Source organism: Pseudomonas sp. So3.2b, from assembly GCF_019464415.1.
Lineage (GTDB): Bacteria > Pseudomonadota > Gammaproteobacteria > Pseudomonadales > Pseudomonadaceae > Aquipseudomonas > Aquipseudomonas shahriarae.
In genome coordinates this window covers 3,053,932-3,111,602 of sequence record NZ_CP080494.1, presented here as the reverse complement: position 1 = coordinate 3,111,602, position 57,671 = coordinate 3,053,932, and the positions used below count along the sequence as shown (strand labels likewise).

Below are 57,671 nucleotides of genomic sequence, written 5' to 3'. Positions count from 1 at the left end.
TGTCAGCCTGGTGGGCCAGGTCTATCCACTGTTCGGTTACCTGGGCTTTTTGCTGATTGGTGCAGTGGTCGTGGGTTGGCTACGCGTAGGGGGATTGTGGCTGGCCAGCAACGGTAGATGATTCGGTACACCTGCGCCGCACACAAAAGCTAACCGAGCAAGGCCTGGAGCCCTGCTCGGTCAGGGTCTAAAGCAGCGTCCAGGTGTAACTGAGGATCAACCGGTTCTCATTGATATCGCTGCGGTAGTTTGAGCGCGCCATCACATTGCGTACCCGAATCCCCAGGCCACTGAGTACGCCGCTTTGCACCGCATACCCGATATCCAGGTCACGCTCGCGGTCCCGGCCCTCGTAGCCGCCGCCGGTGCTGACGTTGTCGCCGGTGATATAGCGCACCGTGGTAGTCAGCCCCGGCACCCCGAATGCCGCGAAGTTGTAGTCATAGCGCACCTGCCAGGAGCGCTCGTCGGTATACGCAAACTCGTAGGTGGGGACTTCGTTGCCCAATGGCGTGACATTGGCAAATACCCGGGGGAAGGCGCTGTCGCCGTACATCGCCTGGTACCCCACGTAAAAGGTATGGCCACCGCGCCTGGCCGACAGCAGCGAGAAAAACGCCTGGTTGTCGATCTTGCCGAGTAACTGCTCGCCCTCCTCGCGCGCTGTGTAGTAACCCAGGTTGGCGCCCAGCACCCACGTCCCGAACGGCTGGCTATGCTTGAGGCCGATAAAGTCCTGGGCGTAGATGTCCTGCAACTGGCCATGCCAGAGGCTGACACTGGTGCGTTCGCGATTAAAGGCGTAGTCGCCGCCGACATAATTGAAGGCATTGCTCTGAGCCCCGCGCTGCGGCACATGGCCGAGCATCGCGATCATCTTGCCGTCACCGGCCTCGTTGCGCAGGCTGGTGGTGCTCAGGTGCCCCGCCTGCAGGGTCAGCCCCGTGATTTCATTGGAGCTGAGACTGAGCCCCTGATAACTCGGCGGCAGCAAGCGTATGTCGCTGAACGCCAGCACCGGCAGGTTCGGCTGCAACTCCCCAACCTTCAGTTCGCTACTGGACAACCGCGCCTTGAAGGTCAAGCCCAGGCGGCTGTAGTCGTCGGCAGCGCGGCCGTCGCCCTTGACCGGCAACAAGCCGCTATTGACCCGGTCCGGACTGCTGTCGAGCTTGAGGCCCAGGGTGCCCAGCGCATCCAGGCCAAAGCCAATGGGGCCGGGGGTATACCCGGATTTGTAAGTCAGGATAAACCCCTGACCCCACTCCTGGGCCTGGGACTGTTGGTTGGCGCCGACAATATCGGAGAAGTCGCGGCTGAAGTAATAGTTGCGGCCCTGCAAGGTAGCCGTGGAACCCGCGAAAAAACCACCCTCGCCCGCCGTTGCCGCAAGGGGCAGCCCTAGCAGGGAAAGCCAGATACGTTGTGTGTGCATGTCGTTGCTCTTTGTTTTTATTATCGACAGGTCGGACAGTTACAGCGCCTGGGCGGCGGGCAACCGGATAGCGGTGCGCCGCTCATTCAAGGCGAACACCGTCATGGCCAGGGCCGCAATGGCACCGGGCACGGCAAAGGCCATGAAGTTCAGTTGCAGCGGCAGCTCGATCGCCATCAGCGCGCCGCCTAACAGTGGGCCGACGATGGCGCCATTGCGCCCGATGCCGGAGGCCCAGCCCAGGCCGGTGGCGCGAATCGACAAGCCATAGAGTTGCGCCGCCCCCGCATACAGGAGGATTTGCGTGCCGATGGTGGTGGCACCCGCAATAAAGATCAGCAGGTACAAGACCGGCATCGGGCTGTTGATGCCCAGCAGGCTGATGGAAACCACGGCGGCAACAAAGAAGCAGATCACCACTTTCACCAGGTTCAGCCGATCCCCCAACCGCCCGCCAATCAACGCCCCGGCCATACCGCCCAGGTTCAGGGCAATCAGGAACGACAAGCTCGACCCGAGGCTGTAGCCAGCCCCGGCCATCAGCTTGGGCAGCCACGAACTCAAGGCATAGACCATCAACAGGCAGCAGAAAAACGCGGTCCAGATCATCGCCGTGCGCATGGCCAGGCCATGGCGGAACAACTCCACCACCGACGCGCCCTTGCTCTTGACGTCCGCGATGAGCAGTTCATCCCCGGCGTTGATCGGGGTGTCTGGCGACAGGCGATTAAGCAGCACTCGGGCCTGCTCTACACGGCCCTGGCGGATCAGAAAGCCAATGGATTCGGGCAACCACAGCACAATCACCGGCAACAGCAGCAGCGGGATGACGGCGACAAAAAACATCGACGACCAGCCATAGGCCGGCAACATGAAAATCCCCACACTGGCGGCGAGCATGCCACCCAGGGAATAGCCGCTGAACATGAAGGCCATCAAGGTGCTGCGCACTTTTTTCGGCGCATATTCGTTGATCAGCGCCGCCGCGTTGGGCATCAGCCCACCACAGCCAAGCCCGGCGATAAACCGGCAGATGCCGAACTCCGTGGGGCTGCTGGCAAAGCCGTTGATCACCGTGGCAATGCTGAACAACGCAAAGCAAAAGACGATGCCTTTCTTGCGCCCGAAGCGGTCCGCCAGGGTGCCGAAGATCAGCGCGCCGAACATCATGCCGAACAGCGCATAACTGCCCAGGGCGCCGGCCTGCAGGGGCGTCAGCCCCCACTCGCGCATGATCGATGGCAAGACCACGCCATAGATAAACAAGTCATAGCCATCAAAGATCAACAGCAAGGCACACAGGCTGACAACCAGCCAATGGAAGCGATTGAAAGGGGCATTGTCGATAATCGAATGAACGTCATGGGTACGCATGGCAGTGCTCTCTTTATTGTTGTTGTGAGTCAATGTCTGCAGGTAACGGTGAATCAGCCGAGGTCGCCACCTCCTACCGGCAAGGTCACGCCGGTGATATAGGAGGCCTCGTCAGAGGCCAGGAATAGAATCGCGCCCGCTTGCTCGTCGATGCTGCCGTAGCGTTTCATCGGGCTGCTGTCGAGGGTCTGGTCGACGATCTGCTGGTACCACACGCGCTCCTGCTCGCTTTGCGGCTGGCTGTTGCGCGGGATGCGCCGCGGTGGGGCCTCGGTGCCGCCCGGTGCGGTGGCATTGACACGGATGCCGCTGCCGGCGGTCTCCAGGGCCAGGCACGCGGTCAGGGCATTGACCCCGCCCTTGGCCGCGCCATAGGGCACCCGATTGACCCCGCGTGTGGCGACCGAAGACACATTGACGATGGCCCCACTGCCCTGCTCGAGCATGTAGGGCAGCACGCAATGGCAACACCACAACGTGGGGAACAGCGAGCGGCGCACTTCGGCTTCGATTTGCGCTACCGCGTAGAACTCAAAGGGCTTGGCCCAGATAGTCCCGCCGACGTTGTTGATCAGAATGTCGATGCGCCCAAACCGCACCTTGGCGGCGGCCATGACCTCGGCACACGCGGCATGTTGCTCAAGGTCGGCGATCAGGGTCAGCAGCCGTGCATGCTGCAACTCATGCACCAGCTCCGAGCGATCGACCGCGACCACCCAGGCGCCCTCCGCCAGCAACCGCTCGGCCACGCGCCGGCCGATGCCCTGGGCGGCGCCGGTAACCAGCGCTACCTTGGTGTCAAAACGTGGACTCATGCTGATCTCCTCACGCGGCGTCAGAACTTGCGACGGCATTGGCGGTGAATTTCTCGTAATGGAAGCTGGCCGGGCTCACGCCTTGGTGCTTGAAGTGCTGGCGCACCGCATCGACCATCGGCGGCGGCCCGCACAGGTAGACATCGACATCGCCGTCGTGGAGCGCCTCGCGGGCCATATGCTGGGTGACATACCCCTGGCGCGGGTGCGCGGTCTGCGGGTCGGCCACGCAAGTGACAACCGTGAGCTGGGGCAAGCGCGCGGCGAAGGCCTCCAGAGCCTCAACCAGCACCAGGTCCTGATCCCGCGTTACCCCGTAGATCAGTGTGATCGGCCGGGTTTCCCCGCGCTGTGCCAACACCTCAAGCATCGACAGAAACGGCGCCAGACCGGTGCCGCCGGCCAGTAACAACAGGGGCCGCACCACCTCGCGCAGGTAAAAACTGCCCAGTGGTCCAGTCATCGGCACGCGATCGCCCGGCCGGGCGCGCTCCAGCCAGCAGCTCATCAAGCCGCCCGGCACATGTTTGATCAGGAAACTCGCGTGCGTATCGCCAGGGCGGCTGCTGAATGAATAGGAGCGCGTCTGCCCACTGTCGGGCACACCGATATTCACGTACTGGCCGGGTAAAAACACCGGCGCCTGGTCCAATGCAAAGCTCACCTCCAGCGCGGCATCGGCGTGGCGGGTAATGCTCGCCAGCGTCGCGGCAAACTGCGTGGTGCCGGTCTTGCACGCACTGGACGGCAGCGGCACGGCAATCACGCAATCGGATTGCGGCACCATCTGGCAGGTCAGCACCTGGCGTTCCCGGGCTTCGTCGGCGCTCAGGGCGTCGTCGATATAGTCGTCACCCAAGTCGTAGGCGCCGGTTTCACAATGGCATTTGCAGGTACCGCACACCCCGTCGGAGCAGTCCATGGGCAGGTTGATGCGTTGGCGAAAGGCGGCATCGAGGACCTTCTCTCCCACCTTGCAGTCGATGAAGCGGGTCACCCCATCTTCGAAGTTCAGGGCAATGGCATAGCTCATGGCGGTGTCCTCAGATGTGGTAGATGTCGATGACCTGGTGGATGTAATCGTTTTTCAGCACCACTTTCTTGCGCGTGATCAGCGGCTGCTCGCCACTGATATCCAGGCCATAGAAGGACGTCCCGAAATAGCTGTCCGTGGTCTTGTAGCGGTGGCTGAGGGTGTGCCAGTTGAAACGCAGTTCTACCTGCGCGCCATCGTCGGCCAGCACTTCGAGGTTGCCGAGCAGGTGCACCGTGCGCGGCTCGGGCGTGCTTGCGCTGGATCGCTCGGTCTTGATCCGGAAGATCCGGTCTTCCAGGCCGTCGCGGCTGGGGTAGTAGATCAGTGAGATTTCGCTGTGCGGGTCTTCGGTGAGGGTGTCGTAGTCGTCCCAGGCGGGCATCCAGAACTCCACTTTGGGCGAGTAACACGCCAGCCATTCATCCCACTGTCGGTCATCCAGCAGGCGCGCTTCGCGGTAGAGAAAATCCAGCAGGCGGTCACGGGACAGGCTCATGGCTGCACCTCCCGGTCGCTGGCGATCAGGCCCTGCCGTTCGCGCTCGATTGCGCGCTGCAGGCTGGCGGCCCAATGCGCATGCTGGCGCACGAACAAGCCTTCGTCTTCGGTCTTCACCCCGCTCAGTTGCGGGTGCATGCCCATGGCCCTGGCGTTGTCGTCGGCCCCCTCCACCCACTGTTTGGCGCCACGGCTCAGGTCATTCCACAGGGTGGTCGCCCCCTGGTAGCCGGTCTGGCAGGCGCGGAACTCCTCCAGGTCATCCGGGGTACCCATGCCGCTGACGTTAAAGAAGTCTTCGTACTGGCGAATCCGCGTCGCCCGCTCCTGGGCACTTTCGCCGATCGGCGCCATGCAATAGATGGTCACTTCGGTCTTGTCCACCGCGAGGGGCCGCACCACACGGATCTGCGTGGAGAACTGGTCCATCAGGTACACATTGGGGTAGAGGCACAGGTTACGGGTCTGGTCGACGATAAAGTCCGCACGCGCCTGGCCCAGGCGCTCGGCCAATGCTTCGCGATGGGCATGCACCGGACGCACCTCAGGGTTGAGCAGGCGCGTCCACAGCAGGATATGCCCGTGATCGAAGGCGTAGACCCCGCCCAGGCTTTTCGACCAGCCATTGGCATCGACCGTGCGCGTGCCTTCGGCCTCGTAATTGCGCCGGCCCATGGTCGCCGAGTAGTTCCAGTGCACGGAACTGACGTGGTAACCGTCGGCACCGTTCTCGATCTGCAGCTTCCAGTTGCCGTCGTAGACATAGGATGAACTGCCGCGCAGCACCTCCAGGCCCTGGGGAGCCTGGTCGACCATCTGGTCGATGATAACGCGGGTCTCGCCCAGGTAATCACTCAGTTCCGGCACCGCGTCGCTGAGGCTGCCGAACAGAAAACCGCGGTAGTTTTCAAAGCGCGCCAGGCGCTTGAGGTCGTGGGAACCGTCACAGTCGAAGCTGTCCGGGTAGGCCCCGGTCTTGCCATCCTTGACCTTGAGCAGCTTGCCGGCGTTGCTGAAGGTCCAGCCGTGGAATGGGCAGGTGAATGAGCCCTTGTTGCCCTGCTTGCGCCGGCACAACATGGCGCCGCGATGGGCGCAGGCATTGACCAGGCCATGCAGGGTGCCCTGTTTGTCGCGGGTGATCACCACCGGCTGGCGGCCAATCCAGGTGGTGTAGTAGTCGTTGATTTCCGGCACCTGGCTTTCATGGGCCAGGTACAGCCACCCGCCTTCGAAGATGTGCTTGATCTCCAGGGCAAACAGCTCGGGGTCGGTAAAGATGTCGCGGCGGCAGCGGAACACCCCGGTAGCGGGATCTTCCTGAACGGACTCGCGCAGTTGTGCAGCGAGGCGCTCGAGTGTACTGGTCATGGGGCAGGCCCTCCGTTGTTCTTGTATCAGGCGCCCTCACCGTACGTGTTCGTCCTGTTCCTCAATATCCGCTTCCTGCAAATCAGTATCCGGCTGGCGCAAGCCGCTTAGCGATGGCGCTTCCAGGTCTGTGAAGGCAGCTCACCAAAGCGTTTGCGATAGGCCTCGGAGAAGCGCCCCAGGTGCATAAAGCCATGGTCCAGTGCCACCTCCGTCACACTGCGCGCGGTAGTCAGTTGCAAACGCGCATGCACCCGCTCCAGCTTGCGCTGGCGCACATAATCACGGGGCGACAGGCCCACCTGGCGTTCGAACAGGCTATACAGCGAACGCTCACTGACCTTGGCCACCGCCATCAACTGCTCAATGCTGATGTCCTCGCCCAAGTGTCCCTCGATAAACTCGCGCACGGCCTCAAAACCGCCGCCTTGCGCCGCCTGGGGAACCACCCGCAGCACATTGCTGGCCAGCAGCGCCAGCAGCTTATTGGCCACAATCCGCTCATACAGGCCCTGTACCTCAGGTTCGGCGGCGTTTTCCGCCTCATGGCAGATCAGCACCAGTAACTGCAGAAAACCGTCCATCTCACTCAGCGCCCGGCGTGCATCCGCAAAGCGAATACCCGGTTGCGGCAGCGTCCAGTGCTGCGCCAGGCAAGCGTTTTCCAACAGACGCACCGGCAACTTGATGATGAATTTCTCGCAGTCGGCGGAATAGGTCAGGTCCACCGGGTCATCCGGGTTGATCAGCAAGATCTCTCCTGGCCCGAAGACCTGCTCCCCGCCCCGGGAGTTGGAGCGGCAGTGGCCTGTCAGCAGGATCTGCAAGTGATAAATGGTTTCCAGCGCCACCGACGTGACCCTGACCGGCGCGCCATAGCTGATACGGCACAAGTCCAGGCTGGAAAAGGTCCGGTGACTGATACTCGCCATGGGCCGGCCCTTGGGCGGCAGGCGGATACAGTGGCTGCCCACATGCTGGTTGACATAGTCCGACACGGCATAGGCATCGGCGCCCTGGAAAATCTGGCTGCGCTCACTCAATAGCACGGTCATGGTGCGCCTCTTTATCGTTATTGGCCTCAGGCTGAGGCGTGATGCCGCGACCGTCCAATATGGATAAGGTCTGACGGGATACCTTGGAGGTATGGTCGGCTTTGCGTGGGGCGATAATCCGCACTAGGCCGGGCATCATGCGGCGCACGACCGCTTGGGGGGCGACATGTCTTGATACGTGTTCCGTAGCGCCTTAGATCAGAAGTGCGCTCATGGGATGTGCTGCCACTTTTTATAAGCGGGCGCGGGTTGCGGGCTTCGAGGCGGGCTAGTCTCGGCCCTCGACAATCGGGGTCAATATCTCCAGAAAACCGGAGTTACGAGTACTAACACCGTCAGGATTTCCAACCTTCCCAGAAGCATGCCAACGGTCAGTAGCCATTTTGCGGCATCCGGTAATGATGAGAAGTTACCGGCCGGGCCAATGATTGTGCCAAGCCCCGGCCCGACGTTACACACCGCAGTAGCGGCACCGCTCAACGCGGTTGTCCAATCAAGTCCGATGAGCGCCAGGCCCAAGGCGATGACGGCAATGGTGATGGTGAAGAAAAACGAGAAGGTCAATAGCGAGCGCACGATCTCTTCGTCGATGGGATGGCCGTTGTATTTTTTCTGAATCACGGCTCGGGGGTGAATCAACTGCTTCAAGCTACTGACCAGTAGAGCGGCAGCCACCTGAAAACGGAAGATTTTAAGCCCGCCGGCAGTGGAGCCGGAACAACCACCCACGAACGTCAAATAGAAAAACAGCAAGACCGCGAAGCTGCCCCACAAGGTGTAGTCGCCAACAGCAACACCCGTGGTCGTGACGATTGAGGTCACGTTGACTGCCACGATACGAAACGCATCCCACCACTCGTAATCGCTGTGAAAATGCAGCCAGGTGCCCACAGCCAGCGATGTGACAAGCAAGAATCCAATAAATCCGCGTACCTGGTGATCCTTGATCAGCGCACGCCGATTACCCCGCAATGTGGCGACGTACAAGGTGAACGGCATACTGCCCAGAATCATGATGGCCACTGCCACCCAGTGAATCGTTGGTTGTGTCCAGTGCCCAAGTGAGGCATCGGAAGTTGAGAACCCCCCGGTAGAGATCAACGACATTGCGTGGTTGATCGCGTCAAATGGCGTCATTCCAGCGAACCAGAGCGCCAGGGCTCCGATGCCAGTAAGCCCGCAATAGAGCAGCAGGATGTACTTGGCGCCCACATGGGAACGCGGCGTTATTTTCTCTGACCAGTCTGAGGACTCTGTCTGGAACAGCCGCATGCCACCCACTCGTAACAGTGGAAGGATCGCCACGGCCATGCCAATAAATCCTATGCCTCCCAACCAATGCAGCATGGAGCGCCAGATCAACAAGCCGGGAGATGAGGTGTCCAGGCCGCTGAGTACCGTCGAGCCGGTGGTTGTAATGCCAGACATCGTTTCAAAAAACGCGTCGGTGTAACTGATGTGAGTGATGAACAGCATTGGCAACGCTGCGAAGGTGCACACCACCACCCAACTGCCCGTCGTCAGCAGGTACATATCTCTCGGGCGAAGCTGACCAGCATCCGGACGCCCCCCCCGGACAACCAACAGGAGGCCACAGATGAGGGTAATCAGACTTGACCAGAGAAATGCCGCCAGATCGTCGTTACGCTCGTAGACCACCAGCGTGATCATGGGGATAACCATGCTTATGGCCAGCGTGATCAGAAAAATGCCTAAGATAAATCCAATAAGCCGAATTGCTGCGAGGGACATACAGTAGCGTTCCAAATTATCACCCCGCAGTATCGGATGCCCAACCTGAAAGCTCCGTAAATTTTGCGTAAAACTTTCACGAGCAAGCCGTCAGACTGCGTGCGTCAAAGGGCAGCTTTTGGCCCAGAGCAATTCAACCAGCAGCATGCTGCCAAACGGGTATGACCTCATCACGTTGCCGGGTACTCGATTCGCTTAAAGCGTCTGCGTTGCAGTTGCCATTATTATTTTTCCCATTCAACAACGAGGAAGCCCGTTGTAAAGATAAGAAATTATCTGTATTGCTAAAATCCAAAGCTGGAATCAACTATCCAATTCTCTAGAGGCGAATAGATCGAGAAAAGACATTTCTTAATATTACAGAGCGAAGCACGAATAATTTAGTTAGGCTGGTCCTGTTTTGAACGTATACAACAGGATGTGCCGTGTGAAGCCCCTAGCGACAAACCCAAGATTCGCCATTGTCTTAGCTGTTTTTTATACACTATCAATGGTTCTTGCGGCCAAAGTAACTTACCTGATGATTTTTTCCCATGAATTCCTGGCCAGCGAAGGCCGCAAACGAACAACGCGAATGATTGAAACGATCCCCGTTCGCGGGACTATATTCGACAGATTCAGTCAGCCGCTGGCAGTTTCCACACCGGTGAGCACCTTGTGGGTAAACCCTAAACAGTTTGACCCAACAAATCAGCAAGCAGCCTTACTCAAAGAACATCTTGACATCAATGAATCACTAACAAAAAACCTAACACTAAACACTCAAAACAAATCCTTTGCCTATTTGGCCAGAAGGATTGATCCCCAGCTGGCGAACACGATAATGGAACTATCTATTCCTGGCGTTTATGAACGCCAGGAATACAAGAGATACTACCCTCAATCCTCGATGCTTGCTCAGTCAATAGGCTTCACCAATATTGACCAGAAAGGTATCGAAGGTATCGAATTAATGTATAACCATAAACTTTCTGGCCTGCCTGGCATAGAAGAGCACACGTTAAACCTACACAAGCGAGCCACTCGTGAAATCGTTGTGCACAAACCCTTTACTCCGGGAGACAATCTGCATTTGACGATTGACTCCACACTTCAACATTACGTTGAAAAAGCACTACTGAAAGCCCTCATGAAAAATGCAGCCAAGTCTGCAAGTGCGATCCTTATACACGCTAAAACAGGTGAGATATTAGCACTCTCTACAATGCCCTCCTTTAATCCCAATGCACGCAAAAGCTTCAACGCGGAGCTTATTCGAAATCGCGTTTTCACTGATGTGTATGAGCCCGGCTCAGTGATAAAACCATTCAGTATGGCAGCCGTTCTGACGGCTAAAATAATTGACAAAGACGCCATTATTCAAATAGCACCAGGATTCGTAAAGATAAATGGATATACCATCAGGGATGTAGGCAGAGACAGCCAATTGGATTTGGCGGGAATTATCCGCCGCTCTTCAAATGTTGGCATGAGCAAGGTTGCGATTCCGACAGGTGGCGCAGTCATCTCGCAATTGCTTACTGAGTTGGGATTCGGAATCAACACAGCTATCTACTTCCCCGGAGAAAGCGTCGGGACGGTTCCAGTCAACCGGGTGTGGTCCGACATTGCTACAGCGAGCCTCTCATACGGATACAGCTTGTCTGTCAACTTGGCACAACTGGCTCAAGCCTATACCGTCTTTGCGAATGACGGGAATCTAGTTCCACTATCAATAATCAAAGGCGAGGCAAAGCCGGCACGCAACGTCATAAGTCCGGAGGTCGCCAACAGTGTTCTAAGCATGATGGTGCAGGCCGTGGATGGCCCTGGAGCAGGTGGAAAGCGCGCAGCCATCGACGGTTACACAATTGCAGGCAAAAGCGGCACGTCACGCAAGGCATCCAGCGGCGGATATCAAAACAATAAATATAGAGCCATGTTCGTAGGTATCGCTCCGGCCAACGCGCCGGAATTCATAATGGCCATAATCGTAGATGAACCCACTGCCGGAGGCTATTTCGGGGGAGCTATTGCGGCACCGATTTTTAAGGAGGTCCTTGAAGACGCTCTTCGGATCAGAAATATTCCGAGTGATGAGCGTCGTTCCACTCGCGCCACGCCTGGGCGTGCTGGGGCCCCATCGCCCGCGATGTTTACGACGCCTATACACTCGCAGCCACCATTGCGAGCCCATATACCCGCAACGGGTTGAACGCTCAGTCTGAACTGGGCAGTAAGCTGGGTTCCCAATGATGAGTTGGATGTGGGCCAGCTTTCCGAGTGCAACTCAATGATCATTGCTAGGGAGCCATTTCTCGCAGCAACGCGGCTAGCGATGAAACGGCAACAGCCCCTAGAGCTGAAAGCGCGAGATGTTCTCTCGCAATGTCACGCTGGTGCGTGCCAATCCTTCGCTTTCCTGCTGAGCGCTGCGGAAGGCTGCAGCGGATTGCTCGGCGCTTTCGCTGACGGTCACGATGCCCCGGCTGATCTGCTCGGCAACGGTACTCTGCTGCTCGGCGGCAGCGGCGATTTGATGGTTCATGCCGTTGATCCGCTCGATCATGGTGACGATCGTGCTTACCGCGTCACCGGCCTCGGAAACACCGGACACCGACTGCGCACTGGAGTGCTTGCAGCGTTGCATATGCTGCGAGGTCTCATCGGCAATTTTCTGCAGACTGGCGATCAGCCCCTCAATCTCTGAGGTGGCCTTCTGGGTACGCTGTGCCAGGCTGCGCACCTCGTCGGCTACCACCGCGAAGCCGCGTCCGGCCTCACCAGCACGGGCAGCCTCGATGGCAGCGTTGAGCGCCAGCAGGTTGGTCTGGTCGGCCACCGACTTGATCACTTCAAGCACGCCGCCGATATTGCCGGTTTCATTCTTCAGCCGACCCATGGCCATATTGGACTGTTCGATTGTCTCGGCCAGTTCGCCGATCATGTTCACGGCATCTTTGGCCTTCTGCTGGCTGTACAGAGCCGCGCTATCGGCCTCGCTGGCGGCACTGGCGGCGGATTCGGCATTGCGCGCGACATCCTGCACGGTGGCGGCCATTTGGTGAACGGCGGTGACGATCTGCTCGACCTCGCACTGTGCCACGGCCACGCTTTCGGCGTTTCTCAGGCTCGACTGGCTAAGCTCCTGGCTGGATTCGGCCACGGTCTGTGAGGACAGGTTTATGCCCTTGGTCATGTCCCGCAGGTTCTCCTGCATGCTCAGCAAGGCGGCCATGATGCTGGCTTGTGGTGGCTCAATCGTGCGCTCGCTAGCGCGCAAATCGCCCTGGGCAACCCGCTGGGCGAGCTGGTTGAGTTCACTCGGTTCGGCACCCAGTGCGCGCAGCAGGTTGCGGCTGATGACGTAGCCCAGTACCGCTGCTAGCAAGACGGCCAGCGCCGTAATGGCGAGCAGCAGGTTGCGTTGTGACAGATAATTTGCGTCATTTTCGCTGACCTGCAGGTCTGCCTTCTGGTTGGTGTAGCGCAGGTATTCACCAATTGCCCGGGTCAGCTCGGCCAGCAATGGTGTGCACTGCTCGCTGACCATGCGCATGGCCTCATCGTTTTCACCCTTGAACAGGTGTTCGGCAATGGTGTGCGCTACCGGTTTGTAGCGGCTCTCGACCTGCTCGATGGTTGAGAACAGCTCACGTGATCTGGGCGACACATCATCATGGCTATCAATTGCCTGGCGTAGCGCGGCGAGGCTGCTGGCCACCGTTTGTTCGTTAAGGGCAATCGCGCCCCGCTGCTGTCCTCTCGCAGTGACATTGCTGTTCAAGGCGATGTTACGCAGGGCAATCGCGCGCTGGGCGGCGGCGTCGTTCAGTGTGTTGGCCAGGCGGGTACGTGCATCAACCCCATTAACGTAGAGAAAAAAATCCTTATTGCTGTTAGCCAGGGCGTACAGCGAGATCGCGGCGATCAGCAACATAAACGCGACCAGGCTGGCATAGCCGGCATAGAGACTGGTGCGTGTAGAGAACCGGAGAGTGTGCGATGGCATGATGTACCTGCGTAATGAGAGGAGCAATTAAGGGACACCTGCAAGGGTATGTATTCGCCCCTGGTCCGCATCCTGCGCAGGTATTCTTTTGTTCATCGGCAACGAGTAGCGGCGTTGTTTCCTGGCCAGCGATACTTGTACAAGAATTTATTCCTGTACAACTCTTGTACAGATATATTTGGATGATGTCGTCATGACATCACTCAATCCCGATGAACGGTTAGTCACCTCCGGTTTCTGACAGGCGCGAGAAATAGAGGCCGGGCTGACTGTCGCCAACGTCAGCGATAGCTCGAAAGCGCTCCTTTCTCTGACAACATCGCCCTAGCCCGCGCTCAACCCCCACAACACATCCAGCACATGCTGCGTCGGCCGCTCGACGTCCCCACCACGGTGGGCAATACCGAGTTGACGCCACAATAAAGGCTGTAATGGCCGCATGACGATCCGGGTATCGGGCAATGGTGTGGAGGCTTCATGGGGCAACAACGTCGCGCCGTAACCGGCCGCCACCAGGCTTTTGATCGCATCGTTGTAGTTCAGTTGAATACGCGGCGTGGGCTGGCGTCCATCACTGGCGAACCACTCCGAGGTCAAGCGCGAAAGCCGAGTAGTGTTGTCATTCAGAATCAATGGCTGAGCGGCCAGCCAACCAGGGCTCACAACCTCCGGGCATTCCCAGCGTGCCGGCAAGAAAGCCATGACCGGGTCCCGCCGCCATGGTTCGATCCGCAATGCCTTCACCGGGGTCTGTGGCAGCGCGACCAGACCGATCTCCAAAGAGCCCTCGGCGAGCTTCTTCAAGGTTTCCTGCGACGTGAGGACCGCGACCTGCACATCGATAGCGGGATGGCGTTGGCTCAAGGTCTCCAACGCTTGCGGCAACAATTGCGCGATAGCCCCTGTGGAGGCACCCAGCCGCACACGCCCGGCCAGGCCCTGCACCTGACGCTCCACATCCTCAAGCGCCTGCTCGGCATCCGCCAACAGGCGCCGCGCGCGGTCCACCAGGGTTCCTCCTATCGCCGTAGGCTGCACGCGCCCACGCGTGCGCGACAACAGCTTGCCGCCAACCCGCGACTCCAGGTCGGCGATATGCAAACTCACCGTGGGGGGCGCCAGGTGTAACGCACGGGCCGCCTCGGCAAACGAACCCAGGTCGGCAATGGCCACCAACGTGCGCAGACGGTCCAGGCTGATTTCGCGCATGATCACTCATCCTTCAGAAAAACTGAATTTCATAGTTTGGAAATTCAACTTTTCCTATCTTAACCCCGCGCTGAAGATTGGAACTCCTGATTTCCTATGTCCGAGAGCATTCCATGGCAAGCCCCCTTGTATTCATCGACGGCGACCAAGGCACCACCGGGTTGCAAATCCATCAACGTCTACGCGACCGGACCGATCTGCGGCTCATCACGCTCAGCCCCGAACACCGCAAGGACCCGCAACGTCGCGCCGAAATCATCAACGCCTGCGACATCGCGATTCTCTGCTTGCCCGACCAAGCCGCACGCGACGCCGTAGCGAGCATCGAAAACCCCGCCGTTCGGGTGATCGATGCGAGTTCGGCGCACCGCACTCATCCAGACTGGACCTATGGTTTTGCGGAGATGAACTCACAGCAGGCCCAACACATCGCCCTGGCGCGGCGGGTCAGCAACCCCGGTTGCTATCCCACGGGAGCGATAGGGTTGCTGCGCCCATTGCTGGAGGCCGGGTTGCTGCCCAGGGACTTCCCGACGAACATTCATGCGGTGTCGGGCTATTCCGGAAAAGGCCGCGTCGGCGTGCAAGAGCATGAGGGAGAAGGCGCATCACAGGCGCCGTCGTTTCAGGTTTATGGCCTGGGGCTGGCACACAAACATATTCCAGAAATTCAGCAGCAAAGCGGTCTGACGGAACGGCCGATGTTTGTGCCGGCCTATGGGGCTTTTCGTCAGGGGATCGTGCTGACCATACCGTTGCAACTTCGGTTGTTAGCGCCGGGCGTGGATGCGCTGCAGTTGCATGCGTGCCTTATGCAGCACTACATCGGTGCGGAGCATGTACAGGTGATGTCGATGCAAGAGTCTAAAGAGTTGACGCACCTTGATCCTCAAGCGCTTAACGGGACGGACAGATTGCGCTTGGTGGTGTGTGAAAATGATGAGACGGGGCAGGTTTTGTTGGCTGCGGTGTTTGACAATCTTGGGAAGGGAGCCGCTGGAGCGGCGGTGCAGAATCTGGACTTGATGGTTGCAGGAAGCCGTTTGCAATCCAGTCGGGCTTGGGGTTAAACGGTCGTCCACGGCAGGCAGCAATCGGCCAAACTCAGCCGTTTACTGCCTATTGCGGCCATTGCTCAAGCAATATCGAGACGAATTTTTCCGCCGCTGGCGAAAGTGATGATCCGCGGCGGTAGACCAAGCCCAAAGAGCGGTTCACAACCGGTTCGATCAACGGGACGCTGACCAAGGTGGGATGATCTTCCGCCGGCATGGACAGGCTCGGCATCGCCGAAACCCCCAGGCCGGCCTCCACCAGGCCCAGAGAAGTGGAGAGATGCTGCACTTCGTAGAACCATTGCGGCCGCCAACTCAACCCAGAAAGGGCATGATCGAGCAGCATGCGGTTCCCGCTCAGGCGCCCTACCCCAATAAGACGGTAATCGCTTAGTTCAGACCAAGTGACCGCACTGCGCCCAGCCAACTCATGATCGCGCCGGCACGCCAGTACAAAAGGTTCGCTGACCAATGGCACGAACTCAATGTCCGGATGCTGCCCACTCATCATGTTGATACCGAAGTCGGCTTCCCCCCGCAGTACCGCTTCAAGCCCCTCATTGGCACTCAAATCCAGCAGACGGATGCGGATTTTTGGGTAGCGCTCGTTGTACAGCCGAATGACTGAAGGCAAGAAATAGAATGCGGCAGTTGGGATACACGCCAGGGTTACCCGGCCAATCTGGCGCTCGGCCAGTTCACGGATATTGAGAATCGACTCATCGAAGTCATCCAGCAACCGACGCGCCTTAGGAAGAAAGTCGCGGCCGACGCTCGTGAGGCTGACCTTGCGTGTGGTGCGATCCAGTAAAGAGGTGCCCAACCCCTCCTCCAGCTTTTTTATCCGCCGACTGAGTGCAGGTTGAGACAGATGCAAGGCATCAGCTGCTTCGTGAAAACTGCCAAGTTCGGCAATTTTCACGAAAGATCGAATGTCGTTCAGCTCATAGTCCATGTCTTATCTCATCAGCAGCAGGCACCAGAAGAAAACCCAGCGTAAATTTATCATTCGCAAAACGCAATAATCTCTTCAATATTTGCATTTGATAGATTTTTTAAAGCTTGAGACTCTTGTCCCAAGAACATCAATTGCGTCGATTGATTAACAAGAGTCAGCATCATGCAAAGAATTCCCTGTGTGCTTATGCGCGGTGGCACCTCTAAAGGCCCGGTTTTTCTCGACTGGGACTTACCGGCAGCCATTGAGGCCCGTGACGAACTGCTGCTCAACCTGATGGGCTCCGGCCACGAGCTGGAGATCGACGGAATCGGCGGTGGCAGCCCCCAAACCAGCAAGGTGGCGATTGTCAGCCCTTCGCTGCACCCGGACGCAGACGTTGACTACCTGTTCGTTCAAGTGATGGTTTCGCAACGCCGGGTCGACAGCGCGCCCAACTGCGGCAACATGCTGTGCGCCGTCGGCCCGTTCGCCATCGAACAGGGCCTGGTCAAAGGCACACCGGGCCGCACCCGTGTGCGCATTCGCAACGTAAACACAGGGACCTTTATCAACGCCGACGTATACACACCGGATGCCAAGGTCAGTTACGAGGGCGACACCGCCATCGATGGTGTGCCGGGTACGGCAGCGCCGGTGCAACTGACGTTCCTCGATGCGGCTGGCAGCAAGACCGGCAAGCTTTTCCCTACCGGCAATAGGCAAGACGTGATCGACGGCATTGCAGTGACCTGCATTGATATGGCCATGCCCATGGTGCTGATCGAGGCCAGTCAACTGGGCAAGCGTGGCGATGAAAGCCCGGCAGAACTGGACGCCGATAAAGACTTCCTGCGGCGCCTTGAGTCATTGCGGCTTAAGGCAGGCCTCGCCATGGGCCTGGGTGATGTCAGCGACAAAGTGATTCCAAAGCCGGTGCTGGTCTCGCCCGCCAAAGCCGGCGGTACGATCCAGGTTCGCTATTTCATGCCACATAACTGCCACCGCGCCCTGGCCATTACCGGCTCGATTGGGTTGGCCACCGCGTGCGTGATAGAGGGCAGCATCGTCGCGCAGATGCTCGGCGGGATCAGTACGCCGCGCCTTGAAGCGGTACGTATCGAACATCCGAGCGGCGGGATTGATGTCGTATTGTCCTACACCGGCGTCAACGATGAGACAATTCAAGCGTCCGTAGTACGCACTGCGCGCAGGCTTTTCTCTGGTTATGTCTACGCCACAAACGCTCAACGCCTGGCCGGGTAATTCCGGTGGTCGTTGGCGCTTTTGCATCCGCACAATTCTAAAAATGGGTGATGCCATGAAAGTTGTTAAATCGCTCTACTTCCAGGTTCTCTGCGCCGTGGTGCTGGGCATCATGGTTGGGCATTTCTGGGCTCAGCAGGCCATCGCGCTCAAACCACTGGGTGATGCGTTCATCAAGCTCATCAAAATGATGATTGCTCCCGTGGTGTTCTGCACCATCGTCACCGGCATCGCCGGGATGAGCGACAAACGCTCGCTCGGCCGCCTGCTCAGCAAAACCATGCTGCTGTTTTTCGGCCTCACGGTGATCAGCCTGGTGATCGGCCTGGTGGCGGTGTACGTGTTCCAGCCGGGTGCCGGCATGAACATCGATCCCAGCCAACTGAGCACCAAGGGCTTGGCCCAGTACACGGAGTCGGCTGCGAAGCTTGGGGTTGTGGAGTTTTTCATGCACATCATCCCGGACACTTTTATCGGTGCCTTCAGTAAAGGGGAAGTACTGCCGGTGCTGTTTATCGCGGTGTTGTCCGGCTTCGCCCTGTCATCCCTGGGCGAGCGCGGCAAGCCAGTACTCGACGTGCTCGAATCGGCTTCGCAGATGGTGTTCAAGATCTTCGCTTACCTGATGCGTTTTGCTCCGATCGGCGCCTTTGGCGCCTTGGCGTTCACCGTCGGCCAGTACGGCATCACTTCGCTGGGTTCGCTGGCGAAACTGATCATGACCTTGTACATCGCCTGCGGCTTCTTCGTGTTCGTCGTATTGGGCAGTATTTGCCGGGCCAACGGTTTCAGCCTGTGGAAACTGCTGCGCTACTTGCGCGAAGAGTTCCTGGTGGTACTCGGCACCTCTTCCACGGAACCCGTCATGCCGCGCATGTTGGAGAAACTCGAAGCACTGGGTTGCAAAAAAGGCGTCGTGGGCCTGGTACTGCCCACAGGCTACTCGTTCAACTTGGACGGCACGGCCATCTACCTGTCATTGGCGGCGATTTTCATTGCCCAGGCCTGCAACATTGACCTGAGCTTTACGCAAATCATCACCATGCTGGCGATCATGCTGCTGTCCTCCAAAGGCGCGGCCGGCGTGACCGGCAGCGGGTTCGTGGCACTGGCCTCGACCCTGACGGTCATTCACGACATCCCGCTGGCCGGCCTGGCGTTGCTGATCGGCGTTGACCGCTTCATGTCTGAAGCGCGGGCCCTGACCAGCCTGGCCAGTAACGCGGTCGCGACCGTGGTGATTTCGATGTCTGAAAATGCCTGCCACCGCGAAACGCTGACGCGGATGCTCGACGCAAAACCCGATGAGGCAACAGCCTGGGAAGACCTGAAGGTCGCCAAACGCGTCTAGCGCAAACCGCAAACACCTGACTTGACTGCCCCCCTCCCCGCCAGGCGCCATTGTGCCGCCCGGCGGGTCAGGGCTCGTGCGCCTCGGCGTCAGCCATTCTTACGATAACAACAAGAGAATCGTCCTATGCTCGCTTTCCTTGGCTTGGCCATGGTGGTCGTATTCACCTTCCTCATCATGACCAAGCGCTTGTCGCCAATCGTCGCGCTCACCGTGGTGCCTATCGTCTTCGCCGTGATTGGCGGTTTCGGCGGCACCACCGGCAAAATGATGCTCGACGGCCTGAAAATGGTTGCACCGTCTGCCGCGTTGCTGCTGTTTGCCATCCTGTTCTTTGGCCTGATGATCGATGCAGGGTTGTTCGACCCGCTGATCCGCAAGATCCTCAAGCGTGTCAATGGCGACCCGATGAAAATCGCGGTGGGCACGGCCCTGCTGTCCTTGCTGGTCGCGCTCGACGGCGACGGCACCACCACCTACATGATTACCTGCGCGGCGATGTTGCCGCTGTATAAACGCATCGGCATGAACCCGATGATCCTGGCGACCATCGCCATGCTGTCGTTGAGCATCATGAGCGGCATGACCCCTTGGGGCGGCCCCGCGACACGGGCCATCGCCGCGCTGGGTCTGGATGCCGGGGAATACTTCGTGCCGTTGCTGCCGACCATGATCGGCGGCGCCATGTGGGTGGTCTTCACCGCCTTCCTGCTGGGGCGAGCCGAGCGCAAGCGTATCGGCAACGTGCAACTGCAAAGCGGTGGCGGCGATTGCTACATCAACGCGATTCTTGAGGACACCCCTCACAAGCGTCCGAAGCTGGCCTACGTCAACCTGGTGCTGGTGATTGCAGTGATGATCGCCCTGGTCCTGGGCCTGATGCATTCGGCGATCCTGTTCCTGATCGGCTTTGTGCTCGCGCTGATGATCAACTATCCGCAATTGGACATTCAGAAAGAACGCATCCTGGCGCACTCGGGCAATGCCATGACGGTGGTGCTGCTGGTATTTGCCGCAGGGATCTTTGCCGGGATTTTTTCCGGCACCAAGATGGTCGACGCCCTGGCGCAGACCCTGGTCGACTGGATCCCACCCTCCTGGGGCCACCTGTTCCCGCTGGTGGTTGCGATCACCAGCATGCCGCTGACCTTCGTGCTGTCCAACGACGCCTACTACTTTGGCGTGGTACCGATCCTGGCCAATGCCGCCGCGGCATACGGCATCGACCCGGTGGAAATCGCGCGGGCCTCGATCCTCGGGCAACCGGTGCACCTGATGAGCCCACTGGTCGCCTCGACCCTGTTGCTGGTGGGCATGGTCGACCGTGACATCGGCGACTTCCAGAAAGCCACCGTCAAATGGGCGGTGCTGACCTCCCTGGTCGTTACCGCCCTGGCCTTGCTGACCGGGGCCATCAGCCTGTTTACCTGATTCATCTTCCTGCTGCCGTTCAACGCGCCTCGCTCACGGGGCGCGTGTTGCCCTGCACCCCGAATAACAACAATGAGACGTTTGCCATGAACCCTATGTATTCCCGTCGGGCCCTTTTTTGCGCGTTCGGCCTGGTCCCCCTCGCCGGTGCCAATGCCGGAGGCTTTATTGACGACAGCAAACTCAAGCTGCAACTGCGCAATGTGTATTTCAACGAGAACTTTCGCGATGAGCACGGCATGAGCGCACGCGCCGCGAGAACGGCCAAAAGCGAGCGCACCGAGTGGGCCCAGGGATTCCTGCTGGACTATCAGTCCGGGTTCACCGCCGGCACCTTCGGCCTGGGCATGGATGCCCTGGGGCTCTATGGCGTGAAACTCGACTCAGGCCGCGGGCGCAGCGGCACGGGGCTTCTGCCGGTTCACGATGACGGCCGCGCAGCCGGTGAATTTGCCAGTGCCGGTGCCACCGCAAAAGCCAGGTTCGCCAAAACCATCGTCAAGTACGGCACCTTGCTGCCCAAGACGCCGGTGCTGATTTACAACGACGCACGCTTGCTGCCCCAGACCTACCAGGGCACCCAGGTCAGCAGCAACGACATCGAGAACCTGACCGTCACCGGTGGGCACCTGGACCGTTTCAAATTACGCGACTCCAGCGACAGCGTACCGATCGTGCCGGATGGCTACAGCGGCGAAAAATCAGGGGATTTCAACTACGCCGGTGCTGAATACAAATGGGGCAAGAACACCCGGCTGAGCTATTTCTACGGTGAACTGGAAAACTTTTACCGACAGAATTTCGCCGGCATCCAGCACGACCTGCCGTTGGCCGGAGGCGTGCTGACCGGCGACCTGCGTTACTTCAACAGCGTTGATGGCGGCTCGGCCTACGCCGGCAAAATCGACAATGACATGCTCAGCGGCCAATTGTCCTACGCGATCGCAGGCCATACGTTCGGCGGCGGCTACCAGACCCTGCGCGGCGATGCCGGTTTGCCCTACATCAGCGGCGCCACCGTGTACTCGTTCAGCAACGCCGGTATCGGCAAGTTCATCGAGGAAGATGAGAACACCTGGATGCTCAACTACGGCTACAACTTCGCCGCCGCTGGCGTGCCGGGCCTGACCTTCTCCACGCGCTACCTGAGTGGCAATGACGGCAAGTCCACGAGCACGGTCAAGGAATGGGAGCGTGACGCCGAGCTGGCCTATGTTGTGCAAACCGGCACGTTCAAGGGCCTGGGCATGCGCATGCGCAACTACGTCTACCGCTCCGAGTTCTCCCGGGGCCGTGACAGCAACCGCCTCTACCTCACCTACGACATCGCACTCTGGTAGGTCGTTGGGCATTCGTCTTTGCCAAAAACGGAGCTTCCCGACCGGCCACAAGCATTTTGTCGCCTGTGGCTGCGGAAACCGTCGTAGTTACGGTGCTACGTCAGCGCCGGACAGCTGGGTGATCAGTGCCACCGTAAGGTAAAGCCTCGGAGCAATGCTCGACAGCTCGATGTATTCGTCATCGGCGTGCAATCCGGCACCGACGACACCCATCGTCTCCAGCACAGCCGGTTTCGCGCTCCCTGGCATATATGCGTAGCCCGCATCGGTGCCAAAGCGCATGGCGATAGGCTCAATGTTGCGGCCTATTTTTTTGTAAAGCGCTTGTGCGGCTTTCGCCAGTTGTTCGGAGCCCGGATTCTTGGCCAGCGGTGGGCGACCCTTTTCCAGGCGCAATGTCACTTCAGTGCCCTCGATGAGTTTATTCGCAGCGATGCGTTGGGCGTCGGCGAGTACGCGGTCAGTTTCACTCAGATCGGCGTAACGCATATCAGCCTCGGCCGAGGCGCTGGAAGGAATGATGTTGCGTTTCTCGCCGCCTTTTATCAACGTCCAGTTGACCGTGGTGCCTTTGGCCGGATCGCCAAGGTCCTTGAGTTGCAACATCTGGTGCGCGAGCTCCATGGCCGCATTGTGCCCGGCTTCAGGGGCAGAACCAGCATGCGAAGACTTGCCCTTCACGTCGAGAAACACGCCGTTTATGCCGTTGGTAGCGACGGTTACCGCGTCCCTGTCCGGTGGCTCGTACGAGAACACATAGTCCTGCTTGCGAGCGAGCTCGGCGATGATTTTTTTCGAACCCGCAGAGCCGGTTTCTTCATCGGGATTGAACAGCACTGTTAGGGTACCGAAATCCTTGAACTTCTGATCCTGCAGTATCTGCAATGAATGCAGAATCATCGCGACGCCACCTTTGGCGTCAGCAACACCGGGACCATAGGCGCGCTCGCCGTCGAGCTTGAATGGGCGTTTCGCCGCTGTACCTGGCCCGAACACCGTGTCGTAGTGGACCATCAGCAGAAAGTTCTTGCTGCCAGTGCCTTTGAGCGTGCCCACGATGTTGTCGCCCGCGGAGGGGGTCGCAGGTGTCGTGGTGACTTCAGCACCCAACCCCTTGAGCCGCTCAACTAACATCGCGCTGACAGTTTTCAGGCCGAGCCCATGGCCGGTTCCGGTATCAATGTCCACCAGCTCTTTGACGGTGGCAAGATAGGCTTTTTGTTCGGCCTCGGCTTTTTTCAGCAACTGGGGGGCCAAATCCGTAGCGAGCGCGGTACAGGATAAGAATGAACACGCGAGCGCGGCGGCGATGGATGAACGTCGGATAAGCATGCTGTCTCCTTCAGATCATTGCTAATTGAAGCCCCATCTTTACCCCATTTCGTCAACGCCACCTATCGCTGCGGGCGTTCACGCAGGCAATGCTGGTTACCAGCAATATAGTTTGTCTATGAATGCCAACACAGAATTGACCCACCTCCCTATCGGTACTATTAACCCGGCAATCAAATACACCAAATCATGCTGCGTAGGCGATACGTGGATGCCGGAAATAAGAACGGATTCTTTGAGGGCGTAATTGCAATCGTCTCATGACCGAGCGAACACGCCTTTCCAGTTCGTCCTGATTACGCGCCGGCAAGCCCGTGCGGACCTGATGTTTCAAATCACAATTCAAATACTCGTCAGGGTTCAACTCCGGGGCGTAGGCCGGCAAGAAGAACAGTTCGATTTGCTCTTTGCGGTCGCCAACCCAGGCGCTCACCTTTTTGCTGTGGTGTACGCGCAGGTTGTCGAGAATCAGGAACACCTTGCGGCCCTGAGCATCGCGAATCAGGCGGCTCAGGAAGCGAATCAGCACTGGGGCTGTCAGCGTTTCCCGATACAGCATGAAGCGCAGTTTGCCCCGATTGGTCACGGTGGAAATCATGTTGGTGGAAAAACGACTGCCGCTGACCAGGCGCACCGGCGTTTCGCCAATAGGGGCGTAGCTGCGGCCAGCATGGCTGTCACTGCGCATACCGGTTTCGTCGCCCCACTGAATCTCACCATTCTCAGCCTTGGCCCGCTGTGCGATGCGTGGATATTCATTATCCAGCCAGTGCTGAACCACTTCAGGTTTCTGCTGATAAGCCCGATGCAGTGGGCGCTGCGGGGTGTAGCCCCAACGCTTGAGATATTCACCAACCGTTCGAACCGGCATGAGAAAACCACAGCGCTGGCGGATCAGTTCTCGCACCGCATCACGCGTCCAGAGCGCAAAGCCGAGCTTGAGTTGGTCGGGCATCTTATCGGTCATCAAGGTGCGAATCAGCACTTCCTGGCTGGAGCTCAAACTGCGGCGATCACCCTGGCGCACACCACGCTGGCCGCCGGCAATGGCAGCCTTTTCGCCTTTATGTTCTGCGACCTGCGCCCAGTGAGCAATAGTGCGGGGGTGAACACCAACCGCTTCGCCAATAGCCTTGTAGGTGTAACCCTGCTCACGCATGCGTAGGGCCGTGGAGCGCTTTTCACGTTGTTCTTGGGGGCTGAGTTTGCGGGCATCTATTTTCATGGAGACAGATTATCTAATATGCCCTATTTATTTGCCAGGTTAATAATCCATTAAGGGCAATGGTTTTCGAGGCGGCAGACCGGGTCAGCAATATTTCGGCAACTGGGTCAATTCGACTTCGGTGCCAACACGAAGTCGACTTTTTCAACAGAATCGGCCAAGAGCCGACAATGCTCCAGCCGGTCTCACCCCTTGCTCAGATCAACCAACGGCGTCTGCCGCACCTCAGTCTCCCGCCCATCCTGAATCGCCCTCACCTGCTTCAAGGCCTTATCCACCGCCGCCTTATCCGCCAACAAGCTGTAGCTGATGCGGAACTGCTTGTGTTCCTTGGGCCCAATTGTCGGTACCAGGTTCAGTGGCCGCTGATAACGGCGGTTGTAGGAAAAACTTGTCCCCGGCTCCAGCCCCGTGACATAGCCCTGGCCTTGGGTATCGGTGTTTTTCCACAGGGAAAACACGGGCAGTGTCTGGGTGTTGAAGCCGACCGAAACGCCCAGGCTGCCGGCCTTGTTGTGCAACACGGTCAACGTGTCACCCTTGGCATCGGCATACGGCACCACGTTGTAAACCGTTTCGTCGTAGTCCCTGGTCGGTGCGCGGTAGGTTTGCCAGTCGGGCAGATCGCCCTTGGCCTTGTCGTTGAACGGCGACACCTGTTTCACCGGCGCGGCAAAACGAGCGCCCTGCTCCAGGAACGGGGTGCTGAAGTTGCTGTGATACAGCGCCTGGTATTCCTTCGGATAGTCGCCGTTGTTAGTCAGGGTGTCGTTGAGGGTGAACACGACGCTGCCGGGTTCGGTGACCAGTTCGGTCGCGACCGAGAAATCGACCTTCTTGAACGCCTGCTCTTTCAGTTCGCCACGTAGGGTGATGGCGTACGGTGGTTTTTCATCGATATGCAGGGTGACTTTGTTCGCAGGAATGTTGGCGGCCCGACCGTGCAGGGTCAGCAGTTCGCCGTTGTCGATGCCTGGGTGGCCGACCCATTCGTATCCGCAGCGGGTGACCAGCTCATTGAAACCTTCCAACCAGCCCAGACCACCGCGGCCATTGAGCTCGATGAAGGACGGATTGACCACTTCCTTGACCGGCGAATCCCAGCCCATGCGCACATTGCCGACCGAGGCCTGCAAGACGTTCATTCCGCGAGTCGGCACTACCGAGAGTTTCAGCGTGCCGTTATCGATTTCGACGATGCTGACGCCCTCCTGCCGACCGCCGTGCAGGGTGCGCAGGGTAACGCTGAAGGGTTTGTCGGTTTTTAGTCCGAGTTGCTGACTGGTGATCTGCCAGTTCTGGGCAGCTTTGTCGGTGTCGAGCAGAACGTAATCCCAAGCCATGGCGTGGGAGGCAGCGGACAGTGCGCTGAGGGCAACAAAGAGTTTGAGCGGGGTCATGGCGGCAGCCTTTCTTGGAGTTGTGCCATTTTTATAAACTTGATGAAACGTTTCAGCAAGCTAAAAAATCGAACCAACTCCGACGAGGCTGGCAACGCAGCGGCCAGTGCAGTTTGAGATCACTGAGCAAACACGGTTAGCTCTCGTGGCCTGCATACCGCAGCCCCTCTATCCACTCTTCAATACACTCGTATCGGCAAAGGCTGGGTGAAGGCCATAGGCCTTGATATAGATCCGTCCCCTTTTTCTTTTGTGCGGCGTTGTGAAAACGTCTGCTCAGGCCTGGCTGATATCCAGCAATCGAGGCATGGCAATCGCCAGATAATCCTGCGTATCGAGCACCATCGATGCATCCAGCCGCCCCGCGTTGAAGGCTATTTCAGCGTAGCTTGTGGTCAAGGCCGGATCGACGATCAATTGAATCCGCTCATCGAAGACAAAAGGAGGGATGGCGCCGATCCGGCACCCGGTCAGTTCCATGGCGGTTTCGGCCTTCACCAGTTCGGCTTTTTTGCCGCCCAGGGCCGCTCCGACTTTCTTCATGTCCAGCTTCTGGTCGCCCGGCAGTATCACCAGTGCATAGGGTCCGGCCTGCCCCTTGAGGGAGCAAAGCATGGCCTTCGCGCCCTGGCCGGGCTCGGTGCCACGGATTTCGGCGACGCGCGCCGACTGGCCCTCGGCATCGTGCATCAACACCCGGTAGGAGGCTGAGCGGGCATCGAGTAGTGCCACGAGGCGATCGAACATGGGATGCATGTAGTTTTCCTCTGGTTTACAGGAGCAGGTCGTAGGACAGTTTGCTGATCAGAATCACCAGCAACACCAGGAATAGAGCCCGGACAAAGGGCACGCCTTTATGAACCGCCAGCCAGGTGCCAGTGAGCGCGCCCAGAATGTTGAATGCCGCCATGGGGATTGCGATCAGGTAGAGCACGTTACCCGTCGGAATGAAGAACATCAGTGCCGCTACGTTGGTCGCGATGTTCACTAGCTTGGCCGATGCTGAGGCATGAAGAAAGTCGAAGGCGAAGCAGCGGATAAACAGGAAGATCAGGAAGCTGCCAGTGCCGGGACCGAACAGACCATCGTAGAAACCGATGGCACCGCCGATGACGATCGCCAGCAGTTTTTCCTTGGTACCGATACGCATGGGTTTGTGCAGGGCGCCGAAATCTTTTTTCCAGAAGGTGTAGATCGCCATCAGTACAATCAACACCAGCACCGCCGGCCGGATCATCGACTGGGGCACGAACGACACCGTGGCGGCTCCGAAGAAGGCCATGACAAAAGCCGCGCAGGCCGCGGGGATCACAAGACCCCAGTCAATCACCACCTTACGCACGAAGGACCGAGCCGCGAATGCCGTGCCGCAGGCGGCCGCAACCTTGTTGGTACCCAGCAGCGCCGCCGGTTGAGCGCTGGGTAGCACGTTGAACAGCGCGGGAATCTGGATCAGTCCGCCGCCGCCCACCGCCGCATCGATCAGGCCGGCGGCGAAGGCGAACACGCAAAGGATGACAATATCGACCATGAAATCAGGCTCTGACTATGTAGGGTTGATGAGGGTCCAGCGGCACCACGCGTGCCGGATCATTGACCCCGAAGACACGTAACATCCAGCGATCACGGCCGTCGTAACGGGGTGTAAAACCATCCCGGGCATGCAGGGTTTGCTGGTTTTTGAAGATCAGCATGTCCCCTGGTTGCAGCAGTATGTGGTGCACGACATCGGGATGATTGGCAGCGGCGGCGAACAGCTGGAGGGCAAACTGCGCATTGGCGCAGGTCGTTTCGACACTCGCTTTGTTGTAGCGGCAATACAGGCCATCGTTTGCGCTTCTGTACAGCAAGGGGACGTTTTCCAGCACATTCCCCTGTTTGCCGAAGGAGGCCGGTCGGCGAACGGTGAAGTTCGGTCGTGACAATTCTTCTTCGACGCAGGCCGGGAGAATGGCCAGCACCTCGTCAATTGCGACGATGCGCGTCGGCACGTCGAGCTCGCAGCGCAGGCCGGTCAGGGACAGGTACTCCGGACAGGCCGACAACTGCGAGACGGGTTCGCAGGTCAAAGGCAAGTGAGGGTTGTCGACATGCATGTCCAGATCCGCGCGCGAGCCATAGGAACTCTTTTCGGTCTCTCGCTTATGCTTGGGCGATACGTGACGGAACACTGTGTCGTTGCTCTCACCGTCGTACGCCAGCGGATGGGTTTGCAGAGTTTGCAGCACGGACAAAATAGCCCCGGCCAGCGTCGGCACGTTCTCGATACCCGGCTCCAGGTCATAGGGCGTGGCGGGCAGTTGCGGGTCCAGCGGCAGCCCCCTGATGATCATCGCCACCTCAGGGGCCTGTGGAAAATTGCGCAGCTGCTGGATTTTCTCGGTGCACAGGACACTTTCCAGCAACAACCCCAGGACCGGCATGTGGCGGATACCCGAGGCGCTATCGGTCACGTCCAGCGATGCCAGACCGGCCTGAAGTGTGCGTTGTTCTTCGAGCGACAGATGAATTTGCGGTATCTCCCGTCGGGTCGACGTCACTGAATTTTGTTCCTGCCATTCATGAATTACTTCATCAACACCCGCTGCGGCTTTCCCGATTACTTCTTCCAGCTTCGACACGTCCTTGCGCTCCTGTTTGCCCCATCCTTGTGGGTTGAACGGGAAGGTTAACGGAAGGACCTTTTTTGTGTTGCAATGCCGCGTTGTGAAAAATGCAATGAGGTGGAGAGTGGCGTTGAATATGTTGGGGGAACTTGAAGCCTTCGCGACCGTGGCTCGCAAGCGCAGCTTCGTCGCCGCGGCACGGACTCTGGGGCGCTCCCCCAGCGCACTGACCCGTGCCGTTCAAGCCCTGGAGGAAAGTGTGGGGCTCAAGTTGTTCCATCGCTCGTCCAATGCCGTGACCTTGACCGAAGCGGGTGAATGCTTATTGCCCCACGCGCACAAAATGCTCGATCTGCAACGTGAGGTGGATGAAGACCTGGCCGGTCTCAGCGGCCTGGCCTCTGGCTGGATCCGTTTTTCCGCCCCCGAGGTTCTCGGACACGGGGTATTGCCCCGGTTGATCGCACAGTACTGCGAGCGTTATCCGGACGTTAACATCGATGTGATTTTCACCGATGAGATCATCGACCCGGCCAAGAGCAAGCTGGACTTCTCGATTCGCGGTGCCTTCCCACAATCCAGCGACTTGATCGGCTTTGCGCTCTGGAGTTACTCACGTTATCTGTATGCCAGCCCCGACTACCTGGAGCGCAACGGCATGCCCGACTCCATCGAGGCACTGGAGTCGCATTCGCTGATCCTGCATACGGCGCCACGGATTCTCAAGGAGTGGAATTTTCGCAGTGAAGAGCAGGCCATCAGCTTTCGGGTGCATCCAAAATTTCGTTTCAGCTCCGGCCTGGCGGTATTCCAGGCAGCCCTGGCGGGCGTCGGGATCGCCCGCTTGGCAGATTGGATGGCGGAGCCCGAAGTGGATGCGGGACGCCTGTTTCGGGTTTGTCCTGAGTACAAGCTCACCTCCAGCAACGGTGAGAGCCCACAGATGCACGCGGTGTACCCGGCCGGAAATTTGCCAATGCGGGTGAAGGCCTTGATGGAAATGATCCGCGGCTTAGGTGAAAGCCTCGAATGTAAACGCGGCTCAGCACTAATATGAGGTTACGGGGCGTTCAGCCGTGTCCGCTCACTCTGCAGTTGATCAGACCTGACACGCTGAACCCCACCCTAGGCTACCGCAGACGAGCATCGACAAGATGCTACGCCGGGGATTTTGTATTAGATCTTTATTGGCGCGATGGCGACTATCGACGCCAGCGATGGGTGAAACGCAGGAAAATGCCTGCTCCCATGTCGGCGCAGTCCCTGACGGAGCGCAATCCCCCAAACAGCAATGCCCCCTGTGGGAGCGAGCCCGCTCGCGATGGCGTGGTGTCAGCCGATATCAATGGAAGCGCTGGCCTCATAGCGAGCACACTGGATTTTTGATGTTTAACGGAAGACATCATGAGCGCTTGGCCGATTGTTGCCTGTCACGAACGGCTGCAATCGGCCCAGAGTGTGTAAAAACGCTTCGCCAAAATTGAAGTGCGCGCGCCTACGTTAAATCTGAAATTTATTGGCACGTCTGCAGATGTGGATTTCGCGTAGAAACGCGATTTCCAGTCCGGTTTTGAGCACCTGGCGCGCTCAAAAACGTTTTTACACAGCCTCGGTCGCAAGCCGCCCCCCACAAATAGCCTTCAACCAATCAAGCCCATTCACAACCTGCAGGCCAGACACCCATCCCATTGCTCCCATCAGGCAGACCACACTACCGCGTTTTTCACTACTTGCCCCCTCCGCGCCCCCTCCCCCGGAAAGCTGATCTGCCACCACCGCCTAGATCCGATGATGTTCCAGCAAAAAGTCCACAAACAACCGCACCCGCGCAGGCATTGCCGAGCCGCCTACGAACACCGCATGAATCGGTTCCCGGTCGCCGGGGTTCCAGGCTTGCAGCAGTGGTATCAGGTCGCCGCGCTGCAGATCCTCGTTTACGGTGAACTCGCCGATACGCGCAATGCCGGCACCGACTCGCGCAAGTTGTGCCAGCGCTTCACCGCTGCTGCATTCGATGTTGCCGCTGACCTTCAGGGAAAATTCTTTCCCGTCGCGGATGAACGGCCAGTTGGGCTCGGCACGCCGGAAGTTGAAACCCAGGCAGTTGTGGCGGAGCAGGTCTTCCGGTTCCTGGGGGGTGCCGTGGCGCTCTAGATACTCGGGCGATGCCACCACGACCTCACCGGTGTCGCCGAGCCTGCGTGCGGTCAGCGGGCTGTCGGGCAGATGGCCAAAGCGTATTGCTACGTCGGCTTGGCCGCCAAGAATGTCGACCACTTCGTCGCCAAGGTTGAGGTCGACGACGATGTTCGGGTACTGCGCGCTGAATGCCGCCACCAAGGGAACGATGGTCTGCCGCCCATGGCCAAGGGCAGCGCTGACCCGTAATCGGCCCCTCGGCACGCCCTGGTCGGCGATGGCCTCTTCCATCTCGTTCATGTCCGCCAGGATACGTCGGGCACCGCGCAGGAACGCCTCGCCCTCGGCGGTGAAGATGATCGCGCGAGTGGTGCGCAACAGCAGCCGGGTGCCAAGGCGTAGTTCGGTACGCGCGATGATCCGGCTGACCGCCGAGGGTGTCAGCCCCAATGCACGGGCGGCCGCCGAGAGGCTGCCCTCCTGCGCCACGCTGGCGAACACAAGCATTTCACCGGATCTGCCGTTGAAGTCCATTTGTGCCTCTTAAGCAAAGGTGATTGCCAAAAATGCTATCTACCGCCTCAGAAGGCTGGATCGTAGCATTGGCGGCATAGATAAGGAGCCTTTCATGCGTATCAATCCACCCCTCGTTGCACTCGCCATGGGTGCCTTTGGCATTGGCGTTACCGAGTTCGCCCCCATGGGCATGTTGCCGAGCATCGCGGCGGACCTCGGCGTTTCGATTCCTGCTGCGGGCCTGTTGGTGAGCGCTTACGCCCTGGGCGTACTGCTCGGCGCGCCACTGATGACCCTGACCACCGGCAGGATTCCCCGGCGCTACCTGCTGATAGGGCTTATGGCGATTTTCACCCTGGGCAATCTGATGTCAGCCCTGGCGACCGATTACTACAGCCTCATGGTCGCCAGGGTGGTGACCTCACTGAACCACGGCGCGTTTTTTGGCGTGGGCTCCATCGTCGCCGCCAGCGTGGTCGCCCCAGAGAAACGCGCCGGCGCGGTGGCGGCAATGTTTATGGGCCTCACCCTGGCGACCATCGGCGGTGTGCCGCTGGCTGCCTGGTTTGGCGAACTGTTCGGTTGGCGCACCGCGTTCTGGGGCATTACCGGCCTCGGCGTGGTGGCCATGGCCGCATTGTGGTTCGCCCTGCCCAACCTGAAGGCGCCGCCAAGCGTCGGAGTAATGGCCGAAATTCGCGTACTGGGCCGTGGCCCGGTGCTGGGTGCGTTGGCCCTCACCGTCGTCGGCTCGGGTGCCATGTTTACCGTCTTCACCTACATCGCGCCGATCCTCAGCAGCGAGACCCACGCGTCCACCGCCTACATCACCGCGATGCTGGTGCTGTTCGGCGTGGGGCTCACACTGGGCAACATGTGGGGTGGCAAGGCTGCCGACCGCTCGATAGATCGTACCCTGATCGTATCGTTGAGCGTGCTGATTGCCGTCTTGCTGGCGTTCACCGTACTGATGCGCTGGCCGTTGCCAGCTGCCGTGGCCATCCTGATATGGGGCATCGCCAGCTTCGCCCTGGTACCGCCGCTGCAGATGCGCGTGATGGAAGCCGCCAAGGACGCCCCCAACCTGGCCTCGGCGGTGAACATTGGCGCCTTCAACTTCGGCAACGCGATTGGTGCGGCACTGGGCGGCGCGGTGATCAACGCCGGGTTGGGTTATCCGGCGATTTCCCTGGCTGGAGCGGCAATGGCGGGGCTGGGGTTGTTGATGGTGCTGGGGTTTGCCTGGCGGTCGAGGGCGGTGGCGGCAGCGGTGGTGTGAGGAGGATGTGAGCCATCCCCGGAGGATGCCGTCCCTAGGCGCCGCTACCCGTCAAAGACGGTGGATTTTAATCTGGAGTCCTTCATCCTCGTCCGGGGCCCGAAAGTAGCTAGTGATCAGATCGAACTCAGCATCTGTCGCCGCAAACTCATGGTCGGCGCGGCGGTTGCGGATATGCAACCTGCCTCGACAGGTCTCATCGTCCACCTCAAGGTAGTGGACACAATGGGCAACCCCGGCTGAGTCAGCGAGGCCGCGCAACCATTGTCGATCTTCAGGGGTGTTGGCGGGAAAATCCAAGACCACCGTCACGCCAGTATTCAGCACATCGACGACGAGCGGGCCCACCACCTCTCTAATCTGGCGCGACAGGCGCACGTAATCGGTTACTGACTTGATCTGATTAGGGTAAAGCCGTGACAGCCAATGATCCTCACTCAGCAGAATCGCCGACTGTTCGGCTGCCAAACTTTTGGCCAGCGTTGATTTGCCGGATGCAATCTTGCCTGAGATCAGATGAAGCACGGGTTTGGGCATAGGGGACGTCTCCTTGTCGAACCCTGATGATGCTCATACAAAAGCGTCGAAGCAACCACAGATACCTCACTTCGGGTCGAATCGGCTAGTCGCCAGCATCGGCCAGAGTGCCGTATTCGGTGCGGCGAAGATGCACTGCGCTTATCTCTTGGCCATCCGTTACAGGTCGGCAAATACAGGATGCCGTCGACGGGCTGAACCACACACTGTCGGTCATGTGAACGTGTGTTGGATATACGCTTACTTTTTTTGATCGCACACATCAGGTTTTCAGGTGCAGCACAAATGCACCGCCCAGTACCAGAACAACGCCCAGCACCTGCACCTTTCCCAGTCGCTCCTTGAAAAACACATAACCCAAAATTGCCGCAATACCGCCCGACAATGTGCTGATTACTGTCACCACCGAAACTGATCCCGACACCGCTCCATAAGCGAACGCCGAAAAACCACCTAGGTTCATCAGGCTCACACCCGTTAGCGCCATGCAGTTTTTTAAGGGCGGAAATTTCAACCCTTCCTTGATCTTCAAAACCATAACGAACATTACAATCAGCCCGACCAGATAGGCCAGCCAAAGCATGGTCACTGGTCCAAGGACGGGGAGAACGAAATGCCCCTGCAACCAAAAACTGGTGCCGAAGAACACTGCCGCCAGTAACGCAAAGGAAATTGAACTACTGGCCTGCGTAGTGTGTGGCACTTTCGAGTCAGAGTGAATGCTGGAGAGAATTACTCCGAGCACGCACAAGGCGATGCACAGCAACTGGATTAGACTGATCTGCTCACCGCCAGCCCATGACAGCAATGTCGTAACCACACCGTAGGACGTCACCAGCGGCGCAACGATAGAAGCTTTGCCAAGTGCGAACGCTTTGGACAGGGCCAAGGCGCCGAACACAGTCAAAACGGCAGCGGCGATGCCGATGAGCCAAATATCGAATGGTGCTGCCATGGATTTAAGAATGAAGGTCGGGAACACGATCAGCAGCATGCTCATGATGGCAAAACCCATCGTCTGACCGAAAAACACGGCGCGTTTGACGCCGACTGCGCGAGCGTTTAGGCCCACTAAAAAATCTGTACCGCCCCAGAGTAAGGCAGCCAGTAACCCCATCAGTACATCCACGTTTTGTCCTTATAGATGCTCGCTTTGCACATCGAGAGTCCTTCAGACTCCTAAGTGTTCCAGCATTGGGCCCTCATGGCCTTGTAGAGTATGCCGATGGTCATCGGGATATTGTCGCCTCGACCCTTGGCCCTACTTTTGAGCAACAGATCATAGCCTTCAGGTTGTAAGTAGCGATAGGCGTCGTAGCCCCCCAAAAAATCGAATGCAAACATTTCTACCAATCCTTTCATCAAATACCTCGCCTCGGCCCCGTCGGAGACCACTTCGAAGATCGAGGCTTTGTTGTTCTCTACACCGCTTCAACCACTTTGTGACATGGCCACCTGCAACGCATCACTGAACCTGGTGGGATGCTTGATATTTGGCGTTGTTAGCGGTGTGCGCCCAATGGCGATGACCGTCACCTGTCGGCTTTCGGGATTTAGGAATTGCTGGCGCAAAGATGCGTGGGGTTTACAGAGGCCGCAAGAAAAAACCGTCCAACAATCTGGTGGTAAGCTGAATTGACCGCGCCTGCGCTGGAGATAGTAAATCTAAACTAGCGCGTAACTTTGAAATCAGTCGCCAGACACTTTATCGGTACTTGAGATCTACTCAGGGGACTCCTCAGTCACATCCCGAATCGGCACCCACTTAGTGATTTTTAGAATTCGCCAGTATGTGTTCTTTGGTCTCCTGGTCGATGATAGTGCGCAGCACCTCAAACAACGGCGCGGCATCTGTGTATTTTTTGCCATAGGCAAGATTGAATTCGTAATCGAAGCCCGTTGGGTTCTTGCCTTGGTTGTGCTGCAGCATCGTTTCCAACTTATCCAGCGCCTTGACGGCTACGGCCTCTGGCGACGAAGCATTTTCATAGTCATCCCAAAGCGCCAGTATCTCGGCCTTCAACGGTTCATCCAGGGCACTGGTCAAGAGCAGGAGATCGTTTCTCTCTTGCTCGCTCTTGTTGGGAAACGAATCTTGATTGACGGCGGGAACATCTCCGTTAATGGCCTCCCCCAAGTCGTGGATAACACACATCTTGAGCATTTTCAGCCGATCAAGATCAGTCAGGTAGTCCCCAAAGACAATGGCCATCAGGCAAAGGCGCCAGCTATGCTCCGCCGTGCTTTCGGTGCGCCCGCAAGAGGTGTGCGCGCTTCTAAGCACGTCCTTGAGCTTTTCCGCCTCGCGTAGAAATTCGAGGCGCCCTTTGATTTTTTCGATGTCCATGAAAACCTCTGACTCAGTCGGCGAACCGAATACCGCTCACCTTGTTCACGCCAGACTAAATCTCAAGATATTCAGCGTCCACGCATAAAATATGCAGGGCGATGCCGTCAGAGCGACTCGACCAAGCGCGCTGTTGTTCCGTCGCACAGAGGCATACGCGTCCAACGACACAGGCTTTGGCTGATCGGAACGATAGACGAATTATTGTGGCCCGTCAGAAACTCCAGCGCGGGTGGCGCAAAGGCTTCCCGCCAGCCCAATTTATCCAGGGCGAGCTCGTTGCTGATGATATTGGGCGTAGCGAAGCGCCATAGCGAGCGACCCAGCAGTTCACTGACCGGACTCGTGAACTGGGCGGCGCGCGAAGGAGAACAAGCAAGCAGACGGTGCGTCAAATCACACATGAGATGAACAGGACGCGAGCTTTCCCGCACCATTCGTCCCAGCGCTTGATCCGCCGCGGTGGTGAGACGAGCGGCCAGCAATTGCTCAAGTTTTTTGTGCGCGAGAGGATCCAACTCGAGTACGCCACTCTCCCAGCGAGAGATAGTCGATTGAGTGACGTTAAACAGCTCCGCGGCATGGGATTGTTTGACCCGGTGTAACAGGCGCCATCGCCTGAGCATAACGCCGGGTAAGACAGGGCTTAACAACATGTCAGACATTTGGTATTACGGAAAAGTGGAAGTCTCGCAAGTTTGCTCTGTGCGAGCCCTGCATGCAAATGGGCTAAAGAGTGATTGTTTCACCTCGAAAACAGCCGCTCTGCAGCCCTCTCCTGGCGTATGACACCAATCCCCGACCCAGAGCGTCTCAGCCCATCAAAGCCGAAACCGCCCCACCGACTGCGCCAATTGCCCCGCCAGCGCCGACAACTCATCCGTAGTCCCGGCCGTCTGGCCAATCACCCGTGTATTGCCTTCCGACATCCCGGCAATCATCTCGACCTGATGCGCGATCTCATTACTTGCCAGGCTCTGCTCACCAATCGTGCGGGTAATGTCGTTAACCAGCTGCGTAGTATTCAACGTCGCGTCAAGAATCTCACGGATCGCCCGCTCCACATCGGCCGTGACGGCCATGCCTTTATCCACCTGGGCCACCCCCTCTTCCATGCTGGTGACAGCCTCGCGGGTGCTGTGCTGGATGCGCGTGACCATGCTGGCGATTTCCTGGGTGGAGGCGCTGGTGCGCCCTGCCAGGCTGCGCACTTCGTCAGCCACCACGGCAAAGCCGCGCCCCTGTTCGCCGGCGCGGGCGGCTTCAATGGCGGCATTGAGGGCCAGCAGGTTGGTCTGGTCGGCGATGCCCTTGATTACCTGGATAATGCTGTAGATGCCTTCGGACTCCTTGTCCAGGGTGCGGATCACCTGGGCCGAGTGTTGCGCCGAGCGAGCGATGGCGTCCATGTCGCTGACGACTTGGTGAATAACTTGCCCACCGTTTTTGGCCAGGGTTTGCGCCTGGTTGGCCATTTCCAGGGCGTGCTCGGCATGCCGGGTGATTTCTTCGATGCTGGCAGTCATTTGGCTGGTGGCGGCCGACATGGTCCCCGCCGCAGAACTCTGCTGCTGACTGCTGGCAGCCACTTCATGGCATCCGTTGCTCAGTTGTTGGCTCATGCGCGTAACGCCCTGGGCATTGCTGCGCACCACATCGATCATGCCGCGCAGGTCATGTTGCATAACAGCCAGGCTGCGAATCAGCATGCTTGCCTCATCGCGGCTGACGGGTTCGGGAATCGCTTCGCTGAGGTTGCCATGGGCAATGCTCTCGGCAATCTGCCGCGCCAGTTGCAGCGGCCGCATGATGCTGCGGGTGACCCAGTAGTCCTGGGCAACCAGCAATAGCAGGCACAGCACCAGCACCACCGCGAGGGTGAAATTGGCGCTGTGCACGGTTTGACGGGTCTGCTCGCCAGTGGCTTTGGAGTTGTTTTCGATCAGTTCACTGAGGCTGGCCATCCGGCCTTCCAACTGGGTGAAGGCGTCGCTGAAGGTGCCCAGCTCTTGTTGGGCTTCCACGGGATCGTTCAGGGCCACGCCGACAATCCGCTCACCCGAGGCGATGTAATTATCGAGACTGGGCTTGATATCGCTCAGTGCGGTCTTGAGGCTGGGGGTGAGCGCGAGCGCTAGGTTATCGTCCAGCACCTTGCGAAAATGCGCCGCATGCTCAGTGATGGCCGCCAGCACTTCATCCCGGCTGCTCACGCTTTTGCCCAGCCCCACCAGCATCGCCGACAGCACATCGGCGCGCAGCGCGTCGTGCATCATGTCGGCCTCCAGATGATTGCTCAGGGCGGTCATGCTGACCTCGCTGTCAATCATCGCCGCCTCCATCCGCGCATTCCCCAGGTAGTTCACCAGGCTGATGACCAGCACGGTGAGCACACTGGTGCCGATCAGCAAAAACAGACGAAGTTTTATCGACATCCCTAAGCCCTCTGCGGTTATGGCCTAAAACAAGGTATTGATAGCTGTCGTTTAAAACCCATCGACGCGTTCGTTACCACTGATTTAAGCCTACTTGCAGGTTTTCGCCTTGGTGATGGCGGTTAGGTGTCCTCTGTGACGCCTGACGTCGCCGCCGACTCCTGTGCTGGACGGGATTTATCGGTATAGCAACGTCGCCTGCATGGCGTGCGCAACCATTTGCTCAGCAGTGTGTTCCCCGTCAATGCGCAAGACCGGCACCGTCTGCCTGGAAATCCACGCTTCATGCCGCGCTCGGTTGCGCCCGGAACAGCGCGGATCGTCATACTGGGAGGCCCATTCGCGAAAGGCGACATGTATCTCGTGCATATCGCCCCCAGGGGCAATGCGCTCGCCAAAGAGGCGCTTTTCACGCAGATCCAACCGCTGAAGGCGCACAGGTGTTGGCGTTATCACGAACACGATCAGGTCCACATGCACCATAAGCGCTTCGCCCCAGCCATCAGAAGAGCCGGTCAGCACCCAGCCTTGGTCACCGAGCGCTTGCTTGATCAAACACACACGCTCATTGGGTGGCCGCTTGGTGGTGAACGGTGGGTGGGTGGGCAGCCAGTAAAAGTCATCCACATCCACATGGATCAAGCCCAGCGACGCAGCCAGGGCTTGCCCCAACGTCGTGACGCCTGCGCACGAAGCGCCAGTAATGTAGATGCGCACTGTTCTCTCCATGAATATAAGTCGGCGTTGGATTCTACAAGAAATCCAGGGGCGAACCCGTTCACTCGAAATTGCGGTTTTTGCTGACGGCAGCGCTTGACTCTGTCCCTTGGGACAAGCCCTACCCTGCCTTATCTATTTCAGTTTCCGCCGTCAGCGGATAAGGCAACCCATGAGTACGCTATCGTTGGTCACCGGTGCGAATGGGCATCTGGGCAACACCCTGGTGCGGACGCTGCTCGCCCGCGGGCAACAGGTGCGCGCCGGGGTCCGTGACCCGGAGCGAAGCACCGCCCTGGCAGGGCTCGACTGCCAGTTAGTGCGCGCCGAGCTGCAAGATCCGCAATCCTTGCGCCAGGCCCTGCAAGGGGTGGGTGTGCTGTACCACGTGGCGGCGGTGTTCAAGCACTGGGCGAAGGATCCACAGACCGAGATCGTCGAGGTCAATGTGCAAGGCTCACGCAATGTCCTGCGTGCCGCCGCCGAGGCCGGGGTTCGGCGGGTGGTGTATGTCAGTTCCGTGGCAGCCGTCGGGCACAACGGTCAGTTTTTGGATGAAACCAGCTGGAACGCTGATCAGCAAAACCCCTACTACCGCTCAAAAATCCTCTCTGAACGCGCGGCCTGGGAAACCGCCCGGGCCTATGACCTGCCCCTGGTCAGCGTGTTGCCCTCGGCAATCATCGGCCCGCATACCACGCGGCTTACCGACACCATGGGGTTTCTGGCAGCCGTACTGGCGCGCAAGTTGGTACTGGACCCGAATTTTCATTTCAACTTTGTCGATGTGCGCGACGTGGCCGATGGGCTGATCCGCGCGGCGGAAAACGGCAGGCCCGGCCAGCGCTACCTACTGGCCAACCGGCAGGCCTCATCACTGGCGCAGGTGATCGAAGCCCTCAACGCCCTTAGCCCAGGCTACCCATTGCCGCGCCGCGCCCCCAAACCCCTGCTATTGCTGATCGCCTGGCTGAAAGAGCAGCAGGCACGCTACACCGGCCGGCCAGCTGACTTGCTGCTCAGCCAGGTGCAAATGTTCTATGGCGTGCGTCAGGTTTACTGCATCGACAAGGCGGTCAACGAACTGGGCTACCAGCCGCGCTCGCCGCATGACGCCCTCACCCAGGCATTTGCGCATTTGTTGGCACGCTGAGGCTGGGGGCGAATTGCTGGTTGATCTGTTGTTGCAACTGCGTCAGCTGCTGCTGCCGATCCTGCAAGGCCAGGATCTGCGCCTGCAACTCCAAGCGCTTGACCTCGATGCCCTGATTGGCCAGTGCCAGGGGGAACGGTGCCTGGTGTTGCTTGGCAGCCAGCAACTCACTCAATTCAGCCAGTTTGAACCCCACCGCCTGGGCGCGGCGAATCATCTGCACCAACCTCAGGTGATGGGCGGTGTACAACCGATAACTGCCACGGCGCTGCGGCGTCAGCAGGCCCAGTTGTTCATACAAACGGATGGCTTTGGGCGTGCATCCCGTCAGCTTGGCCAGTTCACCAATGTACATATACCGTCTTCTCCCTGATGCGACGTCGGACCGCAGTTTACTGGGTTGGGCTTCCAGTGGGTAATACCGGCTTTGGGGGAAACGGCCGAACATCACCACCCCCCACCAAGATGCGGTGAATGTTCAAATGCACCCAATTATTGCGCGGAGGCTTTTCGTGTCGTCGCCATCCACTCCTTCAGCCCCTCACGCCGAAAGCCTGGCCGGGACGTCAATCAGATGATTTCGTACAGGCTAAGAGTGTGGGGGAAGTCGCCCTTGAGGCCCCCTCCCCGTTAAACACCCCGTATTGCTTGATGCCTCTCTGACCGGAACCCAAATGGCTGAATCACTCACTGAGTTGAGCGATCAGGCAACCCCCTGATCCCCTCAACAAGACTTAGGAATCCAGCATGATCAACAGCACTCCATATCAGCCATCAGCGGCCCTCTCAGCCAATGCTCAACCACAGATTGAAGAGCTGCACATGCCCCCCGAGCCAGGCATGCCGAATAGGCAAACTGTGCGCGTCAGCGTAGCCAATGAACACGTATTCCCGACGGCCGAAAGCTTTCATAAACTGGCCGATTCACTGGGTATTGAAAACGTCAGCGTGTCAATCGGCGCACCTCACTTCGCTGACTATGTAACCCCACCGAAAAATGTGTGGCCCGTCAGCATTCATTTCAGGCCAGACCTGCCCGACGAAAAGTTCAGCCCTGTGCAATTGGAGAAAGTGAACCGGTTTGATCAGCAGATTGACGCAGAACTGCAGCGAAACAAAATCGTAGATCTGGGGCCGCAGTGATGTCGCGGCGTCGAGAGGGTTGAACCATATTCGTGGCGACTACGCCATGCCCTGAGAAGGCGCTAGTTCCAACAAACCTGTGGCAGCAGGCTTGATCTTGGAGGCCCCGCGGGAGCACGATGGCCTCCCTACCCCCTCGACGAAAGGACTGTCGTTATGTTCCCCCTGGAAATCTGGCTGACCTATACCGCCGCCTGCCTGTTGCTGGTGCTCTCCCCCGGGCCGGACAATCTGCTGGCCATCGCCAGGGGCCTGAGCCAGGGGCGTATGGCAGCCGCCATTTCGGGGACCGCGTCGGGTACCGGGATTCTGTTTCACGTGGCCACCGCATCGCTGGGCTTGACCCTGCTGATGCAGACATCCGCCGTGGCCTTCTGGGTGGTCAAAGTCATCGGCGCCAGCTACCTGTTGTGGCTGGGCATCAAGGTCTTGCGTTCGCGCAGCCTGATCAACTTCAAACCGGCGGCGCGGCAACCGCTCAAAAACATCTTCCTCACCGGCTTCCTGTCGGCGGCGCTGAACCCTAAGCCTGGGCTGTTTGTGCTCGCGTTCATTCCGCAGTTCGTCAACCCGTCATTGGGTTCGGTCACCGTGCAAATGATGGTCTATGGCGCCTGGTTCGCCGCATTGACCGCCCTGGGCTTTGCGCTCATGGGGATCTTTGCGACGCGCCTGTCGACATGGCTGCAGCGCAAGCCAAAAGTGGTCAATGGCCTGAATGTGGGCGCCGGACTGACCTTCGTCGCGTCCGGGCTTTCGGTAGCGGCACTCAGTCAAAAATAGACCGGACCAAAGACTGGATGGCCTGCCTGTGCGCCAGACATTGCAGCGCGCGCTGGGCTTACACGGGGGCGATCCGGCGGGCGGACATGGCGGCCGCGCGCGGGGCTGTGGTTTCGATTACCCTGCACGGCGCAAACAGCCCCCCGTGACAAGGACACCCCGTGACCCGAGAACAACTTGAGCACAACCAGATCCCCGTCTACCTCGTCGCCGTGATCGGCGCGGTGCTCGGCGGTCTGCTCGCCCCACAGGCCGCACCGGCTCTTGGCGCCCTGGTAACCCCGACGATTGCCGTGCTGATGTACGCCATGTTCCTGCAGATCCCGTTTCTGCAGTTGCGCCAGGGGCTCGCCAATAAACGCTTTATGGCGGCACTGCTGATTGCCAACTTTGTGTTGATCCCCCTGCTGGTCTGGGGCCTGACCCGTGGCTTGAGCGAGCGTCCGGCGCTGCTGATCGGCGCGTTGCTGGTGCTGCTCACGCCGTGCATCGACTACGTAGTGGTGTTTACCCATATCGGCAAAGGCGATGCGCGGCTGACGCTGGCCGCCACCCCCGTCTTGCTGTTGCTGCAGTTGGCGCTGCTGCCGCTGTACCTGGCGTTGCTGCCGGGCGTAGAGGCGGCGGTGGCAATCCCCATCGGCCCATTTGTCGAGGCGTTTTTGCTGCTGATCGTGGTGCCATTGCTGCTGGCGGTACTGACCAGCGCCGGGGCCCGGCGCTCGCGCCTGGTCGAACGCTGGAACGACGCCTGGGCGTGGATGCCGGTGCCGGCCATGGCGGCAGTGCTGATCGTGGTGATAGGTTCGCAGATCGCGCTTGTCGCGCAGGAGCTCGAACAGTTGCTGCCGGTGGTGCCGGTCTACTTAGGCTTTATGCTGCTGGCGCCAATGGTCGGGGCGCTCACGGCCTGGGTCTTTCGTCTGCCGGCAAGCACCGCGCGTTCGGTGACGTTCAGCAGTGCAACCCGCAACTCACTGGTGGTCCTGCCGCTGGCGCTGGCACTGCCGGCAGATATCCGCGCCCTGGCCGCCGCTGCCGTTATCACCCAGACCTTGATCGAACTGGTGTGTGAGCTGATCTATATCCGCGTGATCCCGGCCCTGGTCTGGCGCAGCCGCTAGGATTGCGCGCGTGTCGCGTGCCAGCACACCAGTGAACCGGCGGTCACCAGCACCGCCCCCTGCCAGAACTGCGGGGTGAGGTGGGCACCCAGCCACAGCGCGGCGAAGGCCGAGGACAGTACCGGCGCGCCATAGGACGCGGTCGCCAGCAACGTCAGGTTGCCACGCAGGATGCCGATATTCCACAGTGCATAGCCGCCCGCCATGGCCACACCGGTGGCCAGCAACTCCAGGCTGTTGCCCAGGCTGAAGGCCGGCAGCACCTCGGCACTGAAGGCGTATTTCACCCACAGTACGGCGGCGGTGAGGATGAAAAACAGCACCACCAGGTTTTGCCCGCCGGCATAGCGCCGCGTGACGTTGCAATACAAGGCGAAAGTGATCGCGCAGCCCAGGGCCAGGCTGTAACTCAGGGGGTTGGATTGCACATTGGCGACGATGGTTGCGAGCGCCAGGCCATCGCCACTGACCACCCACAGAATGCCAAACAGCGCCAGCGCCGAGCCTGGCACGATGATCCAGCGCGCCCTTTGGCCATTCATGACGATTGCCAGCAGCACTGTCAGGCACGGCCAGAGGTAGTTCACCACACCCAGCTCAATCGCCTGATTGCGGTTGCTGGCAAACCCCAGAGCCAGGGACAGGCAGACCTCGTAGGCCACGAACAAGCCACTGCCCATGATCAGATAAGGCCAGGACGTGGCACGCAGACGCGGCCGCCCCAACCAGGCCAGCAGCAGGATGGCGCCCAAGGTGTAGATCAACGCCGCACCGCCCAGTGGCCCGAACAGCTCACTGACACTGCGGATCAACCCGGCGGCGGTGCTCCATAAAATGATCGCGACCAAACCACACACCGTCGCGGCCCGTTCAACCCTGATCTGCATGGATGCCTCTCTGTGAATGTCCCCAACCGCAGCGCCTGCGGCACAAAGGCCGCAACGGTACACGCTTGGGCTATTGCTTGTCTCCTTGTGGGAACCACAACAAAGGAATCTCATTGAGGGCAGAAATTCTGGCCACGCCACACCTCAAATGTGGGAGCCGGCTTGCCTGCGATGGCGGTGGATCAGTCGACACATCCCTACTTGACCTACCGCCATCGCGGGCAAGCCCGCTCCCACAGGGGGAACTCAGCGAACAGAAGATTGTGGCCACATCACAAGTCAAATGTGGGAGCTGGCTTGCCTGCGATGGCGGTGGGTCAGTCGACACATCCTTACTTGACCTACCGCCATCGCTGGCAAGCCCGCTCCCACAGGGGGAACTCAGCGAACAGAAAATTGTGGCCACACCACAAGTCAAATGTGGGAGCTGGCTTGCCTGCGATGGCGGTGGGTCAGTCGACACATCCTTACTTGACCTACCGCCATCGCGGGCAAGCCCGCTCCCACAGGGGGAACTCAGCGAACAGAAAATTGTGGCCACACCACACCTCAAATGTGGGAGCTGGCTTGCCTGCGATAGCGGTAGGTCAGTCGACACATCCCTACTTGCCCCTCCGCTATCGCGGACAAGCCCGCCCACAGGGTGATCTCTTTAGGGCAGGATTTCTTGGTTGGTTGCAGTTCGCACAACGGTGTCTTGTCATCAATGGGATTGATAGCCCCCTAACGAAACCCCCATCCTAGAGGGCTTGGCCGGCCCTTATATCATTCCGAATGATAGTTACCTTTGTTTCATTCGATTCGTGAGCGAGCACGCTGCCGAGCATGATCCGCCCATCTCAAATACATTTGGCGGATGCACCTCATGGAACAGTCACTCAAACATTTGCGCTATCCCCTGGCCCTTTTGGCCGTGCTGGTGATGAGCGCATGCGGCAAGGCCCCCGAGCAAGCGGCCGCCATGCCCGCCAGCAAAGTCAGCGTTGCCAAGGTCCTGGAACAACCGGTCAATGAATGGGACGAGTTCACCGGCCGCCTGGAAGCCCCGGAAACCGTACAGATCCGCCCACGCGTGTCGGGTCAGATCGACCAGGTCGCCTTTACTGAAGGCGCACTGGTGAAAAAAGGCGACCTGCTGTTCCAGATCGACCCGCGTCCGTTCCAGGCTGAAGTCCGCCGTCTGGAAGCCCAGCTTCAACAAACCAAAGCCGCCGCATCGCGCAGTGACAACGAGGCCCAGCGTGGCGAGCGCTTGCGCCAGAGCAATGCGATTTCCGCCGAACTGGCCGACTCGCGCACCACCGCCGCCCAGGAAGCCCGCGCCGCGGTGGCGGGGATCCAGGCGCAACTTGACCTGGCCCGCCTGAACCTCAGTTTCACCCGCGTCACCTCGCCCATCAGTGGCCGTGTCAGCCGCGCCGCAATCACCGCCGGCAACCTGGTGACCGCCGATGTCACCGAGCTGACCAGCGTGGTCTCCACCGACAAGGTCTACGCCTACTTCGACGCCGATGAGCGCGTGTACCTCAAGTACACCGAACTGGCGCGCCAGGGCCGTCGCGGCGCCACCACCCCGGTGTACCTGGGCCTGTCCAATGAAGACGGCAACCCGCACCTGGGCCAGATGAACTTTGTCGATAACCAGGTCAACCCGGCCACCGGTACCATCCGCGGCCGCGCGGTGTTCGATAACAGTGACGGGCGTTTCACCCCCGGCCTGTATGCGCGCCTCAAGTTGGTCGGCAGCGGCACCTACTCTGCCGTGCTGATCACCGACGAAGCCGTGGGCACCGACCTGGGCAAGAAGTTTGTGCTAGTGATGGACGCCGACAACAAGTCCGCCTACCGCGCCGTGGAACTGGGGCCGAAGATCGAAGGCTTGCGCATCGTGCGCAGCGGCCTGAGCAAGGACGACACCATTATCGTCAAAGGCCTGCAGCGGGTACGTCCGGGTTCGCCGGTTGCCCCAGAAACCATCCCGATGGCCAGCCAGGCAACCCTCGCCGCCCTGGCCCAACAACGACAAGCGCTTGAAGCCAGCAACCTGGAGCAAGTGGCGCCGGATAAAGCCGCGCCCAAGCTCGCCAGTGTCGCGATTCCACGCGGTTAAGGGACTACACACCAGATGAATTTTTCCAAGTTCTTCATATCGCGGCCGATCTTCGCAGCGGTGCTATCGCTGCTGATTCTGATCGCCGGCGCGATCTCGCTGTTCCAACTGCCGATCAGCGAATACCCGGAAGTGGTACCGCCAACCGTGGTGGTGCGCGCCAACTTCCCCGGCGCCAACCCCAAGGTCATCGGCGAAACCGTGGCCTCGCCGCTGGAACAGGCGATCACCGGCGTCGAGAACATGCTCTACATGTCCTCGCAGTCGACCGCCGACGGCAAGCTCACCCTGACCATCACCTTTGCCCTGGGCACCGACCTGGATAACGCGCAGGTACAGGTGCAAAACCGTGTGACGCGCACTCAGCCCAAACTGCCTGAGGAAGTGACGCGCATCGGGATTACCGTGGACAAGGCCTCCCCCGACCTGACCATGGTCGTGCACTTGACCTCCCCGGACCAGCGCTACGACATGCTCTACCTGTCCAACTACGCGATCCTCAATATCAAGGATGAATTGGCGCGCCTGGGCGGCGTGGGTGATGTGCAGTTGTTCGGCATGGGCGATTACTCCCTGCGGGTGTGGCTGGACCCGAACAAGACCGCCTCGCGCAACCTGACTGCCACCGATGTGGTGACCGCGATCCGCGAACAGAACCGCCAGGTGGCCGCCGGTGCCCTGGGCGCGCAGCCTGCGCCCAACGACACCAGCTTCCAATTGTCGGTCAATACCCAAGGCCGCCTGGTCACCGAGGAAGAGTTCGAAAACATCGTGATTCGCGCCGGCGACAACGGTGAAATCACGCGCCTCAAGGACATCGCTCGTGTTGAGCTGGGCTCCAGCCAATATGCCCTGCGCTCGCTGATCGACAATCAGCCGGCGGTGGCGATTCCGATCTTCCAGCGCCCGGGCTCCAATGCCATCGACATCTCCAATGATGTGCGCAGCAAAATGGCCGAGCTGAAAAAGAGCTTCCCCGAAGGCATGGACTACCGCATCGCCTACGACCCGACCGTGTTTGTGCGCGGCTCGATCGAGGCGGTGGTGCACACCTTGTTCGAGGCGTTGATCCTGGTGGTGCTGGTGGTGATCCTGTTCCTGCAGACCTGGCGTGCGTCGATCATCCCCCTGGTCGCGGTGCCGGTGTCGTTGATCGGCACCTTTGCGGTAATGCACCTGTTCGGCTTCTCCCTCAATGCGCTGTCGCTGTTCGGCCTGGTGCTGGCCATCGGCATCGTGGTGGACGACGCCATCGTGGTGGTGGAGAACGTCGAACGTAACATCGAGCTGGGCCTGGAGCCCTTCCCGGCCACCGAAAAAGCCATGAGCGAAGTGACCGGGCCGATCATTGCCACGGCGCTGGTGCTGTGTGCGGTGTTTATTCCGGCCGCCTTTATCAGTGGCTTGACCGGGCAGTTCTACAAGCAGTTTGCCCTGACCATCGCCATCTCCACCGTGATTTCGGCATTCAACTCCCTGACCCTGTCGCCGGCCCTGGCAGCGGTCTTGCTGCGCAGCCATGACGCGCCGAAAGACCGGTTCTCCAAGTTCCTCGACAAGCTCTTCGGTGGTTGGCTGTTCCGCCCGTTCAACCGTTTCTTCGAAAAGGCCAGCCATGGCTATGTAGGCACCGTGCGCCGAGTGATTCGCGGCACCGGTATCGCGCTGTTCGTGTATGGCGGCCTGATGGTGCTGACCTTCTTCGGCTTTGCCCACACACCGACCGGTTTCGTACCGGCCCAGGACAAGCAATACCTGGTGGCCTTCGCCCAGTTGCCGGACGCCGCCAGCCTGGACCGCACCGAAAACGTGATCAAGCGCATGTCCGACATCGCCTTGAAACAGCCCGGCGTGGAAAGCGCCATCGCCTTCCCGGGCCTGTCGATCAATGGGTTCACCAACAGCCCGAACAGCGGCATCGTGTTCGTGACGTTGAAACCGTTCGGCGAGCGTAAAGACCCAAGCATGTCCGCCGGGGCGATTGCCGGGGCGCTGAACGGCAAGTACGCCGATATCCAGGAAGCCTACATGGCGATCTTCCCACCGCCGCCGGTACAGGGCCTGGGCACTATCGGCGGGTTCCGCCTGCAGGTCGAAGACCGTGGCAACCTGGGCTACGAGGAACTGTACAAAGAAGTACAGAACGTCATCGCCAAGAGCCACAACGTGCCGGAACTGTTTGGCCTGTTCACCAGCTACACGGTCAACGTGCCCCAGGTCGATGCTGCTATCGACCGGGAAAAAGCCAAGACCCACGGCGTGGCGATCAGCGACATCTTCGACACCCTGCAGATCTACCTGGGCTCGTTGTATGCCAACGACTTCAACCGCTTTGGCCGGACCTATCAGGTCAACGTGCAGGCTGAACAGCAGTTCCGCCTGGACCAGGATCAGATCGGCCAATTGAAAGTGCGCAACAACAAGGGCGAGATGATCCCGCTGGCGACCTTTATCAAGGTCAGCGACACCTCGGGGCCGGACCGCGTGATGCACTACAACGGCTTTATCACCGCCGAGATCAACGGCAACGCTGCACCCGGCTACAGCTCGGGCCAGGCAGAGGCAGCGATCGAAAAACTGCTCAAAGAGGAACTGCCCAACGGCATGACCTACGAGTGGACCGACCTGACGTACCAGCAAATCCTCTCGGGCAACACCGCGCTGTTCGTGTTCCCGCTCTGCGTACTGCTGGCGTTTCTGGTACTGGCCGCCCAGTACGAAAGCTGGAGCCTGCCACTGGCGGTGATCCTGATCGTACCGATGACCCTGCTGTCGGCTATTACCGGGGTGATTCTGTCCGGTGGCGACAACAACATCTTTACCCAGATCGGCTTGATCGTACTGGTGGGATTGGCCTGTAAGAACGCGATTCTGATCGTCGAGTTCGCCAAGGATAAACAGGAAGAAGGCCTCGACCCGCTGGCTGCGGTGCTGGAAGCCTGCCGCCTGCGTCTGCGGCCGATCCTGATGACCTCGTTCGCCTTCATCATGGGCGTGGTGCCCCTGGTGTTCTCCAGCGGTGCCGGTGCCGAGATGCGTCATGCCATGGGCGTGGCGGTGTTCTCCGGGATGATCGGGGTGACCTTCTTCGGCCTGTTGCTGACGCCGGTGTTCTACGTGTTGATCCGCCGTTATGTGGAGCGCAGCGAAGCACGCAAAGCGGCCAAGGCCTTGCAGCTGGAGACACAGCAATGAGTGTGAAAGTGTTCCTGCCGAGCCTGCTGGTACTGGCGCTCGCCGCCTGTGCCGTCGGCCCGGACTATAAAGCCCAGCAGCTGGAGGCGGCCAATATCACGGCCGCCACCGATGCCAAGCAGTACGACCACGCCAAGTTCGAAGGCATCTGGTGGCAGCAGTTCGAGGACCCGATCCTCAACCAGTTGGTGACCCAATCGTTGAGCGGCAACCGAGACCTGCGGGTAGCGTTTGCCCGCCTGCGAGCTGCCCGGGCGATTCGCGATGACGCCAGCAATGACGCGATGCCGACCATCACCAGCCGTGCCAGCAGCGATTTGGCCAAGGGCCAGATCCCAGGCCAGACCACCCGCCGGGTCAATAGCGAACGCTATGACCTGGGCCTGGACATGGCTTGGGAACTGGACCTGTTTGGCCGCATCCAGCGCAACCTCGAAGCCAGTGACGCTGACCAGCAGGCTGCCGAAGCCGACCTCTATCAACTGCAGGTCAGCATGATTGCCGAACTGGTGGACGCCTACGGCCAACTGCGCGGGGCGCAACTGCGGGAAAAAATCGCCCTGGCCAACCTGAAGAACCAGCAGGATTCGCGCACCATCACCGAAAGCCTGCGCGATGCCGGCGTCGGCGACCAACTGGACGTGGTGCGTGCCGATGCGCGCCTGGCAGCGGTCGAAGCCAGCGTGCCGCAATTGCAGGCCGAGCAGGTGCGCGAGCGCAATCGCATCGCCACCCTCCTCGGCCAGCGCCCGGACAAACTCAGCGTGGACCTGAGCCCGGCCAACCTGCCGGCGATTGCCAAGGCCTTGCCGATTGGTGACCCGGGGCAGTTGCTGCAACGGCGCCCGGACATTCTCAGTGCCGAACGCAAACTGGCGGCCGCCACCGCGCGAATCGGCGTGGCCAAGGCCGACCTGTTTCCACGGGTCAGCCTCAGTGGTTTCCTCGGGTTTACCGCTGGCCGTGGCTCGCAGATCGGCTCATCCGCCGCCAATGCCTGGGCCCTGGGCCCGAGCATCACCTGGGCCGCCTTTGACCTGGGCAGCGTACGCGCCCGCTTGCGCGGTGCGGATGCCGAAGCCGATGGCGCCCTGGCCACCTACGAGCAGCAAGTGCTGCTGGCGTTGGAAGAGTCAGAGAACGCCTTCAGCGACTACGGCAAGCGGCAGCAGCGCCTGGTGTCGCTGATCCGCCAGAGCGAATCGAGCCGTGCCGCGGCCGACCTGGCGCAGATTCGCTACCGCGAAGGCACCGCCGACTTCCTCGTGCTGCTCGACGCCCAGCGTGAACGCCTGGCGGCCGAAGACGCCCAGGCCCTGGCCGAAGTGGACCTGTATCGCGGCATCGTGGCGATCTACAAGGCGTTGGGTGGCGGCTGGCAGCCGGAGACGGTGGTCGCCAGCGCAAAATGATTTAAAGAGCTCCTTTGGTTGGTCGCATCCAACCAATTTTTGCCCCGTGGTCCATTCGGTCACGGGGCTTTTTTTGCCTGCGTGAAACCGGTCAAACCCTGTGCTTAAAGACGGTCACAAAGATCAAAGGTGGGAGCTGCGCTGATCTGACTCAGCTGGATTCCGTGAGGATCAAGCTGCGGTAATGCCCGGGATTGGAGCCCGACCATTTACGAAAGGCCTTGTAGAACGAGCTCACATCGGCAAAACCCAGGCGGCTGGCGATCTCGGCGAAGCTGATATCGGCCTCGGCCAGCCACACCACTGCCAGCTCCTTGCGCACGCTGTCCTTGAGCCCCTGGTACGTCTGCCCTTCTTCGGCCAAGCGCCGACGCAGCGTCGAGGCAGACATGCACAACTCATGGGCCAGACTGTCGGTTTCCGGCCACTGTTGGGCCGGGCGCTGGCGCAGGTCGTGTTTGATGCGCATCGCCAGGCTGTCCGGGTCGCGGTATTTGACCAGGATGTTGGCGGGCGCCTGGGCCAGGAAGCGCTTGAGTTCCTCGGGGCTGCGCTTGACCGGCAGGTCGAGGCAGTCTGCCGAAAAGATCATGCGGGTACGGGTGCGATCAAAACGCAGGTTGTCGGAAAACATCACCTGGTAATCATCACAAAATGCCGGCTGCGCACTGCGCAATTCGATGGCCAGGATCGGGATGCGTCGGCCGGCCAGCCAGCAGGCGACGCCGTGGACGATCATCCAGTAGCAAAAGTAGGTAAACGCGCGCCGTGGTTCCGGCTCAGGTTCCAGCAGCACGATTTCCGCCAGGCTTTGCTGACGCACCAACTGCGCGGGAAGGTGCTCAAGCATCAACGACAGGAAGCCCAGACCGGTTTCCAGGGCCTCGCCCAGGGTGGGCTGGGCCATGGAGGCACGACACAAAAACCCCAGGCTGCCCGACTTCAACTTGCGCGGGTCCATGCCAAAGAACTCATCATCCCGGCGCCGCGCCAGCAAGCGCCAGAGCCGCGCGTACGCCAGCGCCGGAACCCGGGCGGCGGGCTGCTCCAGCAACGCGGGGTCGATCCCGACCTTGCTCAGGGCCTCCCACGTCGCCGCACCGGGGGCGCAACTCTGCAACAGGGCTTCACGAACCAGGTGGATGGAGATTGTGTCTTTTTCCGACATGGGCCAGGGCTCAATCTTGTAGGTCGGCCATTGTAGGAGCGTGTTGGCTTGTAAGGAACACATACCCCACGCAGCAACGACATAGAGGGCTGTTCAGGCCGCGTTCAGAAAACGTCAAGATCCTCTGTTTAGCAATGAGTATCATTATGTTACAACTTAGCACCCTAACTAATTACGTTGCGGTGCCCGATGCTCGTCCCCTTTCTCATCATGCTGCGCGAAGGCATTGAAGCCGCATTGATCGTTGGCATCATCGCCAGCTACCTGCAACAGACCGGCCGTGGCCAATGGATGCCAGCGGTATGGATCGGCGTATTTCTCGCCGCCGCTCTGGCCCTGTTGGTCGGCGGTGGCCTGGAGCTGGTCAGCGCCGAGTTCCCGCAAAAACAGCAAGAGCTGTTCGAAGGCATTGTCGGCCTGGTCGCCGTGGGGATTCTCAGCTCCATGGTGTTCTGGATGCGCAAGGTCGCACGCTCGATCAAGCACTCCCTGCACCAGTCCCTGGATCATGCGTTGGCCGGCTCGCGCAACCAGGTGCTTGCCCTGATCGCCATGGTGTTTTTCGCCGTGGCCCGTGAAGGCCTGGAGACGGTGTTCTTCTTGCTGGCGGTGTTCCAACAGAGCGAAGGCCCCGCCGCGCCCATCGGCGCCCTGCTCGGCCTGGTGCTGGCGGCCATCGTCGGGTTCCTGATCTACAGCGGCAGCATGCGCCTGAACCTCGGTGCGTTCTTTCGCTGGACCGGGCTGTTCATCCTGGTGGTGGCCGCCGGGATCCTTGCCAACTCGGTGCAGGCCCTGCATGAAGCCGGGGTGTGGAACCACCTGCAAGGCGTGCTGTTCGATTTCAGCGCAACCCTGCCGATGGATGGCCCGCTGGGTTCGGTGCTGGCCGGCATGTTCGGCTACCAGGACGCACCGACCGTCAGCACCCTGGGCGCCTACCTGATTTACCTGGTACTGGCGCTGGCGATGTTCTTTATGCCCGCCGCGCCAGCCACCTCTTCTTCCGTCTCCAGCCAGTAAGGTCGTCCCTTGCCAAACCCAGCCCCTGCCTCACCACCCCGCGCGTTGCGTTGGGCGGTCGCCGGTTCGGTGATCGTGATGATCGCCGCCGGCGGCCTGTTCTACTACGCCGCGCAATTGGCCGCCGCCAAGCGCCAGGTCAATCACAACGAAATCGCCGTGATCATCCACGCCCACGCCTGCGAACCCAACGCCCTGACCGTACCGGCGGGCCGTGCGAGTTTTCGCATCATCAACCGTTCGGATCGCGCGGTGGAGTGGGAAATCCTTGACGGCGTGCTGGTGGTCGAAGAGCGCGAAAACATTGCGCCGGGCTTGAGCCAGGTGATCAACGCCAACCTGCTGCCGGGCGACTACGCCATCACCTGTGGCCTGTTGAGCAACCCACGCGGCACCCTGCGTGTAACCCCGACGGCCGAGTCTGACGCCCAGGCCAAAGCCAAGCCCTCGATGGTGGCCTTTATCGGCCCGCTGTCGGAGTTTCGCGTGTACCTGAGCAGCCAGGGTGGCGCTTTGATCAAGGCCGTCAGCGCCCTTGAACAAGCGATTGCCGCCGGCGACCTGGCCCAGGCCCAGGCCCTGTACCTGCCGGCTCGCGAGGCTTACCAACGACTGGCCCCGGCGGCCCAGCGCCTGGCCGAGCTGGACAACGCGATCAATGCCCGCGCCGATTACTTCGAGAGCCGTGAACAAGACCCGGCCTTCAGCGGCTTCCATCGCCTGGAGTACGGCCTGTTCGAGCAGCACACTCTCGGCGACCTGACACCGATTGCCCAGCGCCTGCTGGCCGATGTCACCACCCTCAAGCAACAGTTGTTGGCGCAGTCGCTGCCGCCCGAGCAACTGGTAAGCATCCTGGTGCGCAACCTCAACAGCCTGGCCGACGTGCGCGCCGCCAGTGGCGAAGAGGAGCGCTACAGCCACCTCGACCTCAACGGTTTTGCCGCCAACCTGAAGGTGACGCGCAAGGTGGTGGACCTGATGCGGCCGCTGTTGACCAAGTCCGCCGCCGACCTGCTGCCGGGAATTGATAGCGCGATCAACGCCTTCGCCGCGCAACTCGACGACTTGCAGGTCGATGGCCATTACCGCAGCTACAACCGCGTTACCGCCGCTCAGCGCCAGCTGATCGCCGACAAGGCCAAGGCTCTGGCCGCCGCACTCGATGGAATCGACCCAGCCCTTGGCCTCTCCGGCCTTAAGTGAAGACGACCAAACACATGAGTGATTCACCACAGTTCAACGCCCAACGCCGCCGTGTGTTGCTCGGGATGGCCGCCACCGGCGCCGCGATTGCCGGCAGCAGCCTCAGTTGCCCGGCAATGGCAGCCGGCGCAGCCCAGGTCACCACCGCGCCCAGCAGCGAAAAAACCCAGGACCACCAGGCCTTCCACGGCAAGCACCAGAGCGGCATCGTCACCCCGCGCCCGGCCTGCGGCATGCTGGTAGCGTTCGACGTCCTGGCCAGCGACCGCGAAGACCTGGAGCGGCTGTTTCGCACCCTCAACCAGCGCATCCGTTTTTTGATGACCGGCGGCAGCGTGCCGCAAGTCGACCCGAAACTGCCGCCCAGCGATTCCGGGATCCTCGGCCCGGTGGTCAGCCCGGATAACCTGACCATCACCGTATCGGTGGGTGAATCGCTGTTCGACGAGCGTTTCGGCCTGGCCGCCGCCAAACCCAAGCGCCTGATCCGCATGGTCGGCTTCCCCAACGACGCCCTGGAACCGGCGCAGTGCCACGGTGACTTGAGCCTGCAGTTCAGCTCCAACACCCCCGACACCAATATCCACGCCCTGCGCGATATCGTGAAAAACCTGCCGGACCTGCTGCTGGTGCGCTGGAAACAGGAAGGCAGCGTACCGCCCCAGGCCCCTGCCCGTGCCGGGCAACCGGCGCAGAGCGCACGCAACTTCCTGGGCTTTCGCGATGGCTCGGCCAACCCCGACTCCAACGACACCACAGCCATGGACCAACTGGTCTGGGTCCAGCCCGGCAGTGACGAGCCCGCGTGGGCCGCCCATGGCAGCTACCAGGCGGTGCGGATCATCCGCAATTTCGTCGAACGCTGGGACCGCACGCCCTTGCAGGAGCAGGAAAGCATCATCGGCCGGATCAAGACCAGCGGCGCGCCCATGGACGGTCACAGCGAAGCCCAGGTGCCCGACTACAGCAAGGATCCGGCCGGCAAACTGACCAAGCTCGATGCCCATATCCGCCTGGCCAACCCGCGCACGGCCGCGACCCAGGCCAACCTGATCCTGCGTCGGCCGTTCAACTACTCCAACGGCGTCAACAAGAACGGCCAACTGGACATGGGCCTGTTGTTTATCTGCTATCAGGCGGACCTGGAGAAAGGCTTTATCAGCGTACAAACCCGGCTCAATGGCGAGCCCCTGGAGGAATACCTCAAGCCAGTGGGCGGCGGGTATTTCTTCACCTTGCCGGGCGCCACCGGGCCGCAGGATTTCATCGGCCGAACCTTGCTGCACAGCACTGCCAAGACCTAACCCTCCACAGCGGAAACCGCCCTATGAACATGTCATCTCTTGCGTTGTTATTGAGCCTTTCTCCGCTCGCGGCCTTTGCCGCGCCGGCGCCCCTGGATCTGGTGGGCCCGGTGTCGGACTACAAGATCTATGTCACCGACAAGATCGAGGAACTGGTGACCCAGACCCAGGCCTTCACCGACGCGGTGAAAAAAGGTGACCTGGCCACCGCGAAAAAACTCTACGCACCCACCCGCGTTTACTACGAATCCATCGAGCCCATCGCCGAGCTGTTCAGCGACCTCGATGCATCGATCGACTCACGGGTCGACGACCACGAAAAAGGTGTGAAAGCTGAAGACTTCACCGGCTTCCACCGCATTGAATACAGCCTGTTTGCCGAAAACACTACCCAGGGCCTGGGCGCCCTTGCCGACGGCTTGAACACGGACGTCAAGGATCTGCAAACCCGCGTTGCCGGTCTGACCTTCCCGCCGGAAAAAGTCGTCGGCGGCGCTGCCGCATTGCTCGAAGAAGTGGCCGCCACGAAGATTTCCGGCGAAGAAGACCGCTACAGCCACACCGACCTGTATGACTTCCAGGGCAATATCGATGGAGCGAAAAAAATCGTCGACCTGTTCCGTGGGCAGATCGAACAGCAGGACAAGGCGTTTTTGGCCAAGGTCGATAAGAACTTCGCCACGGTGAACACCATCCTGGCCAAATACAAAACTGCCGATGGCGGCTTTGAAACCTACGACAAGGTCAAGGAACACGACCGCAAGGCCCTGGTGGGCCCGGTCAACACCCTGGCCGAAGACCTCTCGACCCTGCGTGGCAAACTGGGTTTGAACTGACACCTCAACGCTAGCGGCTCTGAGCCTGACCCACCGCCATCGCGGGCAAGCCCGCTCCCACAGGGGTCTCAGCGAGCAGAAAATGTTCGCCACACCACAATCAAATGTGGGAGCTGGCTTGCCTGCGATGGCGGTGGTTCAATCACCGCCCAGAGTGACTGAAGCACCGCCATCGCAGGCAAGCCCACTCCCACAGCTGTAGATCCCTATCATCCGGGTTAATCGCGCTGTGCGTTTAACCGTCTTACCTATAACGTTCCATAGATTCCCACTCACGGAAGATTTCCCATGCCTCATTCGGCCACCCGCCTTGATGCCGCCCCGCCCACTCCCTTCAACCTGCGCCCCCTGCTGTTGGCCAATATGGCCTGCACCATGGCGATGATGGCGTTTGTCTCGCTGATCGGCCCCATCGCGCGGGTGCTGGGGCTGGCGACCTGGCAGGCCGGCGCGGCGGTGACGGTGTCCGGGGTGATCTGGATGCTTTTGGCGCGGCCCTGGGGCCAGGCCAGTGATCGCCTGGGTCGGCGGCGCGTGCTGTTGCTGGGCACCGGGGGCTTCACCCTGGCCTATTGGGCCCTGTGCGTGTTTATCGACGCCTCCCTGCAACTGCTGCCCTCGGCGATGCTGGCATTTATCGGGCTGGTGCTCGGGCGCGGGTTGATCGGGGTGTTCTACGCGGCGATCCCAGTGGGGGGCTATGCGCTGATCGCGGACAATATCGAGCCGGCCCATCGCGCCAAGGCCATGGCCTCGCTGGGGGCGGCCAACGCCTGTGGCCTGGTGTTGGGCCCGGCGATTGCCGCGCTGCTGGCCCGCCACAGCCTGAGCCTGCCGTTTTATGTGATGGCGCTGCTGCCGATGCTCGGTTTTTTGGTGTTGCTGATGAAGCTGCCGCGCCAGGAGTTGCACCTCAAACAACCGCCCAAGGCCGTCAACCTCTCGGACCCACGCTTGCGCCGGCCATTGGTGGTGGCCTTTGCGGCGATGCTCTGCGTGTCGATTGCCCAGATCACGGTGGGCTTTTTTGCCCTGGATCGCCTGCAGATGAACCCCGCCGACGCCGCACAAACCGCCGGGATCGCCCTGACCATGGTCGGCCTGGCCTTGATCTGCTCGCAATTGCTGGTGCGCAAGCTGGAATGGCCACCCCTGCGGCTGATCCGCGTCGGCGCGCTTGTTTCGGCCCTGGGGTTTGCCGGGAGCATGTTCGCCGATACGGCGTGGATCCTCTGGCTGTGTTTCTTCGTCTCTGCGGCCGGCATGGGCTGGATCTTCCCATCGTTCGCCGCCCTGGCGGCCAACGCGGTGGACGCCTCGGAACAAGGCGCCACTGCCGGGTCGGTGGGGGCGGCGCAAGGGCTGGGTGTGGTGGTCGGGCCGCTGGCCGGGACCCTGATCTATGCCGTCGAACCGCGGCTACCCTACCTGGTCGCCGCTGCCCTGCTGTTGCTCATTGCACTCTGGCCGGCACCGCGCCACTAGAGGATCCGGTAAAGCAAGCGCTCGACTCGGACGCGACTGACCCGGCGCAGGAACTTGCCGACGGCTTCGGGGTAATCCACCAGTGTCTGCAACTGCTGGTAGCCCTGGATCCGCGTGGCGTGCTGGAAAATGTCCTCCAGCTCGCGGCGCCGTGGCGCCAGCCACTGGCCCTGGGGATCGTCGATCAGCAAGGCGTTTTCCAGGTCCAGGCGAAAGGCCCGGGGGTTGAGGTTATTGCCGGTGAGCAAGGTATAGCGTTCGTCGACCCACATGCCCTTGAGGTGATAGGTGTTATCCCCGTCGCGCCACAGGTGCAGGTTGAGTTGGCCACTGTCGATCATGCGCTGGTGGCGCTTGGCAAAGCGGCGCAGGCTGATTTCGTAGAGATACGGC

Annotated in this window: 49 protein-coding genes and 2 pseudogenes (2 of these 51 only partly in view); 22 read left to right on the top strand and 29 right to left on the bottom strand. The window is 59.8% G+C overall.

Annotated features, from left to right (window positions below):
* A protein-coding gene (locus K1X80_RS13895) for a hypothetical protein (RefSeq protein WP_220172213.1) crosses the window boundary here: on the top strand, positions 1-121 show its end. 947 nt of this gene lie to the left of the window's left edge; 121 of the gene's 1,068 nt are visible here — the last part of the coding sequence; its start codon lies off the left edge, out of view; the stop codon is at positions 119-121.
* Between the two features lie 66 nt (positions 122-187).
* Here K1X80_RS13895 and K1X80_RS13890 read toward each other — a convergent pair whose 3' ends face one another.
* The 8 genes from K1X80_RS13890 to K1X80_RS13855 all read right to left on the bottom strand — a co-directional run bounded on the left by K1X80_RS13890 (position 188) and on the right by K1X80_RS13855 (position 9,336).
* Positions 188-1,435, bottom strand: a complete 1,248-nt coding sequence (locus K1X80_RS13890) for an OprD family porin (RefSeq protein ID WP_220172212.1) — start codon at positions 1,433-1,435, stop codon at positions 188-190.
* Between the two features lie 39 nt (positions 1,436-1,474).
* Positions 1,475-2,809 (bottom strand): MFS transporter, encoded by a 1,335-nt coding sequence (locus tag K1X80_RS13885; protein WP_169960289.1) that lies wholly within the window; start codon positions 2,807-2,809, stop codon positions 1,475-1,477.
* A gap of 53 nt (positions 2,810-2,862) precedes the next feature.
* A complete protein-coding gene (locus K1X80_RS13880) occupies positions 2,863-3,624 on the bottom strand; it encodes a 1,6-dihydroxycyclohexa-2,4-diene-1-carboxylate dehydrogenase (protein ID WP_198817378.1) in 762 nt (253 codons plus the stop codon).
* Between the two features lie 10 nt (positions 3,625-3,634).
* A complete protein-coding gene (gene benC / locus K1X80_RS13875) occupies positions 3,635-4,657 on the bottom strand; it encodes a benzoate 1,2-dioxygenase electron transfer component BenC (RefSeq protein WP_220172211.1) in 1,023 nt (340 codons plus the stop codon).
* A 10-nt stretch (positions 4,658-4,667) separates the two neighbouring features.
* Complete coding sequence (gene benB / locus K1X80_RS13870; RefSeq protein ID WP_128593680.1) at positions 4,668-5,156, bottom strand: benzoate 1,2-dioxygenase small subunit; 489 nt, start codon at positions 5,154-5,156, stop codon at positions 4,668-4,670.
* Positions 5,153-6,529 carry a Rieske 2Fe-2S domain-containing protein gene (locus K1X80_RS13865; RefSeq protein WP_198817383.1) on the bottom strand — a complete coding sequence of 459 codons (1,377 nt, stop codon included), beginning with the start codon at positions 6,527-6,529 and terminating at the stop codon, positions 5,153-5,155. The genes benB and K1X80_RS13865 overlap by 4 nt, the downstream gene beginning before the upstream one ends.
* Positions 6,530-6,636: 107 nt before the next feature.
* On the bottom strand, positions 6,637-7,584 hold the full coding sequence (locus tag K1X80_RS13860) for an AraC family transcriptional regulator (RefSeq protein WP_128593679.1): 948 nt from the start codon (positions 7,582-7,584) through the stop codon (positions 6,637-6,639).
* A 294-nt stretch (positions 7,585-7,878) separates the two neighbouring features.
* Positions 7,879-9,336: a TrkH family potassium uptake protein gene (locus K1X80_RS13855; RefSeq protein WP_057959708.1), complete on the bottom strand. Its 1,458-nt coding sequence runs from the start codon at positions 9,334-9,336 to the stop codon at positions 7,879-7,881.
* Positions 9,337-9,763: 427 nt separating this feature from the next.
* Here K1X80_RS13855 and K1X80_RS13850 point away from each other — a divergent pair, with 427 nt between their 5' ends.
* Positions 9,764-11,530 carry a penicillin-binding protein 2 gene (locus K1X80_RS13850; RefSeq protein ID WP_220172210.1) on the top strand — a complete coding sequence of 589 codons (1,767 nt, stop codon included), beginning with the start codon at positions 9,764-9,766 and terminating at the stop codon, positions 11,528-11,530.
* Positions 11,531-11,671: 141 nt separating this feature from the next.
* Here K1X80_RS13850 and K1X80_RS13845 read toward each other — a convergent pair whose 3' ends face one another.
* Positions 11,672-13,327: a methyl-accepting chemotaxis protein gene (locus K1X80_RS13845; protein ID WP_120733016.1), complete on the bottom strand. Its 1,656-nt coding sequence runs from the start codon at positions 13,325-13,327 to the stop codon at positions 11,672-11,674.
* A 324-nt stretch (positions 13,328-13,651) separates the two neighbouring features.
* Positions 13,652-14,536 (bottom strand): LysR family transcriptional regulator, encoded by an 885-nt coding sequence (locus K1X80_RS13840; protein ID WP_169960283.1) that lies wholly within the window; start codon positions 14,534-14,536, stop codon positions 13,652-13,654.
* Between the two features lie 113 nt (positions 14,537-14,649).
* On the opposite strand from K1X80_RS13840, the gene argC reads away from it, so the two are divergent.
* Positions 14,650-15,606 (top strand): N-acetyl-gamma-glutamyl-phosphate reductase, encoded by a 957-nt coding sequence (argC, locus tag K1X80_RS13835; protein WP_220172209.1) that lies wholly within the window; start codon positions 14,650-14,652, stop codon positions 15,604-15,606.
* A 49-nt stretch (positions 15,607-15,655) separates the two neighbouring features.
* Here the strand turns inward: argC and K1X80_RS13830 are convergent, their stop codons facing one another.
* Positions 15,656-16,546 (bottom strand): LysR family transcriptional regulator, encoded by an 891-nt coding sequence (locus tag K1X80_RS13830; protein WP_057438424.1) that lies wholly within the window; start codon positions 16,544-16,546, stop codon positions 15,656-15,658.
* 165 nt (positions 16,547-16,711) lie between these two features.
* Between K1X80_RS13830 and K1X80_RS13825 the strand changes: the two genes are divergently transcribed.
* The 4 genes from K1X80_RS13825 (at position 16,712) to K1X80_RS13810 (ending at position 21,916) form a co-directional block, all read left to right on the top strand.
* Positions 16,712-17,794: a 4-oxalomesaconate tautomerase gene (locus K1X80_RS13825; RefSeq protein WP_057959716.1), complete on the top strand. Its 1,083-nt coding sequence runs from the start codon at positions 16,712-16,714 to the stop codon at positions 17,792-17,794.
* A 43-nt stretch (positions 17,795-17,837) separates the two neighbouring features.
* Positions 17,838-19,145 carry a dicarboxylate/amino acid:cation symporter gene (locus K1X80_RS13820; RefSeq protein WP_198817443.1) on the top strand — a complete coding sequence of 436 codons (1,308 nt, stop codon included), beginning with the start codon at positions 17,838-17,840 and terminating at the stop codon, positions 19,143-19,145.
* 126 nt (positions 19,146-19,271) lie between these two features.
* On the top strand, positions 19,272-20,576 hold the full coding sequence (locus K1X80_RS13815) for a CitMHS family transporter (protein WP_220172208.1): 1,305 nt from the start codon (positions 19,272-19,274) through the stop codon (positions 20,574-20,576).
* Between the two features lie 86 nt (positions 20,577-20,662).
* Positions 20,663-21,916, top strand: coding sequence for an OprD family porin (locus K1X80_RS13810; protein WP_220172207.1), 1,254 nt, complete (start codon positions 20,663-20,665; stop codon positions 21,914-21,916).
* An 87-nt stretch (positions 21,917-22,003) separates the two neighbouring features.
* Here the strand turns inward: K1X80_RS13810 and K1X80_RS13805 are convergent, their stop codons facing one another.
* The 6 genes from K1X80_RS13805 to K1X80_RS13780 all read right to left on the bottom strand — a co-directional run bounded on the left by K1X80_RS13805 (position 22,004) and on the right by K1X80_RS13780 (position 28,494).
* On the bottom strand, positions 22,004-23,248 hold the full coding sequence (locus K1X80_RS13805) for a M20/M25/M40 family metallo-hydrolase (RefSeq protein WP_220172206.1): 1,245 nt from the start codon (positions 23,246-23,248) through the stop codon (positions 22,004-22,006).
* A gap of 187 nt (positions 23,249-23,435) precedes the next feature.
* Positions 23,436-24,473 carry an IS630-like element ISPa47 family transposase gene (locus K1X80_RS13800; RefSeq protein ID WP_013982509.1) on the bottom strand — a complete coding sequence of 346 codons (1,038 nt, stop codon included), beginning with the start codon at positions 24,471-24,473 and terminating at the stop codon, positions 23,436-23,438.
* Between the two features lie 185 nt (positions 24,474-24,658).
* Positions 24,659-25,873: an aldose 1-epimerase family protein gene (locus K1X80_RS13795; protein ID WP_220172205.1), complete on the bottom strand. Its 1,215-nt coding sequence runs from the start codon at positions 25,871-25,873 to the stop codon at positions 24,659-24,661.
* Between the two features lie 276 nt (positions 25,874-26,149).
* Positions 26,150-26,629 carry a YbaK/prolyl-tRNA synthetase associated domain-containing protein gene (locus K1X80_RS13790; protein ID WP_200661114.1) on the bottom strand — a complete coding sequence of 160 codons (480 nt, stop codon included), beginning with the start codon at positions 26,627-26,629 and terminating at the stop codon, positions 26,150-26,152.
* A gap of 16 nt (positions 26,630-26,645) precedes the next feature.
* Positions 26,646-27,404, bottom strand: a complete 759-nt coding sequence (locus tag K1X80_RS13785; RefSeq protein WP_032859412.1) for a TSUP family transporter — start codon at positions 27,402-27,404, stop codon at positions 26,646-26,648.
* Between the two features lie 4 nt (positions 27,405-27,408).
* A complete protein-coding gene (locus tag K1X80_RS13780; protein WP_057959720.1) occupies positions 27,409-28,494 on the bottom strand; it encodes a TauD/TfdA family dioxygenase in 1,086 nt (361 codons plus the stop codon).
* Positions 28,495-28,603: 109 nt separating this feature from the next.
* On the opposite strand from K1X80_RS13780, the gene K1X80_RS13775 reads away from it, so the two are divergent.
* Complete coding sequence (locus K1X80_RS13775) at positions 28,604-29,536, top strand: LysR family transcriptional regulator (protein ID WP_057959721.1); 933 nt, start codon at positions 28,604-28,606, stop codon at positions 29,534-29,536.
* 722 nt (positions 29,537-30,258) lie between these two features.
* Here the strand turns inward: K1X80_RS13775 and K1X80_RS13770 are convergent.
* Positions 30,259-31,152 (bottom strand): LysR substrate-binding domain-containing protein, encoded by an 894-nt coding sequence (locus tag K1X80_RS13770; RefSeq protein ID WP_057438414.1) that lies wholly within the window; start codon positions 31,150-31,152, stop codon positions 30,259-30,261.
* 94 nt (positions 31,153-31,246) lie between these two features.
* Between K1X80_RS13770 and K1X80_RS13765 the strand changes: the two genes are divergently transcribed.
* Entirely contained in the window at positions 31,247-32,413 is a 1,167-nt protein-coding gene (locus K1X80_RS13765) for an MFS transporter (RefSeq protein ID WP_186625929.1), read from the top strand.
* 51 nt (positions 32,414-32,464) lie between these two features.
* Here K1X80_RS13765 and K1X80_RS13760 read toward each other — a convergent pair.
* Together K1X80_RS13760 and K1X80_RS13755 are read right to left on the bottom strand one after the other, a co-directional pair.
* Positions 32,465-32,953 (bottom strand): annotated as a pseudogene (locus tag K1X80_RS13760) (AAA family ATPase); the annotation flags it as partial.
* Between the two features lie 259 nt (positions 32,954-33,212).
* Positions 33,213-34,067, bottom strand: a complete 855-nt coding sequence (locus K1X80_RS13755) for an EamA family transporter (protein ID WP_128593695.1) — start codon at positions 34,065-34,067, stop codon at positions 33,213-33,215.
* 517 nt (positions 34,068-34,584) lie between these two features.
* On the opposite strand from K1X80_RS13755, the gene K1X80_RS28185 reads away from it, so the two are divergent.
* A complete protein-coding gene (locus K1X80_RS28185; protein ID WP_225923873.1) occupies positions 34,585-34,719 on the top strand; it encodes a helix-turn-helix domain-containing protein in 135 nt (44 codons plus the stop codon).
* Here the strand turns inward: K1X80_RS28185 and K1X80_RS13745 are convergent.
* The 5 genes and pseudogenes from K1X80_RS13745 to K1X80_RS13730 form a co-directional block, all read right to left on the bottom strand.
* Complete coding sequence (locus tag K1X80_RS13745; protein WP_186625930.1) at positions 34,716-35,297, bottom strand: HD family hydrolase; 582 nt, start codon at positions 35,295-35,297, stop codon at positions 34,716-34,718. The genes K1X80_RS28185 and K1X80_RS13745 overlap by 4 nt on opposite strands.
* A 107-nt stretch (positions 35,298-35,404) precedes the next feature.
* Entirely contained in the window at positions 35,405-35,962 is a 558-nt protein-coding gene (locus tag K1X80_RS13740) for a helix-turn-helix transcriptional regulator (RefSeq protein WP_220172946.1), read from the bottom strand.
* Positions 35,963-36,118: 156 nt separating this feature from the next.
* Positions 36,119-36,844, bottom strand: a complete 726-nt coding sequence (locus K1X80_RS28540; protein WP_408980324.1) for a methyl-accepting chemotaxis protein — start codon at positions 36,842-36,844, stop codon at positions 36,119-36,121.
* 132 nt (positions 36,845-36,976) lie between these two features.
* Positions 36,977-37,732: pseudogene (locus K1X80_RS28535) on the bottom strand (MCP four helix bundle domain-containing protein); the annotation flags it as partial.
* 177 nt (positions 37,733-37,909) lie between these two features.
* On the bottom strand, positions 37,910-38,449 hold the full coding sequence (locus K1X80_RS13730; RefSeq protein WP_128593670.1) for an adenylate kinase: 540 nt from the start codon (positions 38,447-38,449) through the stop codon (positions 37,910-37,912).
* Positions 38,450-38,621: 172 nt separating this feature from the next.
* On the opposite strand from K1X80_RS13730, the gene K1X80_RS13725 reads away from it, so the two are divergent.
* Positions 38,622-39,602 carry an NAD-dependent epimerase/dehydratase family protein gene (locus tag K1X80_RS13725; protein WP_169990097.1) on the top strand — a complete coding sequence of 327 codons (981 nt, stop codon included), beginning with the start codon at positions 38,622-38,624 and terminating at the stop codon, positions 39,600-39,602.
* On the opposite strand, the gene K1X80_RS13720 is transcribed toward K1X80_RS13725, so the two are convergent.
* On the bottom strand, positions 39,568-39,957 hold the full coding sequence (locus K1X80_RS13720; protein ID WP_120732971.1) for a MerR family transcriptional regulator: 390 nt from the start codon (positions 39,955-39,957) through the stop codon (positions 39,568-39,570). The two genes, K1X80_RS13725 and K1X80_RS13720, sit on opposite strands and share 35 nt — an antisense overlap.
* Before the next feature lie 392 nt (positions 39,958-40,349).
* Between K1X80_RS13720 and K1X80_RS13715 the strand changes: the two genes are divergently transcribed.
* The 3 genes from K1X80_RS13715 to K1X80_RS13705 all read left to right on the top strand — a co-directional run bounded on the left by K1X80_RS13715 (position 40,350) and on the right by K1X80_RS13705 (position 42,652).
* Positions 40,350-40,745: a hypothetical protein gene (locus tag K1X80_RS13715; protein ID WP_220172944.1), complete on the top strand. Its 396-nt coding sequence runs from the start codon at positions 40,350-40,352 to the stop codon at positions 40,743-40,745.
* A 156-nt stretch (positions 40,746-40,901) separates the two neighbouring features.
* Positions 40,902-41,528 carry a LysE family translocator gene (locus K1X80_RS13710; RefSeq protein WP_220172943.1) on the top strand — a complete coding sequence of 209 codons (627 nt, stop codon included), beginning with the start codon at positions 40,902-40,904 and terminating at the stop codon, positions 41,526-41,528.
* Positions 41,529-41,689: 161 nt separating this feature from the next.
* Positions 41,690-42,652 (top strand): arsenic resistance protein, encoded by a 963-nt coding sequence (locus K1X80_RS13705; protein ID WP_220172942.1) that lies wholly within the window; start codon positions 41,690-41,692, stop codon positions 42,650-42,652.
* Here K1X80_RS13705 and yddG read toward each other — a convergent pair.
* On the bottom strand, positions 42,649-43,539 hold the full coding sequence (yddG, locus tag K1X80_RS13700; protein WP_057438397.1) for an aromatic amino acid DMT transporter YddG: 891 nt from the start codon (positions 43,537-43,539) through the stop codon (positions 42,649-42,651). The two genes, K1X80_RS13705 and yddG, sit on opposite strands and share 4 nt — an antisense overlap.
* Before the next feature lie 865 nt (positions 43,540-44,404).
* Between yddG and mexE the strand changes: the two genes are divergently transcribed.
* Genes mexE through K1X80_RS13685 form a run of 3 tightly spaced genes read left to right on the top strand, consistent with a single transcriptional unit; the run spans position 44,405 to position 50,256 of the window.
* Positions 44,405-45,649 (top strand): multidrug efflux RND transporter periplasmic adaptor subunit MexE, encoded by a 1,245-nt coding sequence (mexE, locus tag K1X80_RS13695; RefSeq protein WP_057959775.1) that lies wholly within the window; start codon positions 44,405-44,407, stop codon positions 45,647-45,649.
* A gap of 15 nt (positions 45,650-45,664) precedes the next feature.
* Entirely contained in the window at positions 45,665-48,844 is a 3,180-nt protein-coding gene (locus K1X80_RS13690) for an efflux RND transporter permease subunit (RefSeq protein ID WP_057440116.1), read from the top strand.
* A complete protein-coding gene (locus K1X80_RS13685; protein ID WP_057959735.1) occupies positions 48,841-50,256 on the top strand; it encodes an efflux transporter outer membrane subunit in 1,416 nt (471 codons plus the stop codon). The genes K1X80_RS13690 and K1X80_RS13685 overlap by 4 nt, the downstream gene beginning before the upstream one ends.
* Before the next feature lie 151 nt (positions 50,257-50,407).
* Here the strand turns inward: K1X80_RS13685 and K1X80_RS13680 are convergent, their stop codons facing one another.
* A complete protein-coding gene (locus tag K1X80_RS13680; protein ID WP_057440114.1) occupies positions 50,408-51,424 on the bottom strand; it encodes an AraC family transcriptional regulator in 1,017 nt (338 codons plus the stop codon).
* A gap of 189 nt (positions 51,425-51,613) precedes the next feature.
* Between K1X80_RS13680 and efeU the strand changes: the two genes are divergently transcribed.
* From efeU to K1X80_RS13655, 5 genes are all read left to right on the top strand, one after another.
* Positions 51,614-52,447, top strand: a complete 834-nt coding sequence (efeU, locus tag K1X80_RS13675; RefSeq protein WP_057959736.1) for an iron uptake transporter permease EfeU — start codon at positions 51,614-51,616, stop codon at positions 52,445-52,447.
* Positions 52,448-52,456: 9 nt separating this feature from the next.
* On the top strand, positions 52,457-53,653 hold the full coding sequence (gene efeO, locus K1X80_RS13670) for an iron uptake system protein EfeO (protein ID WP_057959737.1): 1,197 nt from the start codon (positions 52,457-52,459) through the stop codon (positions 53,651-53,653).
* A gap of 14 nt (positions 53,654-53,667) precedes the next feature.
* Positions 53,668-54,957 (top strand): iron uptake transporter deferrochelatase/peroxidase subunit, encoded by a 1,290-nt coding sequence (gene efeB / locus K1X80_RS13665; RefSeq protein WP_220172941.1) that lies wholly within the window; start codon positions 53,668-53,670, stop codon positions 54,955-54,957.
* 23 nt (positions 54,958-54,980) lie between these two features.
* Positions 54,981-55,793 carry an iron uptake system protein EfeO gene (efeO, locus tag K1X80_RS13660; protein ID WP_198799232.1) on the top strand — a complete coding sequence of 271 codons (813 nt, stop codon included), beginning with the start codon at positions 54,981-54,983 and terminating at the stop codon, positions 55,791-55,793.
* Between the two features lie 288 nt (positions 55,794-56,081).
* Positions 56,082-57,278, top strand: a complete 1,197-nt coding sequence (locus K1X80_RS13655) for an MFS transporter (RefSeq protein WP_057444795.1) — start codon at positions 56,082-56,084, stop codon at positions 57,276-57,278.
* On the opposite strand, the gene pssA is transcribed toward K1X80_RS13655, so the two are convergent.
* Positions 57,275-57,671 carry the 3' end of a CDP-diacylglycerol--serine O-phosphatidyltransferase gene (gene pssA, locus K1X80_RS13650; RefSeq protein ID WP_120732954.1) on the bottom strand. The gene runs 947 nt beyond the window's last position, so only the last 397 of its 1,344 coding nucleotides appear in the window; its start codon lies off the right edge, out of view; the stop codon is at positions 57,275-57,277. The genes K1X80_RS13655 and pssA overlap by 4 nt on opposite strands.

What these genes read in the sequence shown, in the direction of transcription:
- K1X80_RS13890 (WP_220172212.1), bottom strand. Translation starts at nt 1,435, where the DNA reads ATGCACACACAACGTATCTGGCTTTCCCTGCTAGGGCTGCCCCTTGCG.
- K1X80_RS13885 (WP_169960289.1), bottom strand. Translation starts at nt 2,809, where the DNA reads ATGCGTACCCATGACGTTCATTCGATTATCGACAATGCCCCTTTCAAT.
- K1X80_RS13880 (WP_198817378.1), bottom strand. Translation starts at nt 3,624, where the DNA reads ATGAGTCCACGTTTTGACACCAAGGTAGCGCTGGTTACCGGCGCCGCC.
- benC (WP_220172211.1), bottom strand. Translation starts at nt 4,657, where the DNA reads ATGAGCTATGCCATTGCCCTGAACTTCGAAGATGGGGTGACCCGCTTC.
- benB (WP_128593680.1), bottom strand. Translation starts at nt 5,156, where the DNA reads ATGAGCCTGTCCCGTGACCGCCTGCTGGATTTTCTCTACCGCGAAGCG.
- K1X80_RS13865 (WP_198817383.1), bottom strand. Translation starts at nt 6,529, where the DNA reads ATGACCAGTACACTCGAGCGCCTCGCTGCACAACTGCGCGAGTCCGTT.
- K1X80_RS13860 (WP_128593679.1), bottom strand. Translation starts at nt 7,584, where the DNA reads ATGACCGTGCTATTGAGTGAGCGCAGCCAGATTTTCCAGGGCGCCGAT.
- K1X80_RS13855 (WP_057959708.1), bottom strand. Translation starts at nt 9,336, where the DNA reads ATGTCCCTCGCAGCAATTCGGCTTATTGGATTTATCTTAGGCATTTTT.
- K1X80_RS13845 (WP_120733016.1), bottom strand. Translation starts at nt 13,327, where the DNA reads ATGCCATCGCACACTCTCCGGTTCTCTACACGCACCAGTCTCTATGCC.
- K1X80_RS13840 (WP_169960283.1), bottom strand. Translation starts at nt 14,536, where the DNA reads ATGCGCGAAATCAGCCTGGACCGTCTGCGCACGTTGGTGGCCATTGCC.
- argC (WP_220172209.1), top strand. Translation starts at nt 14,650, where the DNA reads ATGGCAAGCCCCCTTGTATTCATCGACGGCGACCAAGGCACCACCGGG.
- K1X80_RS13830 (WP_057438424.1), bottom strand. Translation starts at nt 16,546, where the DNA reads ATGGACTATGAGCTGAACGACATTCGATCTTTCGTGAAAATTGCCGAA.
- K1X80_RS13825 (WP_057959716.1), top strand. Translation starts at nt 16,712, where the DNA reads ATGCAAAGAATTCCCTGTGTGCTTATGCGCGGTGGCACCTCTAAAGGC.
- K1X80_RS13820 (WP_198817443.1), top strand. Translation starts at nt 17,838, where the DNA reads ATGGGTGATGCCATGAAAGTTGTTAAATCGCTCTACTTCCAGGTTCTC.
- K1X80_RS13815 (WP_220172208.1), top strand. Translation starts at nt 19,272, where the DNA reads ATGCTCGCTTTCCTTGGCTTGGCCATGGTGGTCGTATTCACCTTCCTC.
- K1X80_RS13810 (WP_220172207.1), top strand. Translation starts at nt 20,663, where the DNA reads ATGAACCCTATGTATTCCCGTCGGGCCCTTTTTTGCGCGTTCGGCCTG.
- K1X80_RS13805 (WP_220172206.1), bottom strand. Translation starts at nt 23,248, where the DNA reads ATGCTTATCCGACGTTCATCCATCGCCGCCGCGCTCGCGTGTTCATTC.
- K1X80_RS13800 (WP_013982509.1), bottom strand. Translation starts at nt 24,473, where the DNA reads ATGAAAATAGATGCCCGCAAACTCAGCCCCCAAGAACAACGTGAAAAG.
- K1X80_RS13795 (WP_220172205.1), bottom strand. Translation starts at nt 25,873, where the DNA reads ATGACCCCGCTCAAACTCTTTGTTGCCCTCAGCGCACTGTCCGCTGCC.
- K1X80_RS13790 (WP_200661114.1), bottom strand. Translation starts at nt 26,629, where the DNA reads ATGCATCCCATGTTCGATCGCCTCGTGGCACTACTCGATGCCCGCTCA.
- K1X80_RS13785 (WP_032859412.1), bottom strand. Translation starts at nt 27,404, where the DNA reads ATGGTCGATATTGTCATCCTTTGCGTGTTCGCCTTCGCCGCCGGCCTG.
- K1X80_RS13770 (WP_057438414.1), bottom strand. Translation starts at nt 31,152, where the DNA reads ATGGACTTCAACGGCAGATCCGGTGAAATGCTTGTGTTCGCCAGCGTG.
- K1X80_RS13765 (WP_186625929.1), top strand. Translation starts at nt 31,247, where the DNA reads ATGCGTATCAATCCACCCCTCGTTGCACTCGCCATGGGTGCCTTTGGC.
- K1X80_RS13755 (WP_128593695.1), bottom strand. Translation starts at nt 34,067, where the DNA reads ATGGGGTTACTGGCTGCCTTACTCTGGGGCGGTACAGATTTTTTAGTG.
- K1X80_RS13745 (WP_186625930.1), bottom strand. Translation starts at nt 35,297, where the DNA reads ATGGACATCGAAAAAATCAAAGGGCGCCTCGAATTTCTACGCGAGGCG.
- K1X80_RS13740 (WP_220172946.1), bottom strand. Translation starts at nt 35,962, where the DNA reads ATGTCTGACATGTTGTTAAGCCCTGTCTTACCCGGCGTTATGCTCAGG.
- K1X80_RS28540 (WP_408980324.1), bottom strand. Translation starts at nt 36,844, where the DNA reads ATGTCGGCCGCCACCAGCCAAATGACTGCCAGCATCGAAGAAATCACC.
- K1X80_RS13725 (WP_169990097.1), top strand. Translation starts at nt 38,622, where the DNA reads ATGAGTACGCTATCGTTGGTCACCGGTGCGAATGGGCATCTGGGCAAC.
- K1X80_RS13720 (WP_120732971.1), bottom strand. Translation starts at nt 39,957, where the DNA reads ATGTACATTGGTGAACTGGCCAAGCTGACGGGATGCACGCCCAAAGCC.
- K1X80_RS13715 (WP_220172944.1), top strand. Translation starts at nt 40,350, where the DNA reads ATGATCAACAGCACTCCATATCAGCCATCAGCGGCCCTCTCAGCCAAT.
- K1X80_RS13710 (WP_220172943.1), top strand. Translation starts at nt 40,902, where the DNA reads ATGTTCCCCCTGGAAATCTGGCTGACCTATACCGCCGCCTGCCTGTTG.
- yddG (WP_057438397.1), bottom strand. Translation starts at nt 43,539, where the DNA reads ATGCAGATCAGGGTTGAACGGGCCGCGACGGTGTGTGGTTTGGTCGCG.
- mexE (WP_057959775.1), top strand. Translation starts at nt 44,405, where the DNA reads ATGGAACAGTCACTCAAACATTTGCGCTATCCCCTGGCCCTTTTGGCC.
- K1X80_RS13690 (WP_057440116.1), top strand. Translation starts at nt 45,665, where the DNA reads ATGAATTTTTCCAAGTTCTTCATATCGCGGCCGATCTTCGCAGCGGTG.
- K1X80_RS13685 (WP_057959735.1), top strand. Translation starts at nt 48,841, where the DNA reads ATGAGTGTGAAAGTGTTCCTGCCGAGCCTGCTGGTACTGGCGCTCGCC.
- K1X80_RS13680 (WP_057440114.1), bottom strand. Translation starts at nt 51,424, where the DNA reads ATGTCGGAAAAAGACACAATCTCCATCCACCTGGTTCGTGAAGCCCTG.
- efeU (WP_057959736.1), top strand. Translation starts at nt 51,614, where the DNA reads ATGCTCGTCCCCTTTCTCATCATGCTGCGCGAAGGCATTGAAGCCGCA.
- efeB (WP_220172941.1), top strand. Translation starts at nt 53,668, where the DNA reads ATGAGTGATTCACCACAGTTCAACGCCCAACGCCGCCGTGTGTTGCTC.
- efeO (WP_198799232.1), top strand. Translation starts at nt 54,981, where the DNA reads ATGAACATGTCATCTCTTGCGTTGTTATTGAGCCTTTCTCCGCTCGCG.
- K1X80_RS13655 (WP_057444795.1), top strand. Translation starts at nt 56,082, where the DNA reads ATGCCTCATTCGGCCACCCGCCTTGATGCCGCCCCGCCCACTCCCTTC.